This is a genomic window from Aureimonas sp. AU4 (genome assembly GCF_001463765.1).
GTDB lineage: Bacteria > Pseudomonadota > Alphaproteobacteria > Rhizobiales > Rhizobiaceae > Aureimonas.
Genome location: NZ_BBWK01000050.1, coordinates 1 through 55,217, shown reverse-complemented (window position 1 = coordinate 55,217; position 55,217 = coordinate 1). Strand labels below are relative to the sequence as shown.

The following is a 55,217-nucleotide window of genomic DNA, read 5'->3' as shown; positions in this document are numbered from 1 at the left end:
GTATCCGGTCGATGGATCGGGAAGCGGTCCACGACCTGCTGCGAAGGCTCCTGTCCCCGGCGGAGCTCGCGGCGTTCGACGCTCGCCTGAGCCATATGTCAGAGCACGTGGCCCGGTTGAAGCGGATGAACCGCGTCGTCTTCGACTGGCGGCGATTCACCAACATCCGCGGCGAGCCGCTGGACGGTGGAAACCTCATCGACGGGACGCTGGACTGGTCGGGCGTCCTGCAGGGCCGGCAGGAGGGCCAGGATTACGTCTGTCCCAGAAGCCTGATCGTGCGGGACTGTCTGGAAGGGCGGCTGGGACAAGGGGCGGATCTGGCGGCCCTGATCGGGCGCGAGCATTGCGAGCGCCTCGTGTCCTGGCCCCGTGACGCCGAAACGCGGATGGCGCCGGGCGGAGGCGGCGAAGATCCTCAAGGGCAGGGACGCACGCCATGACGCCGGCGCGGGTCCGGGGCGGGGGGCTCCTGGCGGTGGCTCGGGCCCTGGCGCTTGTGCGCGCGGTTCGTCATCGTCGCTCCGCCCTTTCCCATGCCTGCGGTGCGACATGACGCTGACGATCACCTGTCCCGACCATCCGAGCGAGGCGCACGAGCGGGCGATCCTCGACGTTCTCGTCGCCTACAATACGGAGAAGGCGGGCCCGTCCGGCCATCGCCCCGTCGCCGTCCTCCTGACCGACGAGGCGGACGCGACGGTGGGCGGCCTCTGGGGCCACCTCGCCTACGACTGGCTGTTCGTCGAGCTCCTGGCCGTTCCGGCGGACCGGCGCTCGCAGGGGCTGGGAACCGGCCTCATGGACGAGGCCGAGCGCATCGCCCGCGCCGCCGGCTGCGTCGGCCTCTGGCTCGACACGTTCGAGTTCCAGGCCCTCGGCTTCTACCGCAAGCGCGGCTTCGAGCTGTTCGGGACGATCGAGGACCATCCCGTCGGTCATCGGCGTTACTTCCTGCAGAAGCGACTGGCCCAAGCGACCGCCGGGTGAGCGGGCCGGCGGTGGCGGCCGGCCAGACGCTCGTGCCCGGCCTCAGGGCGCGCGCGTGTCGTCCGCGCCGACGTTGCGGATGGTTTCACCGGGCGACAGGACATGACGCCAGATCAGGGCGCCGAGGGCGCCGCCGACAAGCGGCGCGACCCAGAAGAGCCAGACCTGGCCGAGCGCCCCGTTCTGCGCGAACACGGCCGCCGCCAGCGAGCGGGCCGGGTTGACCGAGGTGTTGGTCACGGGAATCGAGACGAGATGGATGAGGGTCAGGCCGAGGCCGATGGCGATCGGCGCGAAGCTGGCCGAGGCCGCGGTCGAGGTCGACCCGAGGATGATGACGAGGAAGGCGGCCGTCAGCACGAGCTCGATCAGAAAGGCGGCGCCCAGCCCGTAGCCGCCCGGCGAGTTGGCCCCGTAGCCGTTGGAGGCGAAGACGCCCGCCGAGAACCCGGCCTTGCCCGATGCGATGGCGTAGAGGACCGCCGCGCCCAGAAGGCCGCCCGCGACCTGCGCGGCCCAGTAGGGCAGGAGATCGCGGGGCGGAAAGCGGCCCGACACGGCCAGGCCCAGGGAGACGGCGGGGTTGAAGTGCCCGCCCGAGATGCCGCCCACGGTGTAGGCCATGGTGAGGACGGCGAGGCCGAAGGCCAGCGCGACGCCGGCGAAGCCGATGCCGAGATCGGGAAAGGCGGCGGCGAGAACGGCGCTGCCGCACCCGCCGAACACCAGCCAGAACGTGCCGAACGCCTCGGCGGCGAGCTTTCTCATCATGGTTTTCGCTCCCGTTGCGGACGCGCCGTGCTGGTTCAGGGATGTCGTGTGGGCGGAGTTACTTGCGATGCACGCGACTTTCAGGGGTCGGTGCATCAGACGACCTGATGCGAATGCTTTGATTTGCGGGTCCGGCCGCCCCATGCACCGCGAGACGGTGGAAAGAGCGCCAGGTCGTCGGCATGTAGAGGTCGGCTGGGCGTCCCATGCGTGACGCCCAGCCAACGGCACCTGGTTGCTGGGACGGACACGGCCAGGTGCGTCTCGTGATCCGTTGCCGTCTACGTATCCGAACCGAAGTCGCGGGCAAGTAGGTTTTGAGCAGTATGACCGATAAAATTACGAAGATGAGTATCTAGCGGATTTATAAGGCAATCTATACTTATAGATATTGATGGACGAGCCGATTGCCTGCCGGTGTTTTCCGGAGGGCATGACAGCAAGAGGTCGAAGCTAGGGAAAGGCCGGGGCGCTGCCCTGCGTCCCGCCGTGCAAGGAGCGCGTCCGCGCAGGACCCGGAGGAATCACGACATTCATGCCGCTTCCGCTCACCAACGCCGATGGCGGCGCCATCGATGAGGTTCGCCGCCTCGCGCGCGACCACGGCTTCCTTCTGGTCTGCAGCCATCAGGCCGTCGGCACGCGGCAGAACGAGGGCGGCTTCATGCTCGTGGACGCGTGCTTCGGCTTCGCCGTCGACGGCTTCCGGTTCGATCTGGACGTGGAGCGCGCCCGCGCCGCCATCCTGGCCTTCGCCGCCGTCGCCCGGTCGCAGGCTCGAGAGGAGGCGGCGTCGCTGGAAGCCTGTTCCGACGACCGCCCGGCCGCCGGTCGCCTGCACTAGCAGGTGTCACGGACCCAGTGACCTGCGCGATGCCGCACCGGGGCGCTGCGCCTCAGTCCCGCTCGTCCTCGTCGTCCTCGAAGGCGGGGGCGAGCGCGGTGATGCCGGCGGTCATGGCGAGGAGGTCGGCGCGGATGCGCGCGTGAAGCGCCACCGCGATCGCGGGATATTCGAGAAGCATGCGGCGGAACAGGGGGCGGGGAATGCGGATCAGGTCGCAGTCCGTCACGGTCACCGCCGTGGTGGGGCGGCGCGTCTCGGTCATAAGCGCCATCTCGCCGAGCAGGCTGCCGCGTCCCGCGCGCGCCACGACGCGCTGGGCGCCATCGCCTTCGTGAAGCTCCACCTCGCCGCTCACCACCACGAAGCCGGCATCCGCCCGCGCCTCGGCCCGGAACAGGATCTCGCCGGCCTTGAGGAAGCGGTGCTCGGCGCCGAAGGCCAGCAGACGCAGCTGGTCGCGGTCGAGCTGCCCGAACAGAGGCACCTCGCGCAACACGTCCATATCGTCCTCAAGGCTCATGCCGGACCGACTTCGCTCCCCGTCACCCGATCCGCCGGGTCCTCACGGCCCGTGATCGCAGGAAAACCGTCGGATCGGAAGGCTTATCGAACGATCCGCTTGCCCGGGCATGGAAAAAGGAGCGGCGCGCGTTTCCGGCGCGCCACACCTTCGGGCCCGGCGGTCAGGGCATCAGCTTGTAGCCGCCCGACTCCGTCACGATCAGCCGCGCGTTGGAGGGCTCCGGCTCGATCTTCTGGCGCAGCCGGTAGACGTGCGTCTCGAGCGTGTGTGTGGTCACGCCCGAATTGTAGCCCCAGACCTCCTCGAGAAGGATGTCGCGCGTCACCACGCGCCGGTCGGCCCGGTAGAGATAGCGGATGATCGCCGTCTCCTTCTCGGTGAGGCGGATCTTTCCGCCCTTCTCGTCGACCAGCACCTTCTGGCTCGGCTTGAACGTGTAGGGGCCGACCTGGAAGGTCGCGTCCTCCGACTGCTCGTGCTGGCGCAGCTGGGCGCGAATGCGCGCGAGAAGCACGGCGAAGCGGAAGGGCTTGGTGACGTAGTCGTTGGCACCCGCCTCGAGGCCGAGGATCGTGTCCGCGTCGGCGTCCTGCGCCGTCAGGATGATGATCGGCGCCTTGAAGTTGGACTTGCGCAGGACCTTCACCGCCTCGCGCCCGTCCATGTCGGGCAGGCCGACGTCCATGATGACGAGGTCGACGATGCCGGTGCGTGCCGCCTGGATGCCCTTGGTGGCGTTGGGTTCCTGCGAGACGGCGAACTCCTCGTGGAGCGAGAGCTGCTCCACCAGCGTGTTGCGCAGCTCGTCGTCGTCGTCGACAATCAGAATGCTTCGGGCGCTCATTCGATAAAGAGGTCCTAATACGGGCCTTGAGAGGGGCGGGCACCGGTTGCGCCCGCCGATCCTGTAACAATTTGTGAGCACGATGCGCGTTTTTCCAGAGGGCAGGGGCCGGAACCGTCCGAAAAGCGATCGCATCTTCGTGCGCGCGGCGCCCGGGAACCGCTCGCGCGGCATCCTCCAGGCGGGCCCCTTGCGCCTTCGCTGCGCGCTCGGCCGCTCCGGACTTTCATCGCGCAAGCGCGAGGGCGACGGGGCGACGCCGATCGCCTCCATGCCGCTTCTGTCGGCCTACCGGCCGCCGCGCCTTGCCGGCCCGCGCCCGCCCATCCTTCTGCCGACGCGGTCCACGCGCGGGCGCGACGGCTGGTGCGACGCGCCGCGCCACGCCAGCTACAACCGCCCCGTCGCGCTGCCCTTTCCCGCCAGCGCCGAGACGATGCGCCGCCCCGACCGGCTCTACGACCTCGTGGTCGTGCTGGACTGGAACGTGGCGAGCCGCCGGCGCTTCCGGGGTAGCGCGATCTTCCTCCACGTCGCGCGCGAAGGGTTGGCGCCGACCGAGGGCTGCGTCGCGCTCCATCCGCGCGACCTCCTGCGCCTTGCGCCCTTCCTGCGCCCGGGCGCGCGGATGCGCGTCCTGCCGTGAGCCGCGACGGGACTTTTTGCGGGCGCGCGCGACGTTTGCTTGTCGCGCGACGAAACGGAGCGGCCTCTTCCTCGTTGCTGGAAGGCTTCCATCTTCGGTGAGCCATCCGGCCCTTCAGGGCAGACACGAGGAGCCAGGCCATGCGGCGCAGCGAGATCCAGTCCGAAGTCACCGTCGAGCCCTACGACCACCCGACCGGCGGCTGGGGTTCGGTGAAGTCGCTGGTCGACAAGAGCGCCGCCGAGGGCATGGTCGCCTCCACGATCTGGGAGACGCTGTACCGCCAGAACAAGGCGGACGGCTTCATGTGCGTCTCCTGTTCCTGGGCCAAGCCCGCCAACGCCCATCCGTTCGAGTTCTGCGAGAACGGCGCCAAGGCGACGATCTGGGAGCAGACGAAGAACCGCACCGACCGCGACTTCTTCAGCCGGCACAAGCTCGCCGAGCTTCTGGAATGGACCGACTACGAGCTCGAAAAGCAGGGGCGCCTGACGACGCCCATGCGCTACGACCCCTCGCTCGACCAGTACATCCCCGTCTCGTGGGAGGCGGCGTTCCGCGAGATCGGCGAGGAGCTCAACAAGCTCGACCCGAAATCCGTGATCTTCTACGCAAGCGGCCGGGCCTCGCTCGAGACCAGCTACATGTGGCAGCTGTTCGCGCGGGTCTACGGCTCGCAGAACCTGCCCGACTCCTCGAACATGTGCCACGAGTCGACCTCGGTCGGCCTGCCGCGCTCCATCGGCACGCCGGTCGGCACGATCCAGCTCGAGGACTTCGAGCACACCGACATGATGATGTTCTTCGGGCACAACACGGGCACCAACGCCCCGCGCCTCCTGCACCCGCTGCAGGAGGCGCGGAAGCGCGGCGTGCCGGTCTACACGTTCAATCCCGTCGAGGAGCGCGGCCTGATGCGCTTCAAGAGCCCGCAGGCCCCCACCGAGATGCTGTCGCCCGGCCCCGGCACCAAGATGTCGACCGAGTATTTCCAGGTGCGCTGCGGCGGCGACATCGCCGCCATGACCGGCATCGCCAAGACCGTCCTCGAGCTCGACGACCAGGCGAAGGCGGCCGGCACCGAGCGCGTCCTCGACGTCGCCTTCATCGACGAGCACTGCCACGGCTTCGAGGAATTCGAGCACTTCGTGCGCGATGCGACGTGGGAGGAGATCGAGCGCGTGTCAGGCCTGTCGCGCGCCGATCTGGAAGAGGTCGGCCGCACCTATGCGCGCTCCAAGGCGGTGATGATCCACTACGGCATGGGGCTGACCCAGCACCGGCACGGCGTCGCCAACGTGCAGATGGTGGTGAACCTTCTTCTCATGCGCGGCAATATCGGCAAGCCGGGCGCGGGCGTCTCGCCGATCCGCGGCCATTCCAACGTGCAGGGGCAGCGCACGGTCGGCATCACCGAGAAGCCCGAGCTCGCCCCGCTCGACACGTTCAAGGAATTCTACAACTTCGAGCCGCCGCGCGAGAAGGGCCTCGCCACCATCGAGGCCTGCGAGGGCATTCTCGACGGTTCGGTGAAGGCGTTCCTCGGCCTGGGCGGCAACTTCTCGCGCGCCGTTCCCGAGACCGAGAAGGTCGAGGCGGCCTGGCGCAACCTCGACCTCCACGTCCAGATCGCCACCAAGCTCAACCGCAACCACCTTCTGCCGGGCAAGGTGACCTTCCTCCTGCCCTGCCTCGGGCGCATCGAGCGCGACACCCAGGCGACCGGCGACCAGCTCGTGTCGATGGAGGATTCCACCGCCTGCATCCACGGCTCGAAGGGCTACCGCCCGCCGGCCTCGCCCGAACTCCTGTCGGAGCCCAAGATCGTGGCCGAGCTCGCCAAGGCGACCGTGCCGGGACGCTCCACGATTCCCTGGGACGAGTGGGTCGGCAACTACGCCCTGGTGCGCGACGAGATCGAGCGCGCCTATCCCCAGTACTTCAAGGACTTCAACCAGCGCTTCCTTCAGCCCGGCGGCTTCCACCGCGACCTGCCGGCCTGCAAGCGCGAGTGGAAGACCGACACCGGCAAGGCCAACTTCATCACCCCGCCCGACGGGTTCGACGTCGATCCCGACATCGAGGCGGAGGGTGCGCAGGTCTTCAAGCTGATGACGCTGCGCTCCAACGACCAGTTCAACACCACCGTCTACGGCTACGACGACCGCCTGCGCGGCATCTCGGGCTCGCGCATGGTGCTCCTGATGAACCGGGACGACATGGAGCGCCTGGGCCTGCGCGACCAGGACTTCGTGGACGTCGAGACCCATGCCGACGACGGGGTGGAGCGGCGCGTGGAGGCCCTGCGCGTCCACTCCTTCAAGCTGCCCAAGGGCAATGTCGGAGGCTACTATCCCGAGCTCAACAAGCTGATCCCGCTCTGGCACCACGCGGTGGACGCGCATGTGCCGGCGGCGAAATCCGTGCCGGTGCGCGTGACCCGCTCGCACGCGGCGGTCGAGGCCGCCGAGTAGCCTCCAGCAACCCTTCGTTGGGGACAAGGGGGCCTGCGGGCCCCTTTGTCGCATTTCCCCGCGCGCTAACTACCCTCCATACGAGAGGCCGGGCGCCGGGGCGGGTCCACGAGGATTCGCCTGGAGGACACCGCGCCGCGTATGGGGGAACGGGCATGAAGCAGAGGATCGCAACGCTGGCCATGGCCTCGCTCCTGAGTGCGGGAGCCGCGCTTCCGGTCTCGGCGCAGAGCGTCACGCTGCGATACGCCGCCCACTATACCGACGAGGAGATGGTGCCGCTGACGGCCTGCTTCCGCGACTACGAGAAGCAGAACCCGGGCACCACCGTCCAGTACCAGCAGGTGGCGCTCGCCGACTTCCTGCCGGCGCTCCAGACCTCGCGCCTCGCCGGCACGCTGCCCGACATCCTGAACGTCTATTCCAACCTCGGCGGCGAGCTGGTCGCCAACAACGTCCTGGCCGAGCCGCCGGCCGACGTCCTCGACATGTTGAAGGAGCGCTTCGAGCCGACCACGGTCGAGGCCTCGCGCGTCGACGGCAAGATCTGGGGCATTCCGGCCGAGGTCTCGCTCTACATGCTGGTCTACAACAAGAAGCTGTTCAGCCAAGCCGGGATCACGACCCCGCCGACCGACTGGAACGGCGTCCTCGAGGCCGCCGCCAAGATCGCCAAGCAGGACGAGCTCGGCCGCGTGACCACGGCCGGCTACGCCTTCGGGCCGACGGTCGCCAACGCGACCCATCCCCTGCGCGCGCTGATGTTCTCGCAAGGTCTCCAGCTCGTCGATCCCGACGCCACCACGACCAACCTCACCGATCCGCGCGCGGTCGCCATCGTCGACGGCGAGGCCAAGCTCTTCGCCGACAAGTCGACCTCGCCCGCCAACAAGTGGCAGGACTTCGCCTCCGGCCAGGTCGGCATGTTCATCGGCGCCAACTGGCTGAAGAAGGACCTGCGCGACGGTCTGGGCGACGCCTTCGCCGACACGGTCGGCGTCGCGCCGATTCCCGGCGGCGCGGACTGGAAGACGTACCAGTACGCCTTCTACCAGTCGGTCGCGGCCGAGAGCCCGAACGGCGAGGCGGCCTGGAAGCTCCTGCGCTGGCTGAACGAGCCGCGCGGCGAGGGCAAGCGCTCCTGCGTCGGCGACATGCTGGTGCGCCTCGGCTCGCTCTCGGCCAACAAGGGCGACATCGCGGCGAGCACGGCCGAATACAGCGACCCCTTCACCAAGCCCTATGTCGACGCGCTCGCCTCGGGCCGGGCCGTAACCACCACGAACCTGCGCCAGACCACGGCGATCGACCAGGTGCTGCGCACCGAGATCGAGGAGGCCTGGCTCGGCCGCAAGACCGGCGCGGACGCGATGAGCGCCGCCGACGCGCGCATCTCGGCCATCCTGGCGGAGCCGTGAGAGGCTAGGGGGCGGTGACGCTCACGCGGCGCACCGCGCCCTACGTCTTCCTGGCGCCCGTCTTCGTGTTCGGGCTCCTGTTCTTCGTCGGCCCGCTCCTCTTCTCGCTGGTGTTGAGCTTTGCGAGCTGGAACTCGCTCGGCGCCTTCCGGCTGGTGGGCTGGCAGAACTACCGCTACCTCCTCGCCGTCGATCCCGTGTTCCACACCGCGCTCTGGAACACGGCGCGCTTCGTAGGCCTCACGATCCTTCTCGGCGTGCCGCTGGCGCTGGCCTTGGCGCTCGCCATCCGGCGCTCGCGCATCGCCAGCGTCTGGCAGGCGATCTACTGGCTGCCGATGATTACTAACGTCGTCGCGGTCTCCTACGTCTGGAAGCAGATCCTCGACGACCCCTATGGCCTCGTGAACCGCTTCCTCGCCTTCCTGGGCGTCGCCGGTCCCTCGTGGCTGCTCGACCCCGACTGGGCGATGCTCTCGCTGGTCCTCGTGTTCCTGTGGTTCCAGGTCGGGCAGGACATGATGCTGTTCCTGGCCGGGCTGAACGGCCTGGATAGCAGCATCGAAGAGGCCGCGCGCATGGACGGGGCGTCCGGCTGGCGCACCTTCCGGCACGTGACGCTGCCGCTTCTCGCCCCCACCATGCTCTTCGTCACGCTGTCGAACCTCATCCGGGGCGTCGGCTACTTCGCGCTCATGCTGATCCTGACCGAGGGCGGGCCGGTGAACTCGACGCGCACGGCGGCGCTGCGCATGTACGAGCTCGCCTTCTCGGAGCTGAAGCTCGGGATGGCGTCCGCCGCCGCCTACATCCTCCTCTTCGTGGTGATGCTGCTTTCCGCGATCCAGCTGCGCGTCATGCGGCGCGGCGGCGTCGAGGGCTGGGCGTGAGCGTCGCGCCCGTCACGCCGCGCCTGGCGGAAGGGCCGGCCGGGGAGGGAACGGCGCCCGCGCGGGCGCGCCGCCTGCGCTGGCGCAAACTCCTGCGCGTGCGGCGCGGACGCCTCGTGCCGGTCGTTCTTCTCGCGCTCGGCGCCGTCGTCATGCTCGTGCCCTTCGGCGACATGCTGCTCGGCGCGCTGCGCTCGCCCGCCGAGCGCTTGGCGCGCCCGCCGGTCTACTTTCCCGCCGATCCGCAATGGGGGAACTTCCGCCTCGTCTTCGAGACGCTGCCGCTCGCGCTGTGGCTCTTCAACAGCGTGGTGGTGACGCTGGCCATCACCGCCTGCCAGCTCCTCACCTCCACCATGGCGGCCTATGCGCTGGCGAAGTTCGAGTTCCGGGGGCGGGACTGGATCCTGCGCTTCGTGCTCGGCGCGCAGCTCTTTCCCTTCTTTCTCCTGATCATCCCGACCTTCTTCATGCTGCGCTACGTGCCGCTCCTCGGCGGAAACGACTGGACGGGCTCGGGCGGCACGGGCCTCCTGAACACCTATCCCGCGCTGGTCCTGCCCTTCGTCCTGAGCTGGTACGGCATCTTCATGATGCGCCAGTTCATCGTCGGCGTTCCCACCGACATCATCGAGGCCGGGCGCATGGACGGGGCGGGGGAGTGGGCGATCTTCTGGCGCATCGTGGTGCCGATCGTGCGCCCCGCGCTCACCATCCTCGGCGTCTTCGTCTTCATCTACCACTGGAACGAGGTGATCTGGACGCTCACCGTGACGCGCTCAGCGCCCGAGCTGCAGACCGCGCCGATCGGCGTCTACCTCCTGCGCAGCGCCTTCGAGGACCAGCGCAACCTGTCGCTCCAGCAGGCCGCGATCGTGGTCACCATCCTGCCCGTGGTGGTGCTCTTCCTCCTGACGCAGCGCCACTACCTCCAGAGCGCGGCCACCCACCGCCCCGCGCCGGAAGCGCCCCATCCGCCCCAGGCGGGCACCTGACAGACGAAAGACCCACCCATGCGCCCCGACGACATCCTGCCCGACGACCTGCCGGAGGCGGCGCGCCGCTACCGCGAGGCCTTTCCGCCCGGCCGCGTCGTCACCTTCGCGCTGGAGGGGCTCGACCGCACCGGCGTCCACGCCTGGAAGGCGGCGCTTTTCCTGGACGACGCCGCCGCCATGCCCGGCAACATGCCGTCCGGCTACGGCTACGGCGCCACGCGCGACCAGGCGATCATCGGCGCCTTCGCGGAGGTCGCCGAGATGCTCCTGCCGACGCTGCGCCTGATGGGCGAGCCGGTGGTCTGGGGCAGCTACCACGAGCTCAGCACCGAGCGGGGCGCCTCCGGCGTCGCCGACCCGCTGACGCTGTGCCTGCCGGCGGGCTCGCCGGTGGACCGCGACACGCGCCTCGCCTGGACGGCGGCCCGGCGCTGGACAACGGGCGAGAGCGTCCTCGTGCCGCTCGACATCGCGGCCACCGACTTCTTCGAGCTTCCGCCGGGCTACCAGCCCTTCACGCCGCTGATCACCAACGGCCTCGGCGCGGGGCCCGACCTCGAATGGGCGGTCGGCCACGGTATCTTCGAGCTCCTCCAGCGCGACGGCAACGGCCTCGGCTTCCGCGCGATGGATCGCGGCATCGCTCTCGCCATCGACCCGGCCGACCTCGAGCCCGACGTCCGCGAGCTGATGGACCGCCTCGACCAAGAGGGCATCGAGGCGATCCCGAAATTTGCCTCCGATGAGTTCGGCTTCGCCAACCTCTACGTCGTCGGCCATGACCGCGAGGGCGCGGGGCCGCGCGTGCCGGTCATGCTGTCGGCCTGCGGCGAGGCCTGCGACCCCGACCGCAATGCGGCGCTGCGCAAGGCTCTGATGGAATTCTGCTCGGCGCGCGTGCGCAAGACCTACGCCTTCGGGCCCGAGGAGGAGGCATCGAGCGTCGCGCCCGCCGGCTATATCGACGACTTCCTCCGGGCCGCGCAGGTCAGCCTCGACGGCGGCGAGAACCGGGCGCGCGACGCCATGCTCAGCTGGACCACGATGGACGCCGACGACCTCAGGCGCGAGCTGGCCGACGTCTACGCCGTGCGCTCGACGCATCGCTTCGCCGACCTGCCGCAGGCCGCCGTCACGGACACGCGCGAGCGCGGGCGCATCGCGGTGGAGCGCCTGACGGCAGCCGGCTTCGACGTTCTCGTGGTGGACGGCTCGCCCCGTGACGGTTCGGTCGGCGTCGCCAAGGTGATCGTGCCGGGGCTCGAGGTCGAGACGGTCAGCTACTACCGGATCGGCGAGCGCAACGCGCGCCGCCTGATCGAGCGCGGCAGCCCGCTGATCCGCTTCGACGAACCGAGCGAGACCCTGCGTCCCGTGCGCCTGACGCCGGAGGCGCTGGCCCGGCTCGGCGGGCGCCAGCCGCTTCTCGACACCGCGGAGGTCGACCGCACGGTGGGCCGTCTCTACCCGCTCTACCGCGAGCCGGAGGCCCACCATATCGGCCAGATCCTGAAGCGCGGCGGGGCGGCGGCGGCCGCCTGACCGTCACGCAGCGCGCCGACCGTCCCGCAGCGCGTTCAAACAGCGGCGTCACCAGCATGTGCGGCACGGTGAGCGCCGCCAGGCCCACGAACAAGGGGCCGAGCGCCGGGGCGCGTCCCCCGGCGAACAGGAGGGCGAGCATCCCGAACAGGAAGGCCGCGCCCAGAAGCGTCGGCGCGCAGGCGCGAAGGTACGCCGAAAGGCCGGGCAGGCGAAGGAGGGCGATGCGCTCGCGCGTCTGGCCCCGGCTGTGGATCAGCGCGAAGACGAGCGCGAAGCCGACGAGCGGCGACAGGAACACGAGCGCCACGGCGCCGAACGCTATCTCGGCCGCCGCCTCGCGCTCGGCGCGCAGGAGACGCGTGAGCGCGACGAGCATCGCCAGCGCGAGCACGAAGGGCGCAAGCGTGGCCGCGATCCGGGCCAGCGCCGCGCCGTCCCCGTCCGTCGACAGCGCGGCGAAGAGGTGCGCCAGCGCCTCCTTGTGCAGAAGGGCGGGCAGGGTGACGGGCATCAGGCCCCGCGCGATCCGTTCCGGCAGATGGCGGTGCCAGGGCACCTCGGACACGTCGTCGAGCCCGAAATGAACGGCCGACAGCACGAGAAAGGCCGCCAGCGCCGCGCCGGGCGCGCGTTGCCAGAGAAGAAGCGTCAGCGCGGCTGCCGCAAGGTAGAGGGCAAGAAACAGGCCCAGGCGTCCCGGCGCCGCGCGCGCTCCCCGACCGCCGGTCGCCGCCAGATGGTCGCTCGCCCCGTGCGGCAGTCCGAGGCCGAGGATCAGGACGGCGGCGAAGAGGAAGGGCGCGGCACCGCCGAAGCGATCCGCCGCAAGGCCGATAAGGGCGAGCCCCGCCGCCACCGCCAGACGTCCGTCCGGGCGCGCCGCATCGGGGGAGAGGACGAGCGTCATCGCCGGCTCGCGCGCCCCGCCCGTCAGGCGAGGCGGCGCTCCTCGCGGCGCTGGAGCTCGGGCTCGGCCGCCTTCAGGCGCTCGCCCGCGACGTAGCCGTAGACGACCTTGGCGACCACATCGAGCACCAGAAAGGCCCACACGCTGGCGGCCGATGAGATCGTGCCGAAACCCTCGGGGCCGAGCGCGAAGACGACGGGATAGGCGAGCCAGACCACGGAGAGCTGCGTCGTGTTCCGGCGGTAGGCCTCGTCCAGCGCGCCGCCGTAGCTGGCCGAGCGCTGGCGCAGCGGGCCCCAGAGCAGGAAGTAGACGCCGGCAAAGGCCGCGCAGGACCACAGGAACCACACGAGGCGCACGGTGCCGTCGAGGCTGATCGCCGACAGGAGGCCCGTCACGATCATCAGCGCGTCGAGGCCGATGATGGCGACGAGGTATCCGCCCTGGCGCGGATGCTCGTGAAGGGCGAGCGCCACGAGCCCGGCGAGCAGCAGCGGCGTCGTCAACAGCCAGTCGGCGTAGCGCGGCAGGTAGAGCGCCACCCCGTCCTCACGCGTGAGCACCATCGTGCCGAGATACATGGCGAGGTAGCTCGTTGCCGCGATGAAGGGCACGAGCGAGTGGATCTGCGTGTGGTGGCGCACCGCGTTCGACTTCGGCCCGTGGGCGTAGAGGGCGAGCGATCCGAGCGACATCACGACGAAGCCGATCAGGAGAGCGGTCTTTTCCATGGAACACGAAACCTTGAACGCGCTGTGATGCGGCTGCAACTGCGGATCGTGCCGCTCGTTCCGCCGATCCATGCAAAAAGATCGCGTGGCATATGAAACGCCATTGCGCCTGCGCGAGAGTTTGGGTCCCGCGACCGAACCGAACGGCGTTCCACGCATTCCTGCGCACGGAGACTGCGACATTCCGACCGGATCGCTCGCATGTTCCCGTGCGCGTCTCGCCCGGCTCGGCGCGGACGCGCCGCGCAGGCAGGCAGGGAGACGGTTGATGTCGCTTGTACCGGAACCCGAGGCGCCGACGGAAGGCGGCGCGTCGCCCGCGCCGCGCTGGGCGGTGGTCGGCCTCTTCCTGATGTTGGCCGTGGCCGCGCTCGGCTATGCCAAGGAATTCCTGGTCCCGATCGTGCTCGCCTTCCTGCTGGCCATGGTGTTCGGGCCAGTGCGGCGCTTCTTCGACCGGCGCGGCGTGCCCACCGTCGTCACCTCGCTCGCGATCGTGCTCCTGCTCCTGGTGGGCCTCGTCGCCATCGTGACCGCGCTCGCCCTGCCGGTGTCGAGCTGGGTGGCGGACGCGCCGCGCATCGGCCGGCAGGTCGAGGAGAAGCTGTCGTCGCTGTCGGGCACGTTCGACGGCCTGTTCAAGGCCAACGAGCAGCTCAACGGGCTGGTGCATGCGACCGAGCCCGACGTGCAGGCGGTCGAGATCCGCAACTCGGGCATGGCGACCTCGATCCTGCTGCTCGCGCCCGCGGCGCTCACGCAGTTCGCCTTCACCCTGATCCTGCTTCTCTTCCTGCTCGCGTCCGGCGACATGTTCTACGAGAAGCTCGTCCACGTCCTGCCGAGCTTCCGCGACAAGCGCACCGCCATGCGCATCGCGCACGACATCGAGCGCAAGCTGTCGCGCTACCTCCTCACCATCACGGTGATCAACGCGGGCCTGGGGGTGGCGATCGGCACCGCCATGTGGCTCTACGGCATGCCGACGCCGCTGGTCTTCGCGGTGATCGCCTTCCTGTTCAACTTCATTCCCTATCTCGGCGCGCTCGGCGGCATCGTGATCTCGGGCGTCGTCGCGCTGGTGGCCTTCGATGGCGTGGCCTTCGCGATCCTCGTGCCCGCCACCTACTTCGCGATCACCTCGGTCGAGGGGCAGATCGTCACGCCCTACTTCGTCGGCCGCTCGCTCAAGCTCAACACGGTGGTGGTGTTTCTCGCCGTGTCCTTCTGGGCCTGGCTCTGGTCGGCGATCGGCATGATCGTCGCCGTGCCGCTCCTGGTCGCCATCCGCACCTTCTGCGAGCATATCCCCCATCTCGCCCCGCTCGGCGACTTCCTGTCGGAGCGCCATGCCGAGCTGGAGGCCGATCCGGCGTCCCCTCCGCCCACGCTCCCGGTGGCGGGCGCGGAGCCGGACGTCGACCCGATCGCCGGCGAGGGGACCCCAAGCAGCTTCCAACTGGAGACGCATCGATGAAGTCTCGCCTGCGCGAGAAGGGCAAGACGGTCTGGGACACGGGGAAGGCGGATCGCTTCGCCGTGATCGTGGACGGGGCGGACTACTACCGCTTCGTGAAGCAGGCGATCCTCAAGGCGCGCTTCCAGGTGCTGATGATCGGCTGGGACTTCGACACGCGCGTCGAGTTCGAGCCGGGCGGCAAGACGCTGGAGGGACCGAACGAGCTCGGCGCCTTCCTGAACTGGATGGTGGCCGAGCGGAACCCCGCGCTCGACGTGCGCATCCTGAAGTGGAACCTCGGCATCCTGGAGACGCTGAAGCGCGGCGAGACGCCGTTCTTCGTCCTGCAATGGCTCTGGGGCAACGGCGTCACGCTGAAGCTCGACGCGGCCCACCCGCTCGCCGCCAGCCACCACCAGAAGATCATCATCATCGACGACAAGATCGCCTTCTGCGGCGGCATCGACATCACCAAGGGGCGCTGGGACACCCGCGAGCACCGCGACGCGGACCCCGATCGCCATTCCCCGCGCGGGCACCTGCTCGATCCCTGGCACGATGCCACGACCTGCGTGACCGGCGAGGCGGCGCGGCTTCTCGGCGACCTCGGGCGCGCCCGGTGGAGTCGGGCGACCGACGAGGAGGTGGGCGTTCCCCCCGCGCACGAGGTGGACCTCTGGCCGGACGGGCTCGAGCCGGAGCTTCGCGACGTCGAGATCGGCATCTCGCGCACGATGGGCGCCTTCGACCTCTACCCGCAGGTTTCCGAGATCGAGGCGATGACCCTGGCCGCGATCGCGAGCGCGCGGCGCCATCTGTACATCGAGAGCCAGTACTTCGCCTCGCGCCGCATCGCCGAGGCCATGGCCCGGCGCCTGGAAGAGCCGGACGGCCCCGAGATCGTGGTGGTGAACCCGGAAAGCCAGGACGGCTGGCTGGAGGAGAAGACCATGGGCGCGGCGCGCGCCCGGCTCCTGCGCCTCGTGCGCCGGGCCGACCGGCACGACCGCTTCGGCATCTTCTACCCCGTCACGCGCGAGGGCGAGCCGATCTACGTCCACGCCAAGATCATGATCGTCGACGACCAGTTCCTGAAGATCGGCTCCTCCAACCTCAACAACCGCTCCATGGGCTTCGACACGGAATGCGACCTGTCGGTGGAGGCGGACGGGAGCAGCGAGACGGCCGGCGCGATCCAGCGGATCCGCGACGACCTTCTCGCCGAGCATCTCGACATGACGCGCGAGGAGGTCGAGCGCCGCCTGAAGCGCGACAACTCGATCCTGCGGCTCGTGCGCGAGGGCGGCGCGCGGGACGGGCGCCAGCTCGTTCCCCTGCCGATCCGAGAGCTCGACGTGGCCGACGAGACCCTGGGGGAGGCGGAGCTCGTCGATCCCGAGCGCCCGCCGCGCTTCCTTCACCGCATCCGGGGTCGCCTCGGGCTTCGCTGACCGGCAGGGCGGCTCGGCAACCGGAACGGCACGCGCCTCGTTGTCGGGCATCGTGTCACGTGAGGTCGGGAGTTCGGGTCGTGCATCGGTTGTCGTCACTGCTGGGTTTCAGTCTGCTGCTCCTGTCGGGCACGCATCTTCAGGCGGCGCCGCTGGAGGCCGCCGCGATCAACGAGGCCGAGCCCGGCGCCTTCCGCGAGCGCCTGGCCGAGGCCGAGCAGAAGCGCGCCCAGAAGCCCGACGAGGCGGCCAAGGCGCAGAAGGACCCCGACACGCTGCCGACCGAGGACGAGGCGCGTCGCGCGGCCGAAGCGCTGACCGATCCCGACCCCTTCCTGATCCGCCTGCAGGTGCTTCTCGACCGCGCCCATGCCTCGCCCGGCGTGATCGACGGCCTGTCGGGCGAGAACACGGTGAAGGCGATCCGGCTCTTCGAGGAGCGGCGCGGCCTGCCGGTGGACGGGCGGGTGGACGACGACGTGTGGCAGGCGCTGACGCAGGACTCCGCCCCGGCGGTCAAGACCTACGAGATCACCGAGAAGGACGTCGACGGGCGCTACGTGAAGCGCATTCCCACCGACTATGCCGAGCTCGCCAAGCTGAAATGGGTCGGCTATCGCGGCGTGGGCGAGATGCTGGGCGAGCGCTTCCACATGGGCGAGGGGCTGCTGGAGGCGCTGAACCCGGACGCGAAATGGACCAAGGCCGGCACGAGCGTCCTCGTGGCGGACCCCGGCCCCGCGCCGGAAGGTCTCGTGACGCGGATCGAGGTCGACAAGTCGCGCGGCGAAATCCTGGCCTATGGCGAGGACGGCACGGTCATCATGACCGCGCCCGCCACGATCGGCTCCGAGGACACGCCCTCGCCGAGCGGCGACATGAAGGTCGAGCGCGTCGCGCACAACCCCGGCTACACCTACAATCCGAAGAAGAACTTCCAGCAGGGCAAGAACAAGGAACTCCTAGAGATCGCCCCCGGCCCGAACGGTCCGGTGGGCTCGGTCTGGATCGCGCTCACCAAGCCGACCTACGGCATCCACGGCACGCCCGAGCCCTCCAAGATCGACAAGACCAACAGCCACGGCTGCGTGCGCCTCACCAACTGGGACGCGGAAGCCCTGGCGGGCATCGTCGAGAAGGAGCGCACCGAGGTGCATTTCCTGGAAGAAGGCCAGCAGCCCACGGGGGCGACGGCGCAATCGGGCACCACCGGCTCGCCGTCCGCCGACACCCCCGCGCAGCCGGCGGCGGAAGCGCCGCCCGCCGGGGCGACGAACGGCGGCGGCAGCCAGCCGGGCTGACGCCGGCAAGAAGGACGCGCGGCGCTTGGAATGTCCCGCAAGCGCCGCGCCTCGTATCGTCAGGCCGCCTGGAGCGCGCGCTCGATATCCTCGCTGGTCTGGCCCGTCAGGTCCTTGGAGACCTCGCCCACCAGCTTCTCCTTGAGCTTGGGATGGTAGTGCTTGCGCAGCTCACCCAGCGTGCGGGGCGCTGCCACCACCACGAGACCCTCCAGCTTGCCGCTCGTCGCCTGCGCGTTGAGAAGCTCCGCGATGCCGGCCGCGAACCCGTCCTCCTCGACCTGCGTATCCTGCGGGTTCGCCGCGCTCGACGAATGACCCGCGCCGCCGCTGCGGTTGGTGGTCGAGACGGCGGGCACGTCGATCGCCTGGAGCTTGGGCGCGTCCGGGCCGCCCGTGTTGCGGAACATCGAGAGCTTCTGGCCATCGGCGACGGCCACCGTCGCGCCCTTGGGAATCTGCATGGAACCTCTCCTGTGTGGGGCGGCAGCGCGCCGCCATGGGAGGGACCAACGCCCGGACCCGCAAATGGATGCCTGAGGCCGGGACCCCGCTACGCCGGCTCGTCTGTGGCGGTCGGGTGGAGCGCGGCGGCATAGCCGGCGCTCAGGGCCGCCACCGCCGGGTGCGGCGTCAGGACCGACACGAGCCCCGGCGGCAGGGCGCGCGCCTCGCCGTAGCCGTCCATGCGCCACGGCCGCAGGCAACCGTCCGACACGAGCCACGCCGACCCGTCCAGCGCGACCATCGCGCCGGTGGGGAGCGCGGACGCCGCGCGCTCGAACCATACCTGCGAGCGGTCCCGCCGCACCCGCGCGGCATGGAGCGCCCGGTCGATCGCGGGCGCGGTCGCCGGCTCACCCGGATGCGCCCGCGCCCACGCGGCCTGGAAGCGGAGGAAGTCCTCGCGCCGGCACTCGGCGCAGGGGCGGTGGCCGGCGGCGAGCGCCGTCGCCTCGTCGAGAAAGAAGAGTTCCGTATAGCGTCCGGGCACCATCAGCGGGCGCCGCCGTCCCTTGAAGGCGAGGCGGCACGCGACCCAGTGGGTGTGGGCCCATCGGCGCGTTCCCACGCGTCCGGCCTCGTCGTGCAGGATGCCGCGATTGCCCATCAGCGTGCCGCGCACGGCGGCGGCGGCGAGCTCACCGAAGGGTGTCACGCGGTTCTGCCTGGGCATGGGGGAAAACCTCCGATTGCCGCCGAAGCTTCGGCTTCCTGACGACCTGGCGCAACTGTGAAGCGCAAGCGGCGAAATGACTTTCGTACCTCAGGCGAGTTGCGTAAGACTTCGCGCCGGGAGGACAGCCGGATGCGGGATCATCGGGTGCGAAGCCATGTCGATCGCGGAGGCCGGACGTGAGCGCGCAGACGCGCGCCGTTCTGGCCGCCGAGGGCGTCACGCAGCGCTTCGGGCCGGTGGAGGTCCTCAGCGACGTGTCGCTGACGCTCCTGCCCGGCGAGGTCCACGCGCTGATCGGCGAGAACGGCGCCGGCAAGTCGACGCTCATGAAGATCCTGTCGGGCCACCTCGTGCCGACCGGGGGACGCGTCCTCGTGGACGGCGAGCCGCTGGGTTCGGGCGGGGTCGCCAAGGCCGAGCAGCGCGGCGTGGTGCTGGTGCACCAGGAGATCCTGCTCGCTCCCGACCTCACGGTGGCCGAGAACATCTTCCTCGGGCGCGAGCGCATGCGCGGCCTCGTGGTCGACCGGCGCGCCATGGAGCGCGAGGCCGCCGAGGCGCTGGCCGATCTCGGCGCGCAGATCCCGCCCGACACCCCGGTGCATCGTCTCTCGATCGCCCAGCGTCAGCTCGTCCAGATCGCGCGCGCCCTGCTCGTGCCGCACCGCGCCGTGATCTTCGACGAGCCGACCGCCTCGCTCACCCCGCACGAGACCGAGGCGCTGATCGCCGTCATCCGCCGCATCCGCGAGCGCGGCGTCGGCGTCCTCTACATCTCGCACCGCCTGCCCGAGGTGAAGCAGCTCGCCACGCGCGTCACCGTGCTGCGCGACGGACGGCGCGTCGACACCGTGCCCGCCGAGACGCTCGACACCGCCGGCATGGCGCGCCTCATGGTCGGCCGCGACGTCGCGCGGCTCTACCCCGAGCGCGCGGGAGCGGGCGCGAGCACCGAGACCGTGCTGGAGGCCGAGGACATCCACGTGCCGGGCTTCGTCCATGGCGCCTCGTTCAAGCTGGGGCGCGGCGAGATCCTCGGCTTTGCGGGGCTCGTAGGCGCGGGCCGCACCGAGCTGATGGAAGGGATTCTGGCGCTGCGCCCGGCCACGGGGCGCGTGCGGCTGGAAGGGCGCGAGGTGCGCTTCGCCCGGCCCGCCGACGCCATGCGGGCGGGGATCGTCTACCTCAGCGAGGACCGCAAGGGCAAAGGGCTGCTGCTCGCCCAGGACCTTCGCACCAACCTGACGCTCGCCGCCCTCAAGGATTTCGCGGGGGCCTTCGGCATCGACCGCGCCCGCGAGGACGCAGCCCTCCAGACCGCGATCCGCGAGTTCGACATCCGCACGCGCGACCCCCGGCTCCTGGCCGGGCAGCTGTCGGGCGGCAACCAGCAGAAGCTGCTTCTCGCCAAGATGATGCTTCTGGACCCGCGCATCGTCGTGATCGACGAGCCGACGCGCGGCATCGACATCGGCACCAAGGCCGAGATCTACCGCTTCGTGGCGGCGCTGGCAGAGAGCGGCAAGTCGGTGATCGTCATCTCCTCCGAGATGCCCGAACTGATCGGCCTGTGCGACCGCATCCTCGTGATGCGCGAGGGGCGCGTGGCGGGCGAGGTCGCGGGCGAGCGGATGACCGAGCGCGCCATCGTCATGCTGGCGACGGGAACCAGCGAGAAGGAGGCCGCTCTCGTGGCGGAAGACGCATGACCGACGCCGTATCCCCCGCTTCCGCGCCGGTTCCCCGGCGACGCGCGATCGATCTTCGCGCGGCCGCGCCCTTCGCCGCGCTGGCCCTGCTCGTCGTGTTCGGCGCGCTCGTGAACCCGAACTTCCTCGGGCTCGACAACATCCTCAACGTGGTCACGCGATCGGCCTTCATCGCGGTGATCGCGGTGGGGGCGACCTTCGTGATCTCGGCCGGCGGGCTCGATCTCTCGGTCGGCGCCATGGCGGCCTTCGTCGCGGGCACGATGATCCTGTTCCTGAACGCGGCGCCCGTGGAGGGCACGCTGCCGCTGCTGGCGGTGGGCATGGGGCTGGCGCTCCTGACGGGCGCCCTCTGCGGTCTCGTGAACGGGCTCACCACCACGGTCGGGCGCATCGAGCCCTTCATCGTCACGCTCGGCACGATGGGCATCTTCCGCGCGCTCACCGTGTTCCTGGCCGAGGGCGGCTCGATCGCGATGCGCTCGCAGGAACTGCGCGCCGCCTATCGCCCGGTCTATTTCGGCAGCGTCTTCGGCGTGCCCCTGCCCGTGGTCGCCATCCTTCTGGTCGCCGCGATCGGCGCCTTCGTCCTCTATCGCACGCGCTTCGGGCGCCACGTCATGGCGGTCGGCTCCAACGAGGAGGTCGCGCGCTATTCCGGCGTGTCGGTGAACCGCGTGCGCACGATCACCTACGTGATCCAGGGCCTGTGCGTGGCGATCGCGGTGCTGATCTACGTGCCGCGCCTGGGCGCCGCCACGGCCACCACCGGCCTTCTCTGGGAGCTGCAGGCCATCACCGCCGTGGTGATCGGGGGCACCGCGTTGCGCGGCGGCGTCGGCCGCGTCTGGGGCACGGTCTGCGGCGCCCTGATCCTGGAGGTGGTCGGCAACATCATGGTGCTCTCCGACCTCGTGTCGGAATACCTGATCGGCGCCGTCCAGGGCCTCATCATCATCGTCGCCATGCTGGTCCAGCGCTCGCTGGCCAGGCGGTAGCCTCGCCGCCGCCGGCGCTTCCGGGGCGCCGGCGGCCTTCCATCCCGCATCCCGGCCATTCCTTGGGAGGAATCTGAGCATGAAGAGAATTCTGGCACCCCTGGCGGGCGCGCTTCTGACCGCCTCGCTCGGCACCGCGGCCCTGGCGCAGGAGCCGCGCCAGGTGACCATGGCGGTCTCGATCCCGGCCGCCGACCACGGCTGGACGGGCGGCGTCGTCTACCATGCCGAGCGCGCCAAGGCGCAGCTCGAGAAGCGCTATCCCGGCCTCAAGATCGTGCTGAAGACCTCGCCCGACGGCGCGAGCCAGGCCAACGCCCTGGAGGACCTCACCGCGCAGGGCATGGACGCCCTCGTGACCCTGCCGCACAACTCCGACGAGCTGACCGACCCGATCCGCCAGGTCAAGGAGAAGGGCACGTTCGTGACCGTGGTCGACCGGGCGCTGTCGGATCCCACGATCCAGGACCTCTATGTCGCCGGCAACAATCCCGAGCTCGGCCGCGCGGCGGGCGAGTACATCAAGGAGCGCATGCCCGACGGCGGCGACGTCGCGGTGATCCGCGGCCTGCCGATCGTGATCGACGAGGAGCGCCAGAAGGGCTTCGACGAGGGCATCGCCGGCTCGAAGATCAAGGTGCTCGACCGCCAGTTCGGCAACTGGTCGCGCGACGACGCCTTCCGCGTCATGCAGGACTACCTCGCCAAGTACCCCAAGATCGACGCGGTCTGGGCGCAGGACGACGACATGGTGGTGGGCGTGCTCGAGGCCATCCAGCAGTCGGGCCGCTCCGACATCCAGTTCGTGGTGGGCGGCGCCGGCATGAAGGACATGATCAAGCGCGTGGCCGACGGCGACAAGATGGTGCCGGTCGACGTCCTGTATCCGCCGGCCATGATCGCGACCGCGATGGAGCTGACGGCCGCCAACTTCTACGACCAGAACCCGATCCGCGGCTCCTACGTGCTGGACGCCACGCTGGTCACCAAGGACAACGCGAGCGAGTTCTACTACCCCGATTCGCCGTTCTGAGCGGCAGAAGGAACGGATCGGCCGTTCCGGCGGGTCCCGGGGCCGAGCGCCCCGGGGCCCGCTTTGCGTTTCGCGCCGAGCCGCCCCAGTTTTTCGCCAGTTTTAGCAGGTGCGGGAGAAGTCGAGAGGGACGCTTAACCGATCTCCCTTAAGGTCATGCGGCAGCAAGAGGGGCCGATGCATGACGAGTCGCCGATCGTTTCTTACCGGTATGGCGGGCTTATTATCCCTCTCGCTTGCCAGGCCCTCCTTCGCTCTTGCGACGGAGCCGGTGCTGCGGGTGCGCGGCGAGGTCGGGCCCGGACCGGGACCGGGTGACATGAGCTTCGACACCGCCGCGCTCGACGCGCTGCCCCAGACGCGCTTTCGCACCACGACGCTCTGGCACAAGGAGGCGACCGAGTTCTCCGGCGTCTCCGCGCGCGACCTCTTCTCCGCCGTCAACCTGCGCGCAAACCGCCTGCGCCTCGTCGCCCTCAACGACTACGTCGTGGACGCGGACGCCGACGAGCTCGTCGAGGGGGACGGCCTCTTCGCCACCCGGCAGGACGGCGTCCTCATGCCGGTGAGCGACAAGGGGCCGATCTTCCTTCTCTTCCCCTTCGACGAGCGCGAGGAACTGCGCCACCAGACCTACTACAGCCGCGCCGTCTGGCAGCTCTGCGAGGTCGTCGCCGCGTCATGATCCACCGCGCGAGGCTGTCGCTGCCGCGCCGCTTCCAGAAGCTGCGCTACGGCTTGATGGGCGTGACCGGCCTCCTGGCCGTGCTCGCGATCGCGTGCGCCTCGCTCGCGGTGAGCTACCAGCGCTCGATCGACGAGGCCGGACGCTACAACCGCACCTTCGACGCCGCCCAGGCCGCGATCGAGATCGCGCGCCTCCAGCTCAGCATCGACGATGTCGCGCGCGACGGCGTCGAGCCGGTGAAGCTGCGCTACGCCATCCTGCGCAACCGGGTCGGCCTCGTCGAGAACGGTATCTTTCCGGTCGCCGAGATGCGCAGCGAGATCCTGCCGCTCCTGCGCAACGCCGTGCGCGAGCTGGAGCCCCTGATCGCGCGGCTGCCCGATGCGACCGCGATCACCCGCTCCGAGGCGATCGTCAAGCCTTTGATCCAGCCCCTCGTGCAAATGACGTCGATGGCCCACGCCCAGGCCGGCGACCGCGTCGCCGAGAACCAGGTCCGCCTGCGCCATCTCCTGGCGGGGCTTTGCGTGATGACGATGATGCTGGTCCTGGTGGGCGCGGCGCTAATCGCCTTCGTGATGCGCCAGAACGCGCGCCTCGACCACACGGTGCGACGCGACGCCCTGACCGGCATCGCGAACCGCCTGAGCTTCGGCGCGCGGCTCGGCGCGCTCGCCCGCTCCGGCGAGCGGGCCGTGATCCTGGTCGACGTCGACCACTTCAAGACGCTCAACGACACGCACGGCCACGACGTCGGCGACCTCGTCCTGACGCGCGTGTCGCAGCGCCTGCGGGCCGCCGCGCCGGATGCCGCCGAGATCGCCCGCATCGGCGGCGACGAGTTCGCGCTGCTCTACGAGGGCGAGGGCGCGAGCCGGCGCAGCCGCGCGGCCTGCGAGCGCATCATCGCGCGCATGGACGAGCCGGTCCTGACCGACGGGCGCGAGATCGCGGTCGGCGTCACGCTCGGCTTCGCGAGCGCTGCGGGCGACGACGGCGCGAGCGAGGCGGGCCTTCTCAAGGATGCCGACATCGCGCTCTACGAGGCCAAGCTCGCCGGTCGCGGGTGCGCCGTCGAGTTCCGGCCCGAGATGAAGCGCACCTTCCTCTACCGGCGGCGCCTGCAGGAGGACCTGCGCGGCGCGATCGAGCGCGGGGAGATGCATCTGGCCTTCCAGCCGGTGGTGGACCTGCGCACCGCGCGCACGCGCGGCTTCGAGGCGCTCCTGCGCTGGCGGCATCCCGAGTTCGGCGCCATCTCGCCGGCCGAGTTCATCCCGCTTGCCGAGGAGAACGCCCAGATTCTCCAGATCGGCCGCTGGGTGATCGCCGAGGCCGTGCGCGCGGCCCGGCCCTGGCCCGAGGGCGTGTTCGTGGCCGTGAACGTGTCGACGCGCCAGTTCGCCGATGGCGGCCTCATCGACCATATCCGCGACGTCCTCGACCGCGCGGGCCTGGCACCCCAGCGCTTCGTGGTGGAGGTCACCGAGACGGCGCTCATCGACAACGACGAGGCGGCGCTGCGCACGATGAGCGCCCTGCGAGCGCTCGGCTGCCGCGTCTCGCTCGACGACTTCGGCACCGGCTACTCCTCGCTCGGCTATCTCAGCCGCTTCCCCTTCGACAAGCTGAAGATCGACCGGTCCTTCCTGGCGGACGGGCGGGCGGGCGAGAACGGGCTCGCGATCATCTCCACCATGTGCGTCCTGGCCCGGCGCCTCAGGCTCGACGTCGTGGCCGAGGGCATCGAGACCGAGGAGCAGCGCCAGCTCGTGGCGCGCACCGGCTGCGGCCTCGGACAGGGCTACCTGTTCGGCCGGCCCGCGAGCGCGGCCGACGCGCTCGCCCGGCTCGAACGCGAGGGACTGGGCGAGCTGCGCGCGCTGGCGGCGGGCGGGGCCGTGGCGCCCCCCGCCCCGGCGATCCTCAGCGCGTAAGCTCCTCGCGGTTCGCGAACAGCCGGAGCGCCTCGGGGTTGGCCAGCGCCTCGGTATTGGCGACGGGCCGCCCGTGCAGCGCCTCGCGCACCGCGAGCTCGACGATCTTGCCGGACTTGGTGCGCGGGATGTCGGCCACCGCCAGGATGCGGGCGGGCACGTGGCGCGGGCTCGCGCCCTCGCGAATGCCCTGCCGGATGCGCCGCTCCAGCGCCTCGTCGAGCACCGCTCCCTCCGCAAGGCGCACGAACAGGACGACGCGCACGTCGCCCTCCCAGTCCTGCGCGACGGCGATGGCCTCCGCCACCTCGGGGATGCGCTCGACCTGCGCGTAGATCTCGGCCGTGCCGATGCGCACCCCGCCGGGGTTGAGCGTGGCGTCCGAGCGCCCGTGGATCACGAAGCCGCCGTGCGGCGTCGTCTCGGCATAGTCGCCGTGGCACCAGACCCCTGCGAAGCGCTCGAAATAGGCCGCGCGATAGCGCGCTCCGCCCTCGTCGTTCCAGAAGCCGAGCGGCATGGACGGAAAGGGGCGGCGGCAGACGAGCTCGCCCTTCTCGCCGACCGCCGCCGGCTGCCCCGCCTCGTTCCACACCTCCACCGCCATGCCGAGTCCCGGACCCTGGATCTCGCCGGCATGGACGGGCCGCGTCGGGTCCCCGAGCACGAAGCAGGACACGATGTCGGTGCCGCCCGAGATCGAGGCGAGATGAAGGTCGCGCTTCACCCCCTCGTAGACGAAGCGGAAGCCGTCCGCGGACAGCGGCGAGCCGGTGGAGAGGACGGCGCGCAAGCGGGCGAGGTCATGGCTCGCCGCGGGCTTCAGGCCCGACTTGCGCAGGGCGTCGATATACTTGGCGGAGGTGCCGAAATGGGTGGCGCGCTCCTGCGCCGCGTAGTCCCACAGGACGGCGGGGCCGGGGTGGAAGGGCGAGCCGTCGAAGAGCAGCAGCGTCGCGCCTTGCGCCAGCCCCGACAGGAGCCAGTTCCACATCATCCAGCCGAGCGTCGTGAAGTAGAAGACGCGGTCGCCCGCCTGCACGTCGGAATGCAGCCCTTGTTCCTTGAGGTGCTGCAGCAGGACGCCGCCCGCCCGGTGGACGATGCATTTGGGAACGCCCGTCGTGCCCGACGAGAAGAGGATCGCGAGCGGGTGGTCGAAGGGAAGCGGCTCGAAGCGGGTCGCGCCCGGCGCGAAGGGTTCGAGGAAGGCGTCCAGCGTCGTCGCGTCGGGCAGCTGCCGCGCGAGCGCCTCGCCGCCCTCGCCGATGATCACGACGCGCTCCAGCGTCGGCAGGCCGCCGGCGATCTCGGCGAGCTTGGCGCCGAGATCGATCGCCTTGCCGGCGTAGCGGTAGACGGCGCAGGCGAAAAGGAGGCGCGGGGCGATCTGGCCGAACCGGTCGAGAACGCCGCGCGCGCCGAAGTCGGGCGAGGCCGAGCACCAGACCGCGCCGACCGCCGAGGCGGCGAGCATGGCGGCCACCGCCTCCGGCCCATTGGGCAGGAGGGCGGCGACGCGGTCGCCAGAACGAATGCCGCTGGCGCGTAGCGCCTGCGTCAGGCGCGAGACGGCGGCGCGCAGCTCAGCCCAGCTCCAGCGACCGCCGCCCGCGTCCTCCACGCGCCAGACCAGCGCGTCGTCCCCGTCGCCGACGCCCGGCCTTTGCCGCAGGATGTTCTCGGCGAAGTTCAGCGTGGCGTCCGGAAAGAAGCGCGCGCCCGGCATCGCGTCGCCGTCCGCGAGGCGCCGTTCGCCCTTCTCGCCCAGGACCTCGAACGTGTCCCAGACCGCCTCCCAGAAGGCGCCGGGCTCCTCCAGCGACCAGCGGTGCAGCGCGCGCGTGTCGGGCAGCGCGCGGCCGGTCCGCCGCTCGCAGGCGCGGCGGAAGGCGGTCATCGCAGAGGCCTCGACGCGGGCCGGGGAGGGGGTCCAGAGGGCTTGGGAAGCGGTCATCGGAATCGTCGCCTTGCGCCGGTCGGCGAGAAGGAAGCCGAGGGCGCGGCGCTTGGCAAGGGTTACACCGCGTCCTCGAACGCGAAGACCTCGCCCGGCCGCATCGGCCGGAAGCGCTCGCGCGCGATGCCGGCTTCGTCCAGCGCGGCGTCGAGCTCGCGCGCGGGCGTCTCCATGCCCTCGTCGGCGAGCGGGAACGTGCCCCAGTGGAAGCCGAGCGCGCGCCGCGCGCCGGTGTCGAGGAGGATGCGCACCGCTTCGTCGGGCGCGACGTGCTGGTCGCGCATGAACCAGCGCGGCTCGTAGGCGCCGATCGGCAGGAAGGCGAGGTCGGGCGCGCCGAACCGCTCGCGGAACAGCCGGAAGATCGAGCCGTCGCCGTAGCCCGTATCGCCGGAATGGTAGAGAAGGCCCTGGGGGCTGCGGATCGCGAAGCCGCACCAGAGCGCCATGCGCCGATCCGAGAGCGAGCGCGACGACCAGTGGTTGGCGGGGTGGAGCACGGTCTCGACGCCGCCTCCCAGATCGAATGACGCACCCCAGTCGCCCGTGTCGACACGCATCGCGGGCACGGCCGCATGGATCACCGCGTCGTTGCCGAGCGGGGTCACGACACGGGGTCGGAACGTCGCCTCCAGCCGTTTCAACGTATCGAGGTCGAGATGGTCGTAATGGTTGTGGGTGAGGAGCACCGCGTCGATCGGCGGCAGGTCCTCGAAGCGGATGCCGGGCGGGTTCACGCGCCTGGGGCCGACGCGGCGGAACGGGCTGACTCGCTCCGACCAGACCGGGTCGATCAGGAGGTTGCGGTTCTCGACCTGCAGGAGGATCGTCCCGTGCCCGACAAAGGCGACGCGCAGCGGCCGGCTCCGCTCGGGCGGGCGATCCGGCGTCACCGCGGGCGGGTGGTCCGGCCAGCGCTCGCGACGGCTCTTCATCTTCCAGCGCAGGATGTCGAGCACCGACTTGTCGCGCGCACCGCCCCGGTTGAAGAAGCGCGTCCCGTCGAAATGGTCGGTGACCGGCCCCTGGTAGTATCGGTTCGTCGTCATCTCTCGTCCCCGCCGCCCCGGATCGACGGGCAGCGGGGGCAAAAGGCGGGCCGGGGCGCGGCGGTTCCAGGCACGCCTTCTCGCGGGGGTGCTTGCCAGCGGGTCCGCCGCCGTCTAGCCCCGGGCCGTCCCCGACCCGGAGTTCCCCATGACGCGCCGCATCATCCTCGTGGATCCGCTGCCCCGGACCCTCGACCTCATCATGACGCCCGACGTCCGGCGCCGGCTGGAGGCGATGGGCGAGGTGGTCGTCTCGCAGGATCGCCCCATGCCCGACGAGACCGTGGAGCGCCTCCTGCCCGAGACCGTCCTGATCTTCGGCCAGACGGCGATGGACCGCGGGCGCCTGGAGCGCGCGCCCCACCTCAAGGCCATCATCAACGTCGAAACCAACTTCCTGCCCAACATCGACTACGCGGCGGCGCAGGACCGGGGCGTCCACGTCATCACCCCGGCCTCCGCCTTCGCCGCGCCCGTGGCCGAGGCCGCGCTCGGCATGGCGATCGATCTGGCGCGCGGCATCACCGAGGCCGACCGTCTGTTTCGCGAGGGCCGCGAGAGCTACGGGCTGGCGGCCAACGAGCATACGTTCCGCTTCATGGGCTCAAGCGTTGGCATCGTCGGCTTCGGCGATCTCGGACGGCAGTTCCGCGAGCTGATCCGGCCCTTCCGCAACACGGTGCGCATCTACGACCCCTGGCTGCCGGCCGAGGTGATCGAGCGGGCCGAGGCGATGCCCGCCTCACTGGACGAGGTCCTGCGCGAAAGCCGCACGGTCGCCGTGTTCGCGGGCGTCACCTCCGAGAACCAGGGCTTCATCGGCGCGCGCGAGTTCTCTCTGATGCAGCCGGGCGCGTCGTTCCTCCTGATGAGCCGGGCGGGCGTCGTGGACTTTCCCGCCTTCCTGGAGGCCGTGCGCTCCGGCCACATCCGCGCGGCGACCGACGTCTTCCCGCAGGAGCCGGTGGCCGCCGACGACCCGGTGCGCGCGGTGCCGGGGCTGCTTCTGTCGGCGCATCGCACCGGCGGCACGCTCGACGCCTTCCACGCGATCGGGGCGATGGCGGTGGCCGATGCCGAGCTGATCCTGCGCGGCCTGCCGCCGGTCCTGTGCCGGCGGGCCGACCCGGCCACCGCCGCGCGCCTGCGCTCTAAGCCGGTGGACCTGTCCTGAAGGGCGCGGCGAGCGCACCGTCGCTCCTCGTCCCGGCCGTCGAACCATGTCGAAAGCCGGGACGCGTCTTGGCTTCGAAGACAACCTTATCACATAGGGTTGATGAGTGATGGCCCTCGAACCAATCTCGCTCTATACGTGCATTTTCCACACTTCGAGGTGTGGCGGCTGCCATGAGCGGAACCGGGATGAGCGTCAACCTGCGGCCCTTCGATTTCATCGAACGGGTGAAGCTGCACGATACGGTGGACGAGGTCGTCGCGGACCTCTACCGCGAGGCGTCGCAGGTCGGCATCGAGGGGTTGATCGTTTGCGGCGTGCCCGCGCCCGGGCAGCCCTTCGGGCCTGAGATCATGGGTTGCGTCTGGAACCAGGACTGGTTCCACCGCTACGTCGAGCGCGAATACTTTCCCCACGATCCCGTGGCCCAGTGGGCCGGCCGCACCACCGAGCCGTTCCGCTGGTCCGCCGTTCCGGACCCGGCCATGCGCACCGATATGACCGGCCGCTTCATGGGCGAGGCGGCCGAGCACGGCATGGTCGACGGCTTCGTCGTGCCGATGTTCTCGCCCCGCCAATGGCAGGCCAACGTGTCCTTCGCGACCTCGCGCGCCCTGGACGCCTCGCCGGTCGATCTCGCGGCGCTCCACCTCATGGCCATCTACGCCGCCAACCGGCTACGCCGGCTGACGGGCCGCCTCGGAACGGCGGCGCCGCTCCTCACCGCGCGCGAGGCCGAGTGCCTGACCTGGATCGCGGTCGGCAAGACGGTCGACGACGTCGCCTCCATCCTCGGCCTGTCGCGCCTCACGATCCAGACGCATCTGCGCAACGTGCGCCTGAAGCTGAACGCGGCGACGATCGCGCAGGCCGTGGCCGAGGGCATCCGCTCTGGCGAGGTCCGGATCTGAAGCGGCCGCGCCCGCCTCGCCCAGGCGAAGGCTACCTGAATCCAGGTATTGGGCGAGGCGCGCGGGAGCGATATCGAAGACGCAACAACGCCGCGCCGACGCGATCGGACGCTCCCCACGGGATCAGGGCGAGGGAGGACGCATGCTCGAAGTCCATGTCGTCACCGATCGCAACCGCTTCCTTTACGAGGGAGCCTATGCGTCGCACGCACCGGTGGTCGCCTCGCGCCCGTCGCGGGAGATGCCGTGCCCGATCCCGGCCCGCCTTCTGCGCCAGGACGATCTGCTCGGCTGCTGCGATCCGGTCGTGGACGGGGGAACCCTTCTTCTTGGCATCGAGGAGGGGCGGGTCGCCGCCGCCTCGCGGCTGATGCCCTCCTGCGGTCCGAACCGCCTGCGCGGCCTGCCGCAGCTCGCGGTCGAACGCGGCTTGCCCGACCGAGCGCAATGGGCGGACTGGACGCGCCTGCCGGCGGAAGCGGATGCCTGCGCCGCCCGCGAGGAGGTCACCTTCGCCGCCATGGCCTGCGCGGTCATGGAATACGCCCTGGAGGAGGGCGTGGAATGGGTCGGCGGCGTCGAGGACGCCTATTGGCTGCCGCGCTGGGAGAGCCTGGGCTGGCACGTCCAGGTGCTGGGACTGCCGGCCCGGATCGAGGGGGCTTCGAAGGTCGCCGCCTTCATGCGGGTCGACGAGCGGAGCCTGGCCTCCGCCCGGCGCCTTGCCGGCACGAGCCGCCCGGTCCTGCGCCGCCACGGTCCGCAGAAGCCGTTTCTGCCCGCCATGCCGCCCCATTCGCTTTCACCGCATCGACCGGAGACCAAGCATGCTCGCTGAACTCGATCACGCCCTCGCCGAGGCGACCGACACGGACGACATCCGCGCGCTCGCCGAACTGTGCCGCTACGTTGCCAGCGAATGCCGCCGCCTCGATCTCGGCCGGGCCGAACAGGACGCGCTGGGGCTGGCGGCGGACCTTGCGGCCCGCCCTCCGCGTCTCTGTCACTGAGCTTCGGAACCTTTGTCGGCAGGAGGCATCTCCTCCTGCCGTAAGCCGGCTACCGCCGATCGTTTGGCGCCGTCCGGGGCGCGGTCTCAGCCGATCCGTTCCCAGCTGTTGCTGTTTCGGCTGGAGCGAACCGCCGCCTCGATGAAGCGCATGCCGGCCAGACCCTCGCGGATGCCCGGGAAGGTGGTCGCCGGATCCATGGGTCGGCCCTCGCGCGCCGCCAGGATCGCCTCGGCCGCCTCGGTGTAGATGTTGGCGAAGCCCTCGAGATAGCCCTCCGGGTGGCCCGAGGGGATGCGCGAGACGCGCCGGCTCTCCGCGCCCGACCCCGCTCCGTTGCGCGTGATGAGCTGTCTCGGCTGCCCGAGCTTCGTGAACCAGAGATAGTTCGGGTCGGCCTGCGTCCATTCCAGGCCCGCTTCCGTGCCATAGACGCGGATCTTCAGCCCGTTCTCGTGGCCGACCGCCACTTGGCTCGCCCAGAGCATGCCGCGCATGCCGCTCGCGTAGCGCAGGAGGATCTGCACGTCGTCGTCGAGCCGGCGGCCCGGCACGAAGGTGGTCAGCTGGGCGAGAAGTTCCGAGGCGTCCTCCCCGGTGATGAAGGAGGCGAGGTTGTAGGCGTGGGTGCCGATGTCGCCGATGCAGCCGCCCGCGCCCGAGCGCGCCGGGTCGGTGCGCCACTCCGCCTGCTTGGAGCCCTCGGTCTCGGCGCTTCTGGCGAGCCAGTCCTGCGGATATTCGGCCTGCACGAGGCGAAGCTCGCCGAGCTCGCCCGCCATGACGCGCGCCCGCGCCTCGCGGATCATCGGGTAGCCGGTGTAGTTGTGGGTGAGCGCGAAGACGCGTCCCGAACGCTCCACGAGCGCGGCGAGATCCTCGGCCTCGGCGAGCGAGAGCGCCAGCGGCTTGTCGCAGATGACGTGGATGCCGGCCTGGAGAAAGGCCTTGGCGGCGGGCACGTGCATGTGGTTGGGCGTCACGATCGAGACGGCCTCGATGCCGTCCGGCCGCGCGGCTTCCGCCCTGGCCATCTCCTCGAACGAGCCGTAGGCGCGGGCCGGATCGAGGCCGAGGTCGGCGGCCGAGGCGCGCGAGCGCTCCGCGTCCGAGGAGAGCGCGCCCGCCACCAGCTCGTAGCGGTCGTCGAGGCGGGCGGCGATGCGGTGGACCGCGCCGATGAAGGCGCCCTGGCCCCCGCCCACCATGCCGAGGCGGATGCGGGGCGCGCGGCCCTCGGAATGGCTGGCTTCGATGGTCATGCGTGCGGTCTCCTCAACCCAGTCCGAGCATGCGGCGGTTGGTGGCTTCGTCGGTGCCGCCCGAGGCGAAGTCGTCGAAGGCGCTCGTGGTCGCCTCGATGATGTGGGCGGCGATGAAGGGCGCGCCCTCGCGGGCGCCCTGTTCCGCGCTCTTGATCGCGCATTCCCATTCCAGAACGGCCCAGCCGTCGAAGCCGTGGGCCGTCAGCTTCGAGAAGACCGCGCCGAAGTCCACCTGCCCGTCGCCGAGAGACCGGAACCGCCCGGCCCGGTTCACCCAGGACTGGAAGCCGCCGTAGACGCCCTGGCGCCCGGTCGGGTTGAACTCGGCGTCCTTGGCATGGAAGGCGCGGATGCGGCTGGCGTAGATGTCGATGTAGTCGAGATAGTCGAGCCCCTGCAGCACGAAGTGCGAGGGATCGTAGAGGAGGTTGGCGCGCGGATGATCGTCGACGCGCTCGAGGAACATCTCGTAGCTCGCCCCGTCGTGCAGGTCCTCGCCCGGATGGATCTCATAGGCGACGTCGACGCCCATCTCCTCGGCGTGGTCGAGGATCGGCCGCCAGCGCTTGGCGAGCTCGTCGAAGGCGGTTTCGACTAGACCGGCGGGACGCTGCGGCCAGGGGTAGACATAGGGCCAGGCGAGCGCGCCCGAAAAGGTCGCGTGCGCCTTGAGGCCCATGTGGCGCGAGGCGGTGAGCGCCGAGCGCACCTGGCCCACCGCCCATTCCTGGCGCGCCTGCGGGTTGCCGCGGACCTCCGGCGCCGCGAACCCGTCAAAGGCGAGGTCGTAGGCGGGATGGACGGCGACGAGCTGGCCCTGGAGGTGGGTCGAGAGCTCGGTGACGGCGAGGCCGTGGCCGGCGGCGATGCCCGTCACCTCGTCGCAATAGTCCTTGGACTCGCCGGCGCGCTTGAGGTCGAAGAGCCGCGCGTCCCAGGTCGGGATCTGCACGCCCTTGTAGCCGAGCGAGGCGGCCCAGCCGCAGATCGCGTCGAGCGAGTTGAAGGGAGCCCCGTCGCCGGCGAACTGCGCCAGGAAGATGCCCGGCCCCCGAATGGTCTTCATCGTCATCACTGTCCTCCCCCGCGCCGTTTGTGGCGTCTTTCGCCGGCCCCGTGAAGGGGCGCGCCGCAACCGGCGTCTCCAGTTCCGGGGAGAGAAGGATGGCCGTGAGATACGTATGTCAAGCAGCCGCGCCCCAAAGCTTTCGCGAGCGCGCGCGTTTTCGAGCTTGGCCGACGGCCGCCTTGGTCCTAGCTTCCCACGCCTTGAGTCGGCGAGGGGAGCGATCATGCCGGAGACCACGGATCTGAAGGAGGCGGTGGCCTCCGAGCGCCAGCGCGAGCTGGCCGTCGAGCACCTGCTCTTCCACACGCTCGTCTATGTCGAGCACAAGCACCCCGGGCTGATCGACCACCTGGAGGGCAGCCTCGAGCGGCTCGGCGACCGGGCGCACGACGAGACCAAGGACGACGAGGCGGTGAAGGGGGTCGCGCGCCTCTTCCTGGAAAGCCTGCGCAAGTCGGCGGCGCTCTGACGGCGCCATGTCCAGTTCCTACGAGATTCTCGATCCGCGCTTCTCCAAGCTGATCGTCGGCCATGCGCAGCTGGAGCGGCTGTGGACCGGCGGGCGATGGGTGGAGGGTCCGGTCTACGTTCCGGCCGCCCGCTCGCTCCTGTGGAGCGACATCCCCAACGACCGCCTCATGCGCTGGGACGAGTGCGACGGCTCGGTCTCGGTCTTCGAAACCCCGTGCGGCTTCCACAACGGCCACACGACGGACGGGGAGGGGCGCGTCGTCGCCTGCGAGCACGGGCGGCGCCGCGTCTCGCGCCTCGACCACGACGGCGTCTGGCGGGCGCTGGCGACGCGCGTCGGCGGGCGCCGGCTCAACTCGCCCAACGACGTCGTGGTTCGTTCCGACGGCTCGGTCTGGTTCACCGACCCGACCTACGGCATCGATTCGCACTACGAAGGGCACCGCTCGCCAAGCGAGCTCGAGGGGCGCTGCCACGTCTATCGCCTCGACCCGTCGAGCGGGGCGGTGGAGGCGATGGTCACCGACATGGTGCGGCCGAACGGGCTCGCCTTCTCGCCGGACGAGCGCGTGCTCTACGTGTCGGACACCGGCTCCTCGCACGACCCGGACCTCGTGCCCGGCGTGCGCGCCTACCCGATCGGCGCGGACGGGCGTCCGGGCGCGGGCGCCGACTTCGCGCGCGTGCCGCGCGGCGTGGTGGACGGCTTCCGCTGCGACTCGAACGGCAACCTCTGGGCCTCCAGCCGGGACGCGGTCTGCGTCTTCACGCCGGACGGCACGCATATCGGCTCGATCCCGGTGCCGGAAGTCGTGTCGAACCTGTGCTTCGGAGGCCCCAAGCGCAACCGGCTCTTCATCACCGCCCAGACCTCGCTCTACGCGATCTACGTCAACGCCCACGCCGCGACCTGGACCGACCCGGACGAGGAATGAGACCCTGTCCCTGAAGCTCTTCGATCTCTCTGGGCGCACGGCGCTCGTCACGGGCTCCGGCCAGGGCATCGGCCATGCGATCGCCCAAGGGCTGGGCCGCGCGGGCGCTCGCGTCGTCCTCAACGGCCGCGACGAGGCCAAGCTCGCGGCGGCGGCCGAGCGCCTGGGTGGTGAGGGGATTGCGACGGCGGCAGTGGCGTTCGACGTGACCGACCGGCCCGCCGTTGAGGCGGCGGTCGGGCGCATCGAGCGCGATGTCGGCCCGATCGACATCCTCGTCAACAATGCGGGCATCCAACGACGCGGGGCGCTCGAGGACTACGCCGCCGAGACCTGGGCCGAGATCATGCGGGCCAATGTCGATTCGGTCTTCTTCGTCAGCCAGGCGGTGGCGCGTCGCATGATCGGGCGCGGGCGCGGCAAGATCATCAACATCGCGAGCCTTCAGGCGCAGGCCGCGCGCTATTCCATCGCGCCCTACACGGCCTCCAAGGGCGCGGTGCTGAACCTCACCCGCGGCATGTGCACGGACTGGGCGCGCCACGGGCTGCAGGTCAACGCGATCGGCCCGGGCTACTTCCGCACGCCCCTCAACCAGGCGCTGGTCGAGGACCCGGCCTTCAACGAGTGGCTGGAGAAGCGCACGCCGGCGGGGCGCTGGGGCGAGGTCGAGGAGCTGCAGGGCGCGGCGATCTTCCTGGCCTCGCGCGCCTCGGACTTCGTCAACGGCCAGATCCTCTATGTCGACGGCGGGGTGCTGGCGACCTTGTGAAACAGGCGGGCGCCCCGCCTGTTTCACGTGAAACGATCCGTTAACGGATCAGGCCGAGCGGCGCTGCGGAACCGCCTCCATCTCGGCAGCGAGCGCCTCCACCACCTCTTCCGGCCGCACGGGCTTCTCGAAGGCGGGCACGGACTTGAAGCGCACGGCCACCAGCGATCGGTCGTAGCCGGTCAGGAACACGAAGGGGACGGCGCGCCGCGCCAGATCGTAGGCGACCGGAAAGACCAGCTCGCCCGACAGGTTCACGTCGAGCACGGCGCCCGACAGGTCGGAGATCTCGCCGATCGCCGCGATCGCCTCGCGGATGCCGTTGCAGGGGCCGACCACCGAGGCGCCGCGATCCTCGAGCGCCATGGCGATCTCGCCCGCGATGCGGGGATCGTCCTCGACAACGAGAATGGTGCGGCCTTCGAGGGAGGGAGCGGACATGGGGGAACTCTCATGCAGGGAATGAAGGGTCCCGTAACGCACGACGGCGGTGTTGCGTTGCCATCGCGACGCGGCGCCGGGACGCGAGCGCTATGGACCCCTTACGCTGCGTCCCGCAACCCCGCCATCGCCGACCGGACCGTTCAGGCCCCCGGCCGCAGCCGCAGGTCGCCGGAATAGGAGATCGGCGACACGTTCTCGCAGCGGAAGCCCCCGCCCGCCTCGTCGCGCACGAGGTCGAACCCGTAGCTGAAGAGCGCCGCCGACGTGTCGCTGAGCCGGGCCAGCGGGTGCCCGTCCGGCATGACCCCGTCGACCTTCACCTTCTCGGCGCTGAAGCCGGCGTCGCACTGGATATGCACCGTGCCGTCCTCGTTGCGAGACACGTGGACCACGTAGCTGGGGTCCGCGCCGGCCGCCAGGTTGAGCTCCGAGCCGTCCGACAGGCGCAAGGGATTGTCGGGACCCATGCTGAGCACGAGCGTCGCCTCCATGAGGCCCTGATGGGCGTAGCGGGAGATCGCGTCCGCGTAGTCGGCCCCGAACCGCTCGGCCAGGGCGCCGCCGACCCGCTCGGCGGTCTTGGCTTCCCAGCCCTCGGTGCCGCGGACGAGCTCGCCGGTCGGGATGAAGTGCCCGTCCATCATCAGCGGCTCGTCGTCCAGGGTCAGCGTGCCGCGCGGCAGATCCTTGACGAACTGCTCGCATAGCGTCGCGCCGGGATGGCCGGGGATGGCGACACGCGCGTTCCGGGCGGCGTCCCCCGTCATGCCCTTGAGCGTCGTCTCGACCAGACCGCGCGTGTTCTCGGCCAGCGGCGTCAGCTTGTAGGACAGGGCGGGCAGATCGAGCAGCGCGTCGCGCGCCGAGGCGTTGAAGCGCTCGCCGCTGCTGATGCGACTGTCGAAGAACTCGCGCACGGTGGACGTCTCTCGGCCATGCTTGGCGCCCCATTCGGCGCGTGCCGCCTGATAGGCCTGCCGGTTCTCGGCCTTCACCGTGTCCTTGAAGAAGGCCTCCTTCAGGACGTTCACGATGCGGCTGCCGATCGAGCCGGAGCCGGCGGCCTTGAAGCCGCCGCCCTCGGCCAGGACCATGCGATCGGTCGGCTGCGCGAGGCGGACCTGCGAAATGGACGTTCCCTGAACCATCGTCAAACCCGCGTCATATTGAGGAAGTCTTCGTGCGCCGCTGGCCGATCGGCCATCGGCTGTGCCCGGAGCAGCGCCGGCACGGCCAGCGCGGTCGCGGTGAAGCGGTCGAGGACCGTCTCGAGGGCTGCGGCATCGAGGCTGCCGGCCGCCAACTCGCGCGCCAGCACCACGGCGCTGGAGCCGGCGGGCACGCCGAGCGTCGCCCCGTCGGTCTGCGAGAAGAGGGCGTTGGCGGCCAGAAGCCGAAGGGCCGCGCCCGCCTCGTCGCCCGCCGGCAGCTCGCCCGCCAGCGCCGAGACGAGAAGCTCCTCGCCGCCCGGCCCCCGCGTCAGGTCGACCGCGAGCCCGTCGATCTCCAGGCGGACCTCGCCACCGGGGCCGAAGTCGAGATCGGGAAGGCCGATCCTGCGTCCGAGTTCGCGAAGCAGAAGGTCGATCGTCATCGGCGGCGGGTCCGTCGCAGGGGCATGGATCTCCCTTTTAAGGTTGGGGCGCACGTCCTGTCTGTGCCCGGCGGCACAGGCGGCGCGCTTCGCCGCTGCGCGGCGACTGTCGAGCCCTCGACATCGACGGCCCACCGAACACCCTCCGCGAGAGCGTGCGGGACGGGAGGCTCGATCCGGACCGGCAGCCGATCGAGGCGGCGATGGTCGGATGGCAGGGGGCGGGCGCCCGCCTTCCGCCGCGCCTCAGGCCGTAAGGGCGAGCGGCGGTGCGAGCGGCGCGGGACGCCCGATCAGGTAGCCCTGGAAGAGCGAGCAGCCGGCTGCCTTCGCCATGGCGAGGTGGGCGTCGTTCTCGATGCCCTCCGCCACGACCGGCATGCCGCGCGCGCGGCCGATCGCGCCGAGCGCCGAGACGACGATCGAGGCGATCTCGTCCGAGCCCATGGCCTGGACGTAGCTGCGATCGATCTTGATGCCGTCGACCGGCAGCGCGCGCAGGGCGCTGAGGCCCATGTTGCCGGTGCCGAAGTCGTCGAGCGCGAGGCGCAGGCCCATGGCGCGCAGCGCCTCGAGCCGAGCGAGCACGCCCGGCGTCGCGCTCACCGCGACGGTTTCCGTGATCTCGAAGGTGAAGCGGGCGGGCGCGACGCCCGTTTCGGCCAGCACTCGGCGCACCGTCTCGACGAAGCCGTCGCGCTTCAGCTGGGCGCCCGAGAGGTTGAGCGAGATGAAGCGGCCCGGCAGCGCGGCGGCGTCGCGGCAGGCCCGGCGCAGCACCCATTCGCCGAGGCTGTCGATCAGCGGCGACTGCTCGGCGACCGGGATGAAGTCGCCCGGCATGATCATGCCGCGCAAGGGGTGGCGCCAGCGCACAAGCCCCTCGACGCCCACCACCGTGCCGCCGACATCCACCAGCGGCTGGTAGTGCAGGTCGAGTTCGTCGAGCAGGATGGCCGCCCGCAGTTCACGCTCGATGAAGCGGCGCTGCTTGCGGTCCTGGCGCATCGCCTCGTCGAACGCGGTCACGCAGCCCCGCCCGCGCCGCTTGCTCTCGTAGAGGGCGAGGTCCGCGTGGAGCATCAGCTCGTCCTCGAAGGATCCGTGGTCGGGCGCGGCGGCCAGTCCGATCGAGACGTCGATCCCGACGAGGCGTCCATCGAGCGGGTGCGGCTCGCGCAGCGCGGCCAGGAAGCGCTCGGCGGCGACTTGTGCCTGCGCCGGCGCGGCGCCGAGCAGGAGGGCGAACTCGTCGCCCCCGAGGCGCCCCAGCGTCGCGCCGGGAAAGGAGCGTGTCGCGACCTCGCTCAGGCGCTGCAGGATCGCGTCGCCCGCCGCATGGCCGAGGCTGTCGTTGACGGACTTGAAGTGATCGACGTCGATCAGGAGAAGGCTCAAGGGAGCCCCGGCTGCGATCTCGGCGCGCAGCCGCGCCATGAAGGCGCCGCGCGCCAGGGCCCCGGTCAGGGGATCGGCGTCGAGACGGCGCATCCGCTCGGCCTGCGCGACCTCGCCCCGGCGCAGGCGGCGCGCGGTGAGAGCCCAGGCCCGCGCCAGAAGCAGGGCGGAGGCGAGCGAAAGGGCGAGCGCCGCACCCAGCGGCAGCGCCTGCTCGGCCCCCGCCGCCCAGAAGCCCCAGGCCATGACGCCGACCTGCACTGCGAACAGCGCCGGCAGAAGGGGGCCGGTGACGGGATTGTGGCTCAAAAGGCTCATGCGTCGGATCGCCGTGTCGGGGCGTTGCGTCCCGCGACCTATGCGCGACGAAAGTTGCGATTCGGTGATGAACCACACCCGATTTGGGCAGACACGAGTAGAAGGCGGCAACGGCGCGAGCAACGCCGCCGCCCAGCTGACGCTGCGTCAGCATCGTTCGGTGAGAGCCGTCCCGTTACTGCGGCCTCGTCTTCACGAAACTGTCGCAATCGGCGGCGGGCGCAGCGCCGATCGGCCTGGTGCGGGACGGGAGCGGCCGGCGACCGCTCCCGTCCCGCCGGTTCGCCCGGTCGAAGGGGTCACTTCGCGGCCTTGGCTGCCTCCTCGATGACCTTCGCGACGGCCGCCGCCTGCGAGATGTAGAGGGCGTGGCTGCCGTCGATCTCGGTGATCTCGGCGCCGGCGCGCTTGTACATCATGCGCTGCAGGTCGGGGTTCAGCGTCATGTCGTTCCTGGCCACGATGCCGTAGCTCGGGCGGCCCTTCCAGGCGGGCTCGCCGACCGGCGCCTGGAAGGCGGCGACCGCGACGGGCATCTGCGAGCGGGCCATGAACTCGGCCTGGTCCCTGGGCAGGTCGGCGCCGAAGTCTGCCGGGAACTTGGCCGGGTCGAGGAACAGGAAGCCGTCGGGCGTGGGCTTGATGTCGTTGGAGGGCGAGGGCATCGAGCCGACGAGGCCGCCCGTCGTCTCGCCCTTCTCGGGCTGCAGCGCGGCGACGTAGACCAGCGCCTTGACCTTGGGATCGTTGCCGGCCTCGGTGATGACCGTGCCGCCGTAGGAATGGCCCACGAGAACCGTGTCGCCCTCCTGCCGGTCGAGGACGCGGCGGGTCGCGGCCACATCCTGGTCGAGGCCGGTCAGTGGCTGCTGCACGATCGAGACGTTGTAGCCGTCCCGGGTGAGAATGTCGGAGACGCCCCGCCATCCGGAGCCGTCCACCAGCGCGCCGTGGACGAGAACGACGTTCCTGGCCTGCGCGCTGGCGGGCGCGGCGGCGGCGGAGGTCAGAAGCGTGGCGGCGAGGGCGAGGGCGGCATTGCGGATCGTGGACATCGGGATGTCTCCTCGAAAAAGGGAAGCGGCGTTAGTTTCTTCGATGAATGTTATTGCGATAAATGACAACTAGAACTCGCGGCAGCCCTTGTCCAGCGGTATTTTACCGCGATATTCGTCTCGCCCCGATGCGAGAGCCCTTCATGACCCGATCCGCGCCCACGATTCCCTTGGACGACCAGCTCTGCTTCTCGCTCTATGGGGCTTCCATGGCGGTAGGCCGGGCCTACAAGCCCCTGCTCGACCGCATGGGCATCACCTACCCGCAGTATCTGCTCCTGTCCGCCCTGGGCGAGGAGGACGAGCGCTCGATCGGCGCGATCGCCGACCGCCTCATGCTGGAGTCGAGCACGATCACCCCGCTGGTGAAGCGTCTGGCGGCGGCCGGCCTCGTGGAGCGCGAGCGCAATCCCCAGAACGAGAGGCAGGTGATCGTGCGCCTGACCGAGGCGGGCCGCTCGCTTCTGGCCGAATGCGTGTGCCTCGGCGAGCGGCTGGTGGCGGGCGCCAACCGTCCGGTGGCCGATCTCGTGCGGCTGAACCAGGAGGTCCGCTCGCTGCGCGACGCGCTGGACGCCTCGCTCGCCAAGGGCTGACCTGCGGCGGAAGGAACCGGGGGCGTAACGGGCGCTGGCGCCCGGGGCCCGCCGCCTTAGCTTGAGGCGAAGCGCCGTTTGCGCCGGAGCCCGCCGCCTTGACCTATATCCTCGACAACATCGTCGCGATCCTCGCCGCGACGCTTGCCGGCCTCCTGTTCGGCTTCGTCTGGTACCGGACCCTCGGCCGCACGCCCGACGCGCGGCCGCTCACGCCCGGCTTTGGCGCGATGGCCTTCGCCGCGGAGTTCTGGCTGGCCTCGATCCTGGCGGGCGCGCTGATCCTCGCGCCGCCCCAGGCGGGCGTCTGGGTCATGACGCTGGCGACGCCCGTGGTGATCTGGATCGGCTTCCTCGTGCCGGCCTTCGCGGTGAGCCTCGGCCGCCGGGGGCTTTCGACCGGCGCGGTCGCGCGCGAGGCCGCGCACTGGCTCGGCGTCATGCTTGCGCAAGGCGTGGTGCTGCGCCTCGTCGGCCTCGTCCAGCCGCCCGTCTAGTCGCGATCGCCTAGCTGCCCGCCCGTCCGCGCCGCCAGTAGCTCGCCGCCATGTGCCGGTCGCGCGCCATGCCGCGCTCCTGGCGCAGGTAGCGGCGGATCGCCTTGAAGTCCGCGAACTCGCAGGCCGCCCAGACGAAGGGATCGGGGCCGATGCGGTCCCAGTCCAGCGCTTGCAGCGCCCGAGGCAGGAGCCCGAGCGTGCCCGGCTCCGCGCCCCGGCGATGGAGGAAGCGGATATCGGTGCGCGCCCGCGAGGGAAGCGCGATCTCGTCGGCGGGCCCGTCGACCTCGACGATCACGCTCGCGAAGGCATCGGCGGACAGGTCCTCCAGGATGCGGGCGATGGCGGGCAGGGCCGTGTCGTCGCCCGCCAGCACGAGGCGGCGCGCGTCCGGCGCCTCGCCGCCGCCCGGACCCGTGATGCCGACGATGTCGCCGGGGCGGGCCCGGCGCGCGAAGTCCGAGCCCGGCGTCGCCTCGCCCGCATGGGTCACCATGTCGACCGCGAGCTCGCCGCGCGCGGCGTCGATCTCCCGGATCGTGTAGACGCGCCGCGTCAGCGCATCCGGGCCCTGCGGCCAGACCGGCAGGCCCGTCTCGCCCATGACCGGCCAGACGGGCGCGCGGTCGGCGGGCGGGAAGACGAGGTAGACGTGGTAGCCGCCCTGCGCGAAGCGGCCGAGATCCTCGCCCCGGAACCGGACGCGCCGCATGTGCGGGGTCAGGTCCTCGGCGCCCGTCACGACGAGTTCCCGGAACCAGGGCAGCGGCGTGCCGGGGGCAAGGCCGTCGCCGGTCCACCGGATCAGGGGCGGCTCGCCCTCGTGGAACTCCAGAAGATGCTCGGCGACCCCGATCTTCAGGTAGCTGAGATGGATCGGGTCCGCCGCCGCGACCTCGACCTCCAGCGCCTCGTCCCGCGCGGCGAGCACGGCGGTTCCGTAGCCGAACGACACGTGGCCGCGTCCGCCCTCCCGTCGCACCTCCCCATGCTCGGCGAAATGCTCGCACAGCAGATCGAACAGGCGCTCGGCGGCCGGGACGTCGATGGTGGAACGGGCCTCGAGCATCGGTGCGTCCTTTGGCGTCTCTGCGTCGGACGAGGGGTATGAAACATGACTCGCGTAGTCAACTTATTCCGCGCAGCCACGTCGCGTGAGTCGCCTCGATCCCACGCGGAGCCGCCAACGCCTGTGCTTTCAGGGCTTGCGCCGCCCGCGAACCGGAACCCAAGGGCACGCGCGAGACGGAAAAAACACGCCCTGCTGGTCCTGAAACCAACCGTTATCGACGATCGCAAAGAGAGGGGGGATCGGGTGCGTCCGGTAGGGGACCGGGGACGTTCGTGAGGGCAAAGAGACGCTTACCTCTCCTCCCGGAACGATACCATGCGCTTCAGTCTCAAGACGAAGCTGGTCGGAAGCTTCGCAACCGTCCTGCTTCTGTCGGCCGCCGCCGGAACCTTCGGCATCCTCAGCCTCAAGTCCACCAACGACACGCTCGGTGACTTCGCCGCGCGCCCCTTCCAGCAGGTCCAGGCGGTCGGCGCGCTGCAGGCCGACCTGCAGTCCGTGCGCCGCGCGATCCTCCGGGTGATGCTGGCAACCGATCAGGAGCAAGTCGCGGCGCTGCGCCGGGACTACGAGGAAACCTGGGCCCATAGCGACCAGCAGCTCCAGCGCTTCCTGGGCGCGGTGCAGAGCGAGGCCGGGCGGGCGGAGGTGGCGGATCTCGCGCCGCTGATGACGCAGACACGCGCGGTCACGGACAAGGCCTTCGAGCTGGCCACCCGGTCGGATCCCGACCTTGCCGAGAACGCTCTCGACCGCACGCAGGCGAGCTTCGGGGCGCTCGGCGAGGCGATGGACGGCCTCGGGAGCGAGGCGCTTCTCGCCCAGCTGCGCGACCCCGCCGCCGCCAAGGACGCGGCCGCGACGCTCGACCAGCTGATCCGCGACTCCCGCATGGCCATGCTGACCACGATCATCGAAACCGAGGATCGGCGTGTGGCCTCGGCGAGCGACGCGCTCACCGCCTCCGACGGCAAAGTCCGGCAGGTGCTGGCGCAGCTCGGCGGAAGCGAGCCCGTCATGCGCCCGATGATCGACAAGGCGACGGCGGCCTGGGGCGCCTACTATCCGATCGCCCGCGCGCAAGGGGACGAGGGCGTCGCCAAGGGAGGCGTCGAGGCGCTGCGCTTCATCAACGAGCAGCAGATTCCGGCCGCGGCGAAGGCGAGCCAGCGGCTCGATGCCCTGGCGGCCCGGTCGCAGACGCGCGCCGACGCCTTCCTGGCCTCGGCCGCCGAAACCTACGCCTCGACGCGCGCGCTCCTGATCGCCCTCGTCGTCGGCGCCTTCGTGATCGGGCTCGGCTGCGCCGTGCTTCTCATGCGCTCGATCCTGTCGGGCCTGCGCCTGACGAGCGCGCATGTCGCGCACATCGGGCAGGGCGACGTCTCGCAGCCGGTCGTCCACAGGCGGCACGACGAACTGGGCGATCTTCTCGACAAGCTGGGCGACATGCGGCTGCGCCTGAACGAGATCGTGGGCGGCGTGCGGGCCTCGGCGGGCCATGTCGCCACCGGCTCGGCGCAGGCCGCCGCCTCGGCCGAGCAACTGTCGTCGGGCTCGGCCGAACAGGCCTCGGCCTCGGAGGAGGCGTCGGCCGCGATCGAGCAGATGGCGGCCAACGTGCGCCAGAACGCCGACAACGCCTCGCAGACCGACCAGATCGCGGCCAAGGCGAAGGACGGGGCGCGCGCGAGCGGCGAGGCCGTGCGCCAGTCGGTCGCGGCGATGCGCCAGATCACCGAGCGCATCGCCGTCGTCCAGGAGATCGCGCGCCAGACCGACCTCCTGGCGCTGAACGCGGCGATCGAGGCGGCGCGCGCCGGCACGCACGGCAAGGGCTTCGCGGTGGTGGCGAGCGAGGTGCGGAAGCTCGCCGAGCGCTCCGGCGCGGCGGCGGCCGAGATCGGCGAGCTGTCGGGCCGCACGCTCCAGACGGCCGAGCGCGCGGGCGAGGTGCTGGACCGCATGGTGCCCGACATCGAGCGCACGTCCGAACTCGTGTCGGAGATCACGGCGGCCTGCCGCGAGCAGTCGGTCGGCATCGAGCAGATCAACCAGGCCATCGTCCAGCTCGACCAGGTGACGCAGGCCAATGCCGGAGCCGCCAGCGAAATGGCCGCGACCTCGGACGAGTTGTCCGGCGAGGCGCGGCGCCTCGACGAGCGGGCCGCCTTCTTCCGGCTCGCGGAGGGCGAGAACCCGGTCGCGAGCGGGCCCCTGTCGCCCAGGCAGTCCGTCCGTTCCCCGGTTGTCGCGCTCGTGCCGAAGCCGGCCCCCGTCTCGCGCGCCGCTACCCCGCGGGGAATGGCGCTCGACCTCGATGCGGAGTTCGAGCGCCTCAGCGCCTGACCGGCCGCCTTGTCGTCGACCATGGGCGAAGGCCGCCCATGGTCGGACGCTGCAACCGACGCTTTCCCGAACGCCTGCTTCTTGCGATAGAGCGGCGGTGATCTATCCCGATACCCAGACCCCCCGCTGGTCGCGCTACGGCCGCCTGTCGCCGATCCGGCGGCTCGAACTCGCCTGGCGCGACCGGCGCTGGCGGCGCCGGGCCAAGCCCGCAGCGGGCATCGACCTCGTGCCTGCCGGCGTGTCGCCCCCCCGGCCGCCGGCGCGCGAGCCGGTCGTCCTCTTCACGGTGCGCGACGGCATGGCGACGCTGCCCTCGTTCCTCGCGCACCACCGGCGGCTTGGCCTTCGCCAATTCGCGGTGGTGGACGACCGCTCGACCGACGGCAGCGCCGAGTTTCTCGCCGCGCAGGGCGACGTCGCGCTGTTCACTTCCAATGTCGGCTTCCGGGAGGCGGGCGGCGGGCTCGTGTGGCGCGACGGGCTGGTCGATCTCTACGGGCGCGGGCGCTGGTATCTCTCGATCGACTGCGACGAGTACCTCGTGTTTCCGGGCTGCGAGACGCGGCCGCTCGGCGACTTTCTCGCGGATCTCGAGCGCGCCGGCCTGAAGCGCGCCATGGCGCCGATGCTCGACCTCTATCCCGAGGGACCGATCGGCGCGCTGGAGGCGCCCGACGACCCGGCCGCCTTTCCCGCGGAAAGCTGTCCCCTCTTCGACGGCTCGCACTACACGGTCGGCGACGAGAAGTTCTGCACCTCGATCCGGGGCGGCCCGCGCAACCGGCTCTACGGCACGCCGATGCGCATGACGAAGTTCCCGCTCGTCTTCGCCGACGGCGAGCTCGCCTTTTCGGGCGGCAGCCATCACGGGCCGCTGCCGCTGACACGCAACTTCGCGCCGCCCGACGCCGTGCTCCTGCATCACAAGTTCGCGCCGGGCTCGGTCGAGACCTTCCGCCAAATCGCCGAGCGCGGCTCGCACTTCAACGGGTCGCAGTTCTACAAGGACATCCTCGACAGCGGCGCGTTCGGTCCGGCGACCGACTTCCGCTACGAGCACTCGGTGCGCTACCGGTCGTCGGACGACCTCGTGGCGCGCGGCTTCATGCGGGACCTGCGCGCGGCGTAGCGGTCAGCCCTCGACGGCCGGAGGCAGGACCTTGCCGGGATTGAGGATGTTCTGCGGGTCAAGCGCGTCCTTCAGCAGGCGCATGACGTCGACGGCCTCGGCACCGTGCTCGGCGACGAGATAGCGCGCCTTGCCGTAGCCCACCCCATGCTCGCCGGTGCAGGTGCCGCCAGCCTCCAGCGCCCGTTTCACGAGCGCGGCGTTGAGCTGTTCGGCATGGGCGACCTCGGCCGGGTCGCTCACGTCGATGACGTAGCTCATGTGGAAGTTGCCGTCGCCGACATGGCCGACGGCGGCGGCCGGGAAGGGCGCATCGGTGGCCTCGAGGCAGGCCGCCTCGATGCAGCTCGCCAGCGCCGAGACGGGCACGCAGGCATCCGTCGCCCAGGCCGTCGCGCCGGGGCGCAGCGCCAGCATCGCATAATGGAACTCGTGGCGTGCGTGCCAGAGGCGGGCGCGCTCCTCGGCCCCGTCCGCGAAGCTCCAGCCTTGCGCGCCGTGACTGCCGGCGATCTCGGCGACCGTCTCGGTCTCGCCGGCGATCGCAGCTAGGCTTCCCGCGAACTCGAAGAACAGGGTCGGCGCCTCGGCAAGCGAGAGGCCGCTGTGCCGGTTCACGGCGCGGATGGCGGCTGCGTCGAGAAACTCCATGCGTCCGACCGGAACGCCGAGCTGGACGGTCTCGATCGCGGTGCGCACGGCGCTTGCGACATCGGGAAAGGTGCAGATCGCCGCGCGCACGGCTTCCGGCTGGCCGTGAAGGCGAACGGTCACCTCGGTGATGAGGCCGAGCGTTCCTTCCGAGCCGACGAAGAGGCGCGTCAGGTCGTAGCCGGCCGACGACTTGCGCGCACGGTTCGCGGTCTTGACGATGCGCCCGTCGGCGAGAACCACGGTGAGCGAGACGACGTTCTCGCGCATCGTGCCGTAGCGCACGGCCGCCGTGCCGGAGGCGCGCGTCGCCGCCATGCCGCCGAGCGTGGCGTCGGCGCCCGGGTCGATCGCGAAGAAGAGGCCGGTGTCGCGCAGGTGCGCGTTGAGCTGCTTGCGCGTGACCCCGGCCTGCACGGTGGCGTCGAGATCTTGCGGGTGGACGGCGAGAACCTTGTCCATGCGGCGCATGTCGATCGAGATGCCGCCGTGAAGCGCCGAGAGATGCCCCTCCAGCGAGGTGCCGGCCCCGAAGGCGATCACCGGCACGTCGTACTGCGCGCAGAGCCGCACGATGCCTGCCACCTCCTCGGTGGAGAGGGGATAGCAGACCGCGTCCGGCGCCCGCATGGGATGGTAGGACTCGCCCCGCCCGTGGTGCTCGCGTTCCGACAGGCTGGTGGTGCAGCGATCGCCCAAGAGCGCGCGGAGCCGCTCGATCAGCGCGGCCGTGTTCTCCTGGCTCGAGATCCGTCGCAGCATGGGCTGTTCTCCTCCGGTCCGGGCAGGATGGGTCCGCCACGAACCGGAGGATGTCAACCGTGTCAGGGGATCGCGGTGCCGCTCGCCTCGTGGGCGAGAAGCGCGGGCGAGGGGCCGGAGACGGGCGCCGCCCGCTCGCGGCGGCCGAGGCCGCGCACGAAGACGTAGAAGAGCGGCGTCAGGAACAGGCCGAACAGCGTCACACCGATCATGCCCGAAAAGACGGCCACGCCCATGGCCGAGCGCATCTCCGCGCCCGCCCCCGTCGAGAGCACCAAGGGCAGGACGCCCATCACGAAGGCGAGCGAGGTCATCAGGATCGGGCGAAGGCGCAGCCGCGCCGCCTCCACCGCCGCCTCGCGGGGGCTGCGTCCTTCCCCCTCCAGCTCGCGGGCGAACTCCACGATCAGGATCGCGTTCTTGGCCGACAGGCCCACCAGCACGATCAGGCCGATCTGCGTGAAGATGTTGTTGTCGCCCCCCGTCAGCCAGATGCCCGCGAGCGCCGAGAAGAGACCGGCCGGCACGATCAGGAGGATCGAGACGGGCAAGGTCAGGCTCTCGTACTGGGCGGCCAGCACCAGGAACACGAGAAGGAGCGCGAGCGGGAAGATCACGACGCCCGAGTTGCCGGCGATGATCTCCTGGTAGGTGAGCTCGGTCCACTCGAACTGGAAGCCCGGCGGCAGGGTTTCCGCCGCGATGCGCTCGACGGCGGCGCGCGCCTGTCCCGACGAGAAGCCGGGCGCGGCGTTGCCGTTGACGTCGGCCGCGAGGAACCCGTTGTAGCGCAGCGCGCGCTCGGGGCCGGCCACCGTGTCGACCCGCATCAGGGCCGATAGCGGGATCATCTCGCCCCCGTTGGAGCGCACCTTCAGGGAGCCGATGTCCTCCGCCCGCGCGCGGAAGGGCGCGTCGGCCTGGACGCGCACCGAGTAGGTGCGGCCGAACTCGTTGAAGTCGTTGACGTAGAGCGAGCCGAGATAGATCTGCAGCGTGTTGAAGATCTCGGTGATCGGCACGTTCAGCTGGCGCGCCCGCGCGCGGTCGACGTCGGCGAAGAGCTGCGGCACGTCGATGCCGAAGCCGGTGAACATGCCGGTCAGCTCGGGCGCCGTATAGGCCCTGGCGAGAAAGCCCTTCACCGCCTCGTCGAGCGCCCGGTAGCCCTGCCCCGCGCGGTCCTCGATCTGCAGCTTGAAGCCGCCGATAGTCCCCAGGCCCTGCACCGGGGGCGGCGGGAAGATCGCCGTGAAGGCCTCCTCGATCCCTGCGAACTGGCCGTTCAGCTGTTGCGCGATGGCGCCCGCCGACAGCTCCGGTGTTTGCCGGTCCTCGAAGGGCGCGAGCGTCAGGAACACGACGGCCGCGTTGGAGGAGTTGGTGAAGCCGTTGATCGACAGGCCCGGGAAGGCGATGGTCGATTCCACGCCCGGCACCTTCAGGGCGATCTCGCCCATGCGGCGGGCCACCGCATCGGTGCGGTCGAGCGAGGCGCCGTCGGGCAGCTGCGCGAAGCCGACCAGATACTGCTTGTCCTGCGCCGGCACGAAGCCGCCGGGGACCTTCTGGAAAAGGATGCCGGTCAAGGCGACGAGCACGACGTAGAGCCCGAGCGTCGCGCCCTTGCGGGTGATGACGCCGCCCACCCCGCGCCCGTAGCTGCGCGAGGCCGCGCCGAAGAAGCGGTTGAAGCCCCGGAAGAACCAGCCGAGCGAGGCGTCGAGGATGCGCGTCAGGCGATCCTTCGGCGCATCGTGACCGCGCAGGAGAAGGGCGGCCAGCGCCGGCGAGAGCGTCAGCGAGTTGAAGGCCGAGATGACGGTGGAGATCGCGAGCGTCAGCGCGAACTGGCGGTAGAACTGGCCCGTGAGCCCTGAGATGAAGGCGAGCGGCACGAACACGGCGACCAGCACCAGCGCGATCGCGACGATCGGGCCCGACACCTCGCGCATGGCCTGATAAGTGGCTTCGCGCGGGGACAGGCCGTTCTCGATGTTGCGCTCGACGTTCTCCACCACGACGATCGCGTCGTCGACGACGATGCCGATGGCGAGCACCAGGCCGAACAGCGAGAGCGCGTTGATCGAGAAGCCCAAGAGATGCATCACCGCGAACGTGCCGACGATCGACACGGGAACGGCCAGAAGCGGGATGATCGAGGCGCGCCAGGTCTGGAGAAAGACCACCACCACGAGCACGACCAGCACCACGGCTTCGAGCAGCGTGTGCACCACGGCGTCGATCGAGGCGCGCACGAACTGCGTCGTGTCGTAGACGATCTCGTAGTCGACGCCTTCCGGCATGGTTTCTTTGATCTCGGCCATCACCGCGCGGACCTGATCCGCGATCGCGATGGCGTTGGAGCCCGGCGCCTGGAAGACCGGAATGGCGACGGCCGGCTCGTTGGAGAGAAGCGAGCGCAGGGCGTATTCCGAGGCGCCGAGCTCGACGCGGCCGATGTCGCGGATGCGCGTGATGGCCCCCGTCTGCGGGTCGGTGCGCACGATGATGTCGGCGAACTCGGCCGCGTCCTTGAGGCGCCCTTGCGCGTTCACGGAGAGCTGGAACTCCACGCCCGGCACGCTCGGCGAGGCGCCGATGACGCCGGCCGCGGCCTGCACGTTCTGCTCGCGGATCGCGGTCACGACGTCGTTGGCCGACAGGCCGCGGCTCGCGGTCTTCTCGGGGTCGAGCCAGATGCGCATGGAATAGTCGCCCGAGCCGAAGAGCTGGACCTGGCCCATGCCGTCGATGCGCGCCAGGCGGTCGCGCACGTTGAGAAGCGCGTAGTTGCGCAGGTACGTCAGGTCGTACCGACCGTTCGGCGAGGTGAGGTGGACCACCAGCATCAGGTCGGGCGAGGACTTCACCACCGAGACGCCGAGGCGGCGCACCTCTTCGGGCAGGCGCGGCTCGGCCTGGGCGACGCGGTTCTGGACGAGCTGCTGCGCCTGGTCGGGATCGGTGCCGATGCGGAACGTGACGGTGAGCTGCATCACGCCGTCGGTGGTGGCCTGGCTCGACATGTAGAGCATGTCCTCCACGCCGTTGATCTGTTCTTCCAGCGGCGTTGCCACGGTCTCGGCGATCACGGCCGGGTTGGCGCCGGGATAGGTCGCGCGCACCACGACCGAGGGCGGCACGACCTCCGGGTATTCCGAGATCGGCAGGGCGAAGATCGACAGGAGGCCGCCCAGGAAGATCATGACGGACAGGACGCCCGCAAAGACCGGGCGGTCGACGAAGAACCGGGAGATGTTCACGGCGGGAAACCTTGGAAGGGGAGGGACGAGCGGCAGTCCCGGCGGAGCGGGAGGAACTCCGCCGGGAGGCGCCGGTCAGCGCGCGGGGGGGACGGCCGCGCTGGCCTGCCGGTCGAGCGAGCGGCCGGTCTCCATGGAGACCATCTGGGGGGCGATCTTGGCGCCGGGGCGCAGGCGCTGCAGGCCGTTCACGACCACGCGCTCGTCGGCCGCAAGGCCGTTCTCGACGATGCGCATGTCGCCCGAGGCGGCGCCCAGCGCGACCTCGCGGTACTGAACCGTGTCCTGGTCGTCGACCACGAGCACGTAGCGCTTGTCCTGGTCCGTGCCGACGGCGCGCTCCGAGACGAGAAGCGCGGGCTCCGAGCGCGGCTGGCCGAGGCGCAGCCGGGCGAACTGGCCGGGCATCAGCGCGCCGTCCACGTTCGGGAAGCTCGCGCGCACGGCGACCGTGCCGTTCACCGGATCGACGCTCGGGTTCACGAGCTGGATGCGGCCCTCGACGCTGCGCCCGTCGGAAAGGTCGAGCTTCACCGGAACGCGGTCGAGGCCGGCGGGGCCGTTCGAGGCCTGGAGCAGGCGCTCGACGCTCTCCTCGTCGGCGTCGAAGGCGGCGTAGATCGGGTCGACCGACACGAGGCGGGCGAGAACCGGCGAGCCGGCGCCGGCCGAGACGAGGTTGCCCTCGGTCACCTCGAGGCGGCCGATCCGGCCCGAAACCGGGGCGCGGATATCGGTGTAGGAGAGGTCGAGCTGCGCCGTGCGGAGCGCGGCCTCGGCGGAGGCGAGCTGCGCCTCGGCTTCCGCGGCGGCCTGGACGCGCCGCTCGTATTCCGAGGCCGCGATGGTGCGGTTGCCCTGAAGCTGGCGGCCGCGCTCGCGCTCGCCGAGCGCGAAGGCAAGGCGCGCGCGCGCCGCCTCAAGGTCGGATTGGGCCCGCTCGACCGTCGCGCGGTAGGGCGCGGGGTCGATGGTCAGGAGCGGGGCGCCCCGTTCCACCAGCGCGCCCTCGCGGAAATGCGCGCCCTCGACCGCGCCCGCGACGCGCGAGCGGATATCGACCCGCTCGACGGCCTCGAGACGGCCGGAATAGCGCTGCCAGAGCTCGACCGGGCGGCGCTCGACGCGGGCGACCGAGGCGGGAACGGCGGCCGGCGCCGAAACCGCGCCGGTCTCGGCGCTGCTGGCGGGGCGCGACTCCTGCGTCAGGATGCCGAGCCCGAGGAAGGCGAGCGCGAAGGCGGCGGCCGCCACGCTGGCGAGAGCGGCGGCGAACCAGTTCAGGAGGGTGGATATCTTCGACATGGAAGCGGTTCCTTCGAGCCAGCGGACGGTCGGGAGGACGGGAGACGAGCTAGAGAAGAAGGACGTTGGTTTGGCCGAGCGCGGAGCGGCGGCGCGGGCCCTGCGAGGTCGGGGCTTGGGCGCGGGCGACGACGAAGGGAGCATCGTCCTCCGCCGATGCGGCCCCGGGCCGCTCGATCCGCTGCGCGAGGAGGAGCCGACGAAGGCGCGAGGCGAGACCGGCGGCGGGAGCGGCGGCGGCGGGGGCGGACACGCAAAGGGACATGGGACGATCCTCGCTGGCGGGCGGCGGAAGCGGCTCCGGCGCCGGGTGGACAGGCCTGTGTGTCCCGGCCGCGCCCGGGAAGGCGCGGCCGGGAGAGGCGTCAGAAGCTGTCGGAGCCCGGCACGAGGGCGCCGTGCGAGGTCGGCGTCGGCACGCGGGCCGTGCGGTTCGCGGCGCGGTCGTCGGCCCGGTTCGTGGAGGCGGCCGGCGCGCGGACGCCCTCGTTGCGGGTCGGGTAGCCGAAGCGCGTCTCGTTGCCGGCGCGGGCACCGAAGGCGCCCGAGGCAACGGCCTGGTCGGCGGCCGTCTGGCGGTCGCGGACCGCCGTGTCGGAGCCCGGCACGATGTCGGAGGCGAAGCTCATGCCGGTGGACAGGAGCAGCGCGGCGCTGGCGGCGATGACGATGCGGTTCATGGGAATTCTCCTGGGAAACGAGGCGCAAGGGATCCCCGCCTCGCGACGGGAGGACGCGTCGCGGGGTGCCTTCGGGCGCTCGGTTATGAAATCCGGGTGAGACGCGCGGCATGGGCCGCGCAGCCACCCTCCGCCCGGCGCGAAGGCGCCGGCGGTCTGTTTGAAAAAGGGACGGCGGGGCGTCATGCCCCAGGCCCGTCCGGATGGAGCCTCGGTCTTCGCGACGAGGCCCCGGAACCGCCGGCGGTGAACGGTGTTTGTTCATTACCGATCGGTAGGGAATGAATTAGGGGCTTGGTTCCCGCCTGTCAACGGACTAATTTACCGACAGGTATAAAATCTTGTCGGCGGGTTTTCGGACCTGCGGAACGGGAAAAGGAGATGCGAGATGGGTGTCGGTCGTCCGCGGGAGTTCGATCCCGACGAGGCCCTCGACTGCGCGATGGAGCTGTTCTGGCGCCAGGGCTACGAGGGCACTTCGCTGTCGGATCTGACGGAAGCCATGGGCATCGCCAAGCCGAGCCTCTACGCCGTGTTCGGCAACAAGGAGGAGCTGTTCCGCAAGGCGCTCGACCGCTACGCCGCGCGCCGATCCGACGTCTCGTGCAACGCCTTGGGCGAGGCGACCTCGCGCCGCGCCGTGGAGCGGCTGCTGCTCGCCTTCGCCGGCGTGGACGACGAGAGCGACACCCCCAAGGGCTGTCTCATGGTGCAGGGGGCGCTGGTCTGCAGCGAGGCGAGCGAGGCGATCCGGCAGGAACTGTGCGCGCGTCGCGCCGAAAGCGAGGCCGCGCTCTGCCGCCGCATGGCGGAATGGAAGGAGGCCGGCGACCTGCCGGACAGCGCCGACCCCAAGGACCTCGCGCGCTACGTCATGGCGGTCGCCCACGGCATCACGGTGCAGGCCGCGAGCGGGGCCAGCGCCGAGGACCTGCGCCGCGTCGTGACCATGACCATGCGGACCTGGCCGCCCGTGTGAGGACGGCCGCAGCGGTCACATCGGTGTGCCCTCGGTTCCCCAAATGTGCCGTCTTGCACCGGTTCGGAGCGAGTTCTCTTATGTACGTCGGTATCGATTCCATACCGAATTCGAGAGGCACCCCATGAAGCTCCTTCACCTCGACTCTTCCATTCTCGGCGAGAACTCCGTGAGCCGCGCGCTGTCGCGCGCGGCCGTCGAGCGCCTCACGACCGAGGATCCGACGCTCGCGGTCACCTATCGCGACCTCGCGGCGCGCCCGATCGGGCATCTGAGCGGCCGGTATCTGGCGGGCCAGAGCCCCGAGGTGCAGCACGACCAGGCGTTGCAGGAGGATCTGGCGCTCGGCGGCGAGGTTCTGGAGGAGTTCCTGGCGGCCGACGTCGTGGTGATCGGCGTCGCGCTCTACAACTTCACGATCGCCAGCCAGCTCAAGAGCTGGGTCGATCGCATCCTCGTGGCCGGCCGGACCTTCCGCTACACCGAGAAGGGACCCGAGGGACTGGCCGGAGCCAAGCGCGTCGTGCTGCTGGTCGCGCGCGGCGGCGTCTACAGCGGGGACGCGCCCGCTGCCGGCTACGAGCATGCCGAAACCTACATGCGCGCCATCCTCGGTTTCATCGGCATCACCGATCCCGAAGTGATCGTGGCCGAGGGCATCGCGCTCGGTCCCGACCAGCGCATGCAAGCGACGCACAAGGCGCTGGCCGCGGTCGCGAACCTGCCGGGCACGCGCTCGCTCGCGGCCTGAAGCGGCGGTCGTCGGCCGTCTTGGCGAAGGGGCGAAACCTGTCCCGGGCGGTCCTTGCCTTCACTCCGTCCCGCTTCGTCCACGATGGTGCCATCAAGGCGTTGTTAGGGGCTCGGTAACCATGGCGGCGCATCTTCGCGCGTGCAGCCATCGCCCGAACCCTCTGCGTGACGCCCGGTATGACCCTGAACTCCGACGCCTTCCGCGCCCAGACGCTCCAGGACCGGCGCGCCCCCGCGCGACGCCGCCGCTCCCGCGCGAACCGCCTTGCCTGGATCTGCGGGACGGCGGCGCTGGCGGTGGTGCTGGGGGCCGGCGTCTCGCCCACCGCCGTCGAGCCGACCGGCGAGGCGCTGGCCATGCTGGCGGAGGGCTGGCATGCCGCCGCCGCGCTGCCGGCGGTGGCGCG

The 55,217-nt window shown here is 70.6% G+C and carries 52 protein-coding genes and 1 pseudogene (1 of these 53 running past the window's edge); 31 read left to right on the top strand and 22 right to left on the bottom strand.

Annotation, left to right across the window (positions count from 1 at the left end):
• Both AUL35_RS15175 and AUL35_RS15170 read left to right on the top strand, forming a co-directional pair.
• A protein-coding gene (locus tag AUL35_RS15175; protein ID WP_062016209.1) for a hypothetical protein crosses the window boundary here: on the top strand, positions 1-443 show its 3' portion. Its footprint begins 721 nt before the window's first position; the window shows 443 of its 1,164 coding nt (coding positions 722-1,164); the start codon falls outside the window, past its left edge; the stop codon is at positions 441-443.
• 109 nt (positions 444-552) lie between these two features.
• The gene (locus AUL35_RS15170) at positions 553-990 is read left to right on the top strand and encodes an N-acetyltransferase (protein WP_062016207.1); all 438 of its coding nucleotides are present in this window, start codon (positions 553-555) and stop codon (positions 988-990) included.
• Positions 991-1,032: 42 nt separating this feature from the next.
• Here AUL35_RS15170 and aqpZ read toward each other — a convergent pair whose 3' ends face one another.
• Positions 1,033-1,761, bottom strand: a complete 729-nt coding sequence (aqpZ, locus tag AUL35_RS15165; RefSeq protein WP_062016205.1) for an aquaporin Z — start codon at positions 1,759-1,761, stop codon at positions 1,033-1,035.
• Between the two features lie 535 nt (positions 1,762-2,296).
• On the opposite strand from aqpZ, the gene AUL35_RS15160 reads away from it, so the two are divergent.
• Positions 2,297-2,605 carry a hypothetical protein gene (locus tag AUL35_RS15160; RefSeq protein WP_062016203.1) on the top strand — a complete coding sequence of 103 codons (309 nt, stop codon included), beginning with the start codon at positions 2,297-2,299 and terminating at the stop codon, positions 2,603-2,605.
• Between the two features lie 52 nt (positions 2,606-2,657).
• Here the strand turns inward: AUL35_RS15160 and AUL35_RS15155 are convergent, their stop codons facing one another.
• Both AUL35_RS15155 and AUL35_RS15150 read right to left on the bottom strand, forming a co-directional pair.
• Complete coding sequence (locus AUL35_RS15155; RefSeq protein WP_062016201.1) at positions 2,658-3,128, bottom strand: cyclic nucleotide-binding domain-containing protein; 471 nt, start codon at positions 3,126-3,128, stop codon at positions 2,658-2,660.
• 163 nt (positions 3,129-3,291) lie between these two features.
• Positions 3,292-3,975, bottom strand: coding sequence for a response regulator transcription factor (locus AUL35_RS15150; RefSeq protein ID WP_062016199.1), 684 nt, complete (start codon positions 3,973-3,975; stop codon positions 3,292-3,294).
• A gap of 139 nt (positions 3,976-4,114) precedes the next feature.
• On the opposite strand from AUL35_RS15150, the gene AUL35_RS15145 reads away from it, so the two are divergent.
• From AUL35_RS15145 to AUL35_RS15120, 6 genes are all read left to right on the top strand, one after another.
• A complete protein-coding gene (locus AUL35_RS15145) occupies positions 4,115-4,621 on the top strand; it encodes a L,D-transpeptidase (RefSeq protein WP_306304378.1) in 507 nt (168 codons plus the stop codon).
• Positions 4,622-4,761: 140 nt separating this feature from the next.
• Positions 4,762-7,095, top strand: a complete 2,334-nt coding sequence (locus AUL35_RS15140) for an FdhF/YdeP family oxidoreductase (RefSeq protein WP_062016195.1) — start codon at positions 4,762-4,764, stop codon at positions 7,093-7,095.
• A 155-nt stretch (positions 7,096-7,250) separates the two neighbouring features.
• A complete protein-coding gene (locus AUL35_RS15135; RefSeq protein ID WP_062016193.1) occupies positions 7,251-8,513 on the top strand; it encodes an extracellular solute-binding protein in 1,263 nt (420 codons plus the stop codon).
• A gap of 14 nt (positions 8,514-8,527) precedes the next feature.
• A complete protein-coding gene (locus AUL35_RS15130) occupies positions 8,528-9,403 on the top strand; it encodes a carbohydrate ABC transporter permease (protein ID WP_062016191.1) in 876 nt (291 codons plus the stop codon).
• Positions 9,400-10,398, top strand: a complete 999-nt coding sequence (locus AUL35_RS15125; RefSeq protein ID WP_202814281.1) for a carbohydrate ABC transporter permease — start codon at positions 9,400-9,402, stop codon at positions 10,396-10,398. Before AUL35_RS15130 ends, AUL35_RS15125 begins: the two co-directional genes overlap by 4 nt.
• Before the next feature lie 18 nt (positions 10,399-10,416).
• Positions 10,417-11,943 carry a YcaO-like family protein gene (locus tag AUL35_RS15120; protein WP_062016188.1) on the top strand — a complete coding sequence of 509 codons (1,527 nt, stop codon included), beginning with the start codon at positions 10,417-10,419 and terminating at the stop codon, positions 11,941-11,943.
• A gap of 100 nt (positions 11,944-12,043) precedes the next feature.
• Here AUL35_RS15120 and AUL35_RS23205 read toward each other — a convergent pair.
• A pseudogene (locus AUL35_RS23205) lies at positions 12,044-12,853 on the bottom strand (beta-carotene 15,15'-dioxygenase, Brp/Blh family); the annotation flags it as partial.
• A 23-nt stretch (positions 12,854-12,876) separates the two neighbouring features.
• The gene (locus AUL35_RS15110; RefSeq protein ID WP_062016219.1) at positions 12,877-13,584 is read right to left on the bottom strand and encodes a bacteriorhodopsin; all 708 of its coding nucleotides are present in this window, start codon (positions 13,582-13,584) and stop codon (positions 12,877-12,879) included.
• 268 nt (positions 13,585-13,852) lie between these two features.
• On the opposite strand from AUL35_RS15110, the gene AUL35_RS15105 reads away from it, so the two are divergent.
• The 3 genes from AUL35_RS15105 (at position 13,853) to AUL35_RS15095 (ending at position 17,795) form a co-directional block, all read left to right on the top strand.
• Complete coding sequence (locus AUL35_RS15105; protein ID WP_082666359.1) at positions 13,853-15,061, top strand: AI-2E family transporter; 1,209 nt, start codon at positions 13,853-13,855, stop codon at positions 15,059-15,061.
• The gene (locus tag AUL35_RS15100) at positions 15,058-16,494 is read left to right on the top strand and encodes a phospholipase D-like domain-containing protein (protein ID WP_062016184.1); all 1,437 of its coding nucleotides are present in this window, start codon (positions 15,058-15,060) and stop codon (positions 16,492-16,494) included. The genes AUL35_RS15105 and AUL35_RS15100 overlap by 4 nt, the downstream gene beginning before the upstream one ends.
• Before the next feature lie 80 nt (positions 16,495-16,574).
• A complete protein-coding gene (locus AUL35_RS15095) occupies positions 16,575-17,795 on the top strand; it encodes a L,D-transpeptidase (protein WP_244493789.1) in 1,221 nt (406 codons plus the stop codon).
• A gap of 59 nt (positions 17,796-17,854) precedes the next feature.
• Here AUL35_RS15095 and AUL35_RS15090 read toward each other — a convergent pair whose 3' ends face one another.
• Positions 17,855-18,259, bottom strand: coding sequence for a host attachment protein (locus AUL35_RS15090; RefSeq protein WP_062016182.1), 405 nt, complete (start codon positions 18,257-18,259; stop codon positions 17,855-17,857).
• Positions 18,260-18,348: 89 nt separating this feature from the next.
• A complete protein-coding gene (locus AUL35_RS15085) occupies positions 18,349-18,972 on the bottom strand; it encodes a hypothetical protein (protein ID WP_062016181.1) in 624 nt (207 codons plus the stop codon).
• Positions 18,973-19,151: 179 nt separating this feature from the next.
• Between AUL35_RS15085 and AUL35_RS15080 the strand changes: the two genes are divergently transcribed.
• The 5 genes from AUL35_RS15080 (at position 19,152) to AUL35_RS15060 (ending at position 25,340) form a co-directional block, all read left to right on the top strand.
• Positions 19,152-20,684, top strand: coding sequence for a sugar ABC transporter ATP-binding protein (locus AUL35_RS15080; RefSeq protein WP_062016179.1), 1,533 nt, complete (start codon positions 19,152-19,154; stop codon positions 20,682-20,684).
• Positions 20,681-21,682 carry an ABC transporter permease gene (locus AUL35_RS15075; protein ID WP_062016177.1) on the top strand — a complete coding sequence of 334 codons (1,002 nt, stop codon included), beginning with the start codon at positions 20,681-20,683 and terminating at the stop codon, positions 21,680-21,682. Before AUL35_RS15080 ends, AUL35_RS15075 begins: the two co-directional genes overlap by 4 nt.
• A 79-nt stretch (positions 21,683-21,761) precedes the next feature.
• Positions 21,762-22,715, top strand: coding sequence for a substrate-binding domain-containing protein (locus AUL35_RS15070; RefSeq protein ID WP_062016175.1), 954 nt, complete (start codon positions 21,762-21,764; stop codon positions 22,713-22,715).
• A 319-nt stretch (positions 22,716-23,034) separates the two neighbouring features.
• On the top strand, positions 23,035-23,400 hold the full coding sequence (locus AUL35_RS15065; protein WP_062016173.1) for a hypothetical protein: 366 nt from the start codon (positions 23,035-23,037) through the stop codon (positions 23,398-23,400).
• Positions 23,397-25,340, top strand: a complete 1,944-nt coding sequence (locus AUL35_RS15060) for a bifunctional diguanylate cyclase/phosphodiesterase (RefSeq protein ID WP_062016171.1) — start codon at positions 23,397-23,399, stop codon at positions 25,338-25,340. Before AUL35_RS15065 ends, AUL35_RS15060 begins: the two co-directional genes overlap by 4 nt.
• Here AUL35_RS15060 and AUL35_RS15055 read toward each other — a convergent pair.
• Both AUL35_RS15055 and AUL35_RS15050 read right to left on the bottom strand, forming a co-directional pair.
• Entirely contained in the window at positions 25,330-27,297 is a 1,968-nt protein-coding gene (locus tag AUL35_RS15055) for an acetoacetate--CoA ligase (RefSeq protein ID WP_062016169.1), read from the bottom strand. The genes AUL35_RS15060 and AUL35_RS15055 overlap by 11 nt on opposite strands.
• A gap of 62 nt (positions 27,298-27,359) precedes the next feature.
• Complete coding sequence (locus AUL35_RS15050) at positions 27,360-28,349, bottom strand: MBL fold metallo-hydrolase (protein WP_062016167.1); 990 nt, start codon at positions 28,347-28,349, stop codon at positions 27,360-27,362.
• A 148-nt stretch (positions 28,350-28,497) separates the two neighbouring features.
• Here AUL35_RS15050 and AUL35_RS15045 point away from each other — a divergent pair, with 148 nt between their 5' ends.
• The 4 genes from AUL35_RS15045 to AUL35_RS15030 all read left to right on the top strand — a co-directional run bounded on the left by AUL35_RS15045 (position 28,498) and on the right by AUL35_RS15030 (position 31,444).
• Positions 28,498-29,523 carry a hydroxyacid dehydrogenase gene (locus tag AUL35_RS15045; protein ID WP_062016165.1) on the top strand — a complete coding sequence of 342 codons (1,026 nt, stop codon included), beginning with the start codon at positions 28,498-28,500 and terminating at the stop codon, positions 29,521-29,523.
• Between the two features lie 173 nt (positions 29,524-29,696).
• Entirely contained in the window at positions 29,697-30,434 is a 738-nt protein-coding gene (locus AUL35_RS15040; protein WP_082666357.1) for a LuxR family transcriptional regulator, read from the top strand.
• Positions 30,435-30,576: 142 nt separating this feature from the next.
• Complete coding sequence (locus tag AUL35_RS15035; RefSeq protein WP_062016161.1) at positions 30,577-31,272, top strand: acyl-homoserine-lactone synthase; 696 nt, start codon at positions 30,577-30,579, stop codon at positions 31,270-31,272.
• On the top strand, positions 31,262-31,444 hold the full coding sequence (locus AUL35_RS15030) for a hypothetical protein (protein ID WP_062016159.1): 183 nt from the start codon (positions 31,262-31,264) through the stop codon (positions 31,442-31,444). Before AUL35_RS15035 ends, AUL35_RS15030 begins: the two co-directional genes overlap by 11 nt.
• Before the next feature lie 86 nt (positions 31,445-31,530).
• On the opposite strand, the gene AUL35_RS15025 is transcribed toward AUL35_RS15030, so the two are convergent.
• On the bottom strand, positions 31,531-32,706 hold the full coding sequence (locus tag AUL35_RS15025) for a Gfo/Idh/MocA family protein (protein ID WP_062016157.1): 1,176 nt from the start codon (positions 32,704-32,706) through the stop codon (positions 31,531-31,533).
• 13 nt (positions 32,707-32,719) lie between these two features.
• Positions 32,720-33,775, bottom strand: coding sequence for a sugar phosphate isomerase/epimerase (locus AUL35_RS15020; RefSeq protein WP_062016217.1), 1,056 nt, complete (start codon positions 33,773-33,775; stop codon positions 32,720-32,722).
• 226 nt (positions 33,776-34,001) lie between these two features.
• Between AUL35_RS15020 and AUL35_RS15015 the strand changes: the two genes are divergently transcribed.
• Genes AUL35_RS15015 through AUL35_RS15005 form a run of 3 tightly spaced genes read left to right on the top strand, consistent with a single transcriptional unit; the run spans position 34,002 to position 35,956 of the window.
• On the top strand, positions 34,002-34,247 hold the full coding sequence (locus AUL35_RS15015) for a hypothetical protein (RefSeq protein WP_192847104.1): 246 nt from the start codon (positions 34,002-34,004) through the stop codon (positions 34,245-34,247).
• A 7-nt stretch (positions 34,248-34,254) separates the two neighbouring features.
• Positions 34,255-35,184: an SMP-30/gluconolactonase/LRE family protein gene (locus tag AUL35_RS15010; protein ID WP_062016155.1), complete on the top strand. Its 930-nt coding sequence runs from the start codon at positions 34,255-34,257 to the stop codon at positions 35,182-35,184.
• A gap of 4 nt (positions 35,185-35,188) precedes the next feature.
• Positions 35,189-35,956, top strand: coding sequence for an SDR family oxidoreductase (locus tag AUL35_RS15005; protein WP_062016213.1), 768 nt, complete (start codon positions 35,189-35,191; stop codon positions 35,954-35,956).
• A 48-nt stretch (positions 35,957-36,004) separates the two neighbouring features.
• Here the strand turns inward: AUL35_RS15005 and AUL35_RS15000 are convergent, their stop codons facing one another.
• From AUL35_RS15000 to AUL35_RS14980, 5 genes are all read right to left on the bottom strand, one after another.
• Positions 36,005-36,397: a response regulator gene (locus AUL35_RS15000; protein WP_062016153.1), complete on the bottom strand. Its 393-nt coding sequence runs from the start codon at positions 36,395-36,397 to the stop codon at positions 36,005-36,007.
• Between the two features lie 143 nt (positions 36,398-36,540).
• Entirely contained in the window at positions 36,541-37,548 is a 1,008-nt protein-coding gene (locus AUL35_RS14995; RefSeq protein ID WP_062016151.1) for a hypothetical protein, read from the bottom strand.
• A gap of 2 nt (positions 37,549-37,550) precedes the next feature.
• Positions 37,551-37,994: a type III secretion system chaperone gene (locus AUL35_RS14990; RefSeq protein ID WP_062016149.1), complete on the bottom strand. Its 444-nt coding sequence runs from the start codon at positions 37,992-37,994 to the stop codon at positions 37,551-37,553.
• A gap of 246 nt (positions 37,995-38,240) precedes the next feature.
• Complete coding sequence (locus tag AUL35_RS14985) at positions 38,241-39,710, bottom strand: bifunctional diguanylate cyclase/phosphodiesterase (protein ID WP_062016147.1); 1,470 nt, start codon at positions 39,708-39,710, stop codon at positions 38,241-38,243.
• Between the two features lie 299 nt (positions 39,711-40,009).
• Positions 40,010-40,765, bottom strand: coding sequence for an alpha/beta fold hydrolase (locus AUL35_RS14980; RefSeq protein WP_082666356.1), 756 nt, complete (start codon positions 40,763-40,765; stop codon positions 40,010-40,012).
• 143 nt (positions 40,766-40,908) lie between these two features.
• Between AUL35_RS14980 and AUL35_RS14975 the strand changes: the two genes are divergently transcribed.
• Positions 40,909-41,361 carry a MarR family winged helix-turn-helix transcriptional regulator gene (locus AUL35_RS14975; protein ID WP_062016145.1) on the top strand — a complete coding sequence of 151 codons (453 nt, stop codon included), beginning with the start codon at positions 40,909-40,911 and terminating at the stop codon, positions 41,359-41,361.
• A 98-nt stretch (positions 41,362-41,459) separates the two neighbouring features.
• Complete coding sequence (locus AUL35_RS14970; RefSeq protein WP_062016143.1) at positions 41,460-41,858, top strand: hypothetical protein; 399 nt, start codon at positions 41,460-41,462, stop codon at positions 41,856-41,858.
• A 10-nt stretch (positions 41,859-41,868) separates the two neighbouring features.
• Here AUL35_RS14970 and AUL35_RS14965 read toward each other — a convergent pair whose 3' ends face one another.
• The gene (locus AUL35_RS14965; protein ID WP_062016141.1) at positions 41,869-42,930 is read right to left on the bottom strand and encodes a siderophore-interacting protein; all 1,062 of its coding nucleotides are present in this window, start codon (positions 42,928-42,930) and stop codon (positions 41,869-41,871) included.
• A gap of 318 nt (positions 42,931-43,248) precedes the next feature.
• On the opposite strand from AUL35_RS14965, the gene AUL35_RS14960 reads away from it, so the two are divergent.
• Together AUL35_RS14960 and AUL35_RS14955 are read left to right on the top strand one after the other, a co-directional pair.
• Positions 43,249-45,282: a methyl-accepting chemotaxis protein gene (locus tag AUL35_RS14960; protein ID WP_062016140.1), complete on the top strand. Its 2,034-nt coding sequence runs from the start codon at positions 43,249-43,251 to the stop codon at positions 45,280-45,282.
• Positions 45,283-45,379: 97 nt separating this feature from the next.
• Positions 45,380-46,414 (top strand): glycosyltransferase family 2 protein, encoded by a 1,035-nt coding sequence (locus tag AUL35_RS14955; RefSeq protein WP_062016138.1) that lies wholly within the window; start codon positions 45,380-45,382, stop codon positions 46,412-46,414.
• Positions 46,415-46,417: 3 nt separating this feature from the next.
• Here AUL35_RS14955 and AUL35_RS14950 read toward each other — a convergent pair whose 3' ends face one another.
• The 5 genes from AUL35_RS14950 to AUL35_RS14930 all read right to left on the bottom strand — a co-directional run bounded on the left by AUL35_RS14950 (position 46,418) and on the right by AUL35_RS14930 (position 53,078).
• Positions 46,418-47,827, bottom strand: coding sequence for an FAD-binding oxidoreductase (locus AUL35_RS14950; RefSeq protein ID WP_062016136.1), 1,410 nt, complete (start codon positions 47,825-47,827; stop codon positions 46,418-46,420).
• 62 nt (positions 47,828-47,889) lie between these two features.
• On the bottom strand, positions 47,890-51,093 hold the full coding sequence (locus AUL35_RS14945) for an efflux RND transporter permease subunit (protein WP_062016134.1): 3,204 nt from the start codon (positions 51,091-51,093) through the stop codon (positions 47,890-47,892).
• A gap of 75 nt (positions 51,094-51,168) precedes the next feature.
• On the bottom strand, positions 51,169-52,398 hold the full coding sequence (locus tag AUL35_RS14940) for an efflux RND transporter periplasmic adaptor subunit (RefSeq protein ID WP_062016133.1): 1,230 nt from the start codon (positions 52,396-52,398) through the stop codon (positions 51,169-51,171).
• Positions 52,399-52,447: 49 nt separating this feature from the next.
• Positions 52,448-52,663, bottom strand: a complete 216-nt coding sequence (locus tag AUL35_RS14935) for a hypothetical protein (RefSeq protein WP_062016132.1) — start codon at positions 52,661-52,663, stop codon at positions 52,448-52,450.
• A 100-nt stretch (positions 52,664-52,763) separates the two neighbouring features.
• On the bottom strand, positions 52,764-53,078 hold the full coding sequence (locus tag AUL35_RS14930) for a hypothetical protein (protein WP_062016131.1): 315 nt from the start codon (positions 53,076-53,078) through the stop codon (positions 52,764-52,766).
• Positions 53,079-53,466: 388 nt separating this feature from the next.
• On the opposite strand from AUL35_RS14930, the gene AUL35_RS14925 reads away from it, so the two are divergent.
• The 3 genes from AUL35_RS14925 to AUL35_RS14915 form a co-directional block, all read left to right on the top strand.
• Complete coding sequence (locus AUL35_RS14925; RefSeq protein ID WP_062016130.1) at positions 53,467-54,057, top strand: TetR/AcrR family transcriptional regulator; 591 nt, start codon at positions 53,467-53,469, stop codon at positions 54,055-54,057.
• Between the two features lie 124 nt (positions 54,058-54,181).
• Positions 54,182-54,808, top strand: a complete 627-nt coding sequence (locus tag AUL35_RS14920; RefSeq protein ID WP_062016129.1) for an FMN-dependent NADH-azoreductase — start codon at positions 54,182-54,184, stop codon at positions 54,806-54,808.
• A gap of 179 nt (positions 54,809-54,987) precedes the next feature.
• Positions 54,988-55,217, top strand: a 230-nt coding sequence (locus AUL35_RS14915) for a hypothetical protein (protein WP_156418017.1), incomplete at its 3' end; no start/stop codon positions are given.

What these genes read in the sequence shown, in the direction of transcription:
- AUL35_RS15000 (WP_062016153.1), bottom strand. Translation starts at nt 36,397, where the DNA reads ATGTCCGCTCCCTCCCTCGAAGGCCGCACCATTCTCGTTGTCGAGGAC.
- AUL35_RS15155 (WP_062016201.1), bottom strand. Translation starts at nt 3,128, where the DNA reads ATGAGCCTTGAGGACGATATGGACGTGTTGCGCGAGGTGCCTCTGTTC.
- AUL35_RS15020 (WP_062016217.1), bottom strand. Translation starts at nt 33,775, where the DNA reads ATGAAGACCATTCGGGGGCCGGGCATCTTCCTGGCGCAGTTCGCCGGC.
- AUL35_RS15075 (WP_062016177.1), top strand. Translation starts at nt 20,681, where the DNA reads ATGACCGACGCCGTATCCCCCGCTTCCGCGCCGGTTCCCCGGCGACGC.
- AUL35_RS14920 (WP_062016129.1), top strand. Translation starts at nt 54,182, where the DNA reads ATGAAGCTCCTTCACCTCGACTCTTCCATTCTCGGCGAGAACTCCGTG.
- AUL35_RS15065 (WP_062016173.1), top strand. Translation starts at nt 23,035, where the DNA reads ATGAGCTTCGACACCGCCGCGCTCGACGCGCTGCCCCAGACGCGCTTT.
- aqpZ (WP_062016205.1), bottom strand. Translation starts at nt 1,761, where the DNA reads ATGATGAGAAAGCTCGCCGCCGAGGCGTTCGGCACGTTCTGGCTGGTG.
- AUL35_RS14975 (WP_062016145.1), top strand. Translation starts at nt 40,909, where the DNA reads ATGACCCGATCCGCGCCCACGATTCCCTTGGACGACCAGCTCTGCTTC.
- AUL35_RS14960 (WP_062016140.1), top strand. Translation starts at nt 43,249, where the DNA reads ATGCGCTTCAGTCTCAAGACGAAGCTGGTCGGAAGCTTCGCAACCGTC.
- AUL35_RS14990 (WP_062016149.1), bottom strand. Translation starts at nt 37,994, where the DNA reads ATGACGATCGACCTTCTGCTTCGCGAACTCGGACGCAGGATCGGCCTT.
- AUL35_RS15010 (WP_062016155.1), top strand. Translation starts at nt 34,255, where the DNA reads ATGTCCAGTTCCTACGAGATTCTCGATCCGCGCTTCTCCAAGCTGATC.
- AUL35_RS14925 (WP_062016130.1), top strand. Translation starts at nt 53,467, where the DNA reads ATGGGTGTCGGTCGTCCGCGGGAGTTCGATCCCGACGAGGCCCTCGAC.
- AUL35_RS15135 (WP_062016193.1), top strand. Translation starts at nt 7,251, where the DNA reads ATGAAGCAGAGGATCGCAACGCTGGCCATGGCCTCGCTCCTGAGTGCG.
- AUL35_RS15050 (WP_062016167.1), bottom strand. Translation starts at nt 28,349, where the DNA reads ATGACGACGAACCGATACTACCAGGGGCCGGTCACCGACCATTTCGAC.
- AUL35_RS14950 (WP_062016136.1), bottom strand. Translation starts at nt 47,827, where the DNA reads ATGCTGCGACGGATCTCGAGCCAGGAGAACACGGCCGCGCTGATCGAG.
- AUL35_RS15070 (WP_062016175.1), top strand. Translation starts at nt 21,762, where the DNA reads ATGAAGAGAATTCTGGCACCCCTGGCGGGCGCGCTTCTGACCGCCTCG.
- AUL35_RS15150 (WP_062016199.1), bottom strand. Translation starts at nt 3,975, where the DNA reads ATGAGCGCCCGAAGCATTCTGATTGTCGACGACGACGACGAGCTGCGC.
- AUL35_RS15025 (WP_062016157.1), bottom strand. Translation starts at nt 32,706, where the DNA reads ATGACCATCGAAGCCAGCCATTCCGAGGGCCGCGCGCCCCGCATCCGC.
- AUL35_RS15055 (WP_062016169.1), bottom strand. Translation starts at nt 27,297, where the DNA reads ATGACCGCTTCCCAAGCCCTCTGGACCCCCTCCCCGGCCCGCGTCGAG.
- AUL35_RS15140 (WP_062016195.1), top strand. Translation starts at nt 4,762, where the DNA reads ATGCGGCGCAGCGAGATCCAGTCCGAAGTCACCGTCGAGCCCTACGAC.
- AUL35_RS15100 (WP_062016184.1), top strand. Translation starts at nt 15,058, where the DNA reads ATGAAGTCTCGCCTGCGCGAGAAGGGCAAGACGGTCTGGGACACGGGG.
- AUL35_RS15120 (WP_062016188.1), top strand. Translation starts at nt 10,417, where the DNA reads ATGCGCCCCGACGACATCCTGCCCGACGACCTGCCGGAGGCGGCGCGC.
- AUL35_RS15105 (WP_082666359.1), top strand. Translation starts at nt 13,853, where the DNA reads ATGTCGCTTGTACCGGAACCCGAGGCGCCGACGGAAGGCGGCGCGTCG.
- AUL35_RS15085 (WP_062016181.1), bottom strand. Translation starts at nt 18,972, where the DNA reads ATGCCCAGGCAGAACCGCGTGACACCCTTCGGTGAGCTCGCCGCCGCC.
- AUL35_RS15090 (WP_062016182.1), bottom strand. Translation starts at nt 18,259, where the DNA reads ATGCAGATTCCCAAGGGCGCGACGGTGGCCGTCGCCGATGGCCAGAAG.
- AUL35_RS15060 (WP_062016171.1), top strand. Translation starts at nt 23,397, where the DNA reads ATGATCCACCGCGCGAGGCTGTCGCTGCCGCGCCGCTTCCAGAAGCTG.
- AUL35_RS14940 (WP_062016133.1), bottom strand. Translation starts at nt 52,398, where the DNA reads ATGTCGAAGATATCCACCCTCCTGAACTGGTTCGCCGCCGCTCTCGCC.
- AUL35_RS14935 (WP_062016132.1), bottom strand. Translation starts at nt 52,663, where the DNA reads ATGTCCCTTTGCGTGTCCGCCCCCGCCGCCGCCGCTCCCGCCGCCGGT.
- AUL35_RS15030 (WP_062016159.1), top strand. Translation starts at nt 31,262, where the DNA reads ATGCTCGCTGAACTCGATCACGCCCTCGCCGAGGCGACCGACACGGAC.
- AUL35_RS15035 (WP_062016161.1), top strand. Translation starts at nt 30,577, where the DNA reads ATGCTCGAAGTCCATGTCGTCACCGATCGCAACCGCTTCCTTTACGAG.
- AUL35_RS14980 (WP_082666356.1), bottom strand. Translation starts at nt 40,765, where the DNA reads ATGTCCACGATCCGCAATGCCGCCCTCGCCCTCGCCGCCACGCTTCTG.
- AUL35_RS15045 (WP_062016165.1), top strand. Translation starts at nt 28,498, where the DNA reads ATGACGCGCCGCATCATCCTCGTGGATCCGCTGCCCCGGACCCTCGAC.
- AUL35_RS14965 (WP_062016141.1), bottom strand. Translation starts at nt 42,930, where the DNA reads ATGCTCGAGGCCCGTTCCACCATCGACGTCCCGGCCGCCGAGCGCCTG.
- AUL35_RS15110 (WP_062016219.1), bottom strand. Translation starts at nt 13,584, where the DNA reads ATGGAAAAGACCGCTCTCCTGATCGGCTTCGTCGTGATGTCGCTCGGA.
- AUL35_RS14995 (WP_062016151.1), bottom strand. Translation starts at nt 37,548, where the DNA reads ATGGTTCAGGGAACGTCCATTTCGCAGGTCCGCCTCGCGCAGCCGACC.
- AUL35_RS14930 (WP_062016131.1), bottom strand. Translation starts at nt 53,078, where the DNA reads ATGAACCGCATCGTCATCGCCGCCAGCGCCGCGCTGCTCCTGTCCACC.
- AUL35_RS15170 (WP_062016207.1), top strand. Translation starts at nt 553, where the DNA reads ATGACGCTGACGATCACCTGTCCCGACCATCCGAGCGAGGCGCACGAG.
- AUL35_RS15040 (WP_082666357.1), top strand. Translation starts at nt 29,697, where the DNA reads ATGAGCGGAACCGGGATGAGCGTCAACCTGCGGCCCTTCGATTTCATC.
- AUL35_RS15015 (WP_192847104.1), top strand. Translation starts at nt 34,002, where the DNA reads ATGCCGGAGACCACGGATCTGAAGGAGGCGGTGGCCTCCGAGCGCCAG.
- AUL35_RS15160 (WP_062016203.1), top strand. Translation starts at nt 2,297, where the DNA reads ATGCCGCTTCCGCTCACCAACGCCGATGGCGGCGCCATCGATGAGGTT.
- AUL35_RS14985 (WP_062016147.1), bottom strand. Translation starts at nt 39,710, where the DNA reads ATGAGCCTTTTGAGCCACAATCCCGTCACCGGCCCCCTTCTGCCGGCG.